This is a genomic window from Streptomyces sp. a15 (assembly GCF_059026085.1).
Map to the genome: position 1 here is coordinate 133807 of NZ_JBWLKM010000004.1, position 50510 is coordinate 184316.

39 protein-coding genes and 3 pseudogenes are annotated in these 50510 nt (G+C 71.7%); 22 read left to right on the forward strand and 20 right to left on the reverse strand.

What is annotated here, in order from left to right; all coding sequences use genetic code 11:
* Nucleotides 1-79: 79 nt before the first annotated feature.
* Nucleotides 80-2329 carry a glycoside hydrolase family 3 N-terminal domain-containing protein gene (locus tag AC5P09_RS06565; RefSeq protein ID WP_493873003.1) on the forward strand — a complete coding sequence of 750 codons (2250 nt, stop codon included), beginning with the start codon at nucleotides 80-82 and terminating at the stop codon, nucleotides 2327-2329.
* 4 nt (nucleotides 2330-2333) lie between these two features.
* Here AC5P09_RS06565 and AC5P09_RS06570 read toward each other — a convergent pair whose 3' ends face one another.
* The 6 genes from AC5P09_RS06570 to AC5P09_RS06595 form a co-directional block, all read right to left on the reverse strand.
* Nucleotides 2334-3212 (reverse strand): carbohydrate ABC transporter permease, encoded by an 879-nt coding sequence (locus tag AC5P09_RS06570; protein ID WP_493872880.1) that lies wholly within the window; start codon nucleotides 3210-3212, stop codon nucleotides 2334-2336.
* On the reverse strand, nucleotides 3209-4243 hold the full coding sequence (locus AC5P09_RS06575) for a carbohydrate ABC transporter permease (RefSeq protein WP_266432447.1): 1035 nt from the start codon (nucleotides 4241-4243) through the stop codon (nucleotides 3209-3211). Before AC5P09_RS06575 ends, AC5P09_RS06570 begins: the two co-directional genes overlap by 4 nt.
* Before the next feature lie 2 nt (nucleotides 4244-4245).
* Nucleotides 4246-5616 (reverse strand): extracellular solute-binding protein, encoded by a 1371-nt coding sequence (locus AC5P09_RS06580; RefSeq protein ID WP_493872881.1) that lies wholly within the window; start codon nucleotides 5614-5616, stop codon nucleotides 4246-4248.
* 175 nt (nucleotides 5617-5791) lie between these two features.
* A complete protein-coding gene (locus AC5P09_RS06585) occupies nucleotides 5792-6418 on the reverse strand; it encodes a peptidyl-prolyl cis-trans isomerase (RefSeq protein ID WP_493872882.1) in 627 nt (208 codons plus the stop codon).
* Nucleotides 6415-10665, reverse strand: coding sequence for a glycoside hydrolase family 38 N-terminal domain-containing protein (locus tag AC5P09_RS06590; protein WP_493872883.1), 4251 nt, complete (start codon nucleotides 10663-10665; stop codon nucleotides 6415-6417). The genes AC5P09_RS06585 and AC5P09_RS06590 overlap by 4 nt, the downstream gene beginning before the upstream one ends.
* Nucleotides 10666-10783: 118 nt before the next feature.
* Nucleotides 10784-11674 (reverse strand): MurR/RpiR family transcriptional regulator, encoded by an 891-nt coding sequence (locus tag AC5P09_RS06595; RefSeq protein WP_493872884.1) that lies wholly within the window; start codon nucleotides 11672-11674, stop codon nucleotides 10784-10786.
* 178 nt (nucleotides 11675-11852) lie between these two features.
* Here AC5P09_RS06595 and AC5P09_RS06600 point away from each other — a divergent pair, with 178 nt between their 5' ends.
* The 4 genes and pseudogenes from AC5P09_RS06600 (at nucleotide 11853) to AC5P09_RS06615 (ending at nucleotide 16037) form a co-directional block, all read left to right on the forward strand.
* Entirely contained in the window at nucleotides 11853-12617 is a 765-nt protein-coding gene (locus AC5P09_RS06600; protein WP_493872885.1) for a sugar isomerase domain-containing protein, read from the forward strand.
* 238 nt (nucleotides 12618-12855) lie between these two features.
* Nucleotides 12856-14117 (forward strand): annotated as a pseudogene (locus AC5P09_RS06605) (RNA-guided endonuclease InsQ/TnpB family protein).
* A gap of 45 nt (nucleotides 14118-14162) precedes the next feature.
* Complete coding sequence (locus AC5P09_RS06610; RefSeq protein WP_493872886.1) at nucleotides 14163-14939, forward strand: Dyp-type peroxidase; 777 nt, start codon at nucleotides 14163-14165, stop codon at nucleotides 14937-14939.
* 30 nt (nucleotides 14940-14969) lie between these two features.
* Nucleotides 14970-16037, forward strand: coding sequence for an ABC transporter substrate-binding protein (locus AC5P09_RS06615; RefSeq protein ID WP_493872887.1), 1068 nt, complete (start codon nucleotides 14970-14972; stop codon nucleotides 16035-16037).
* 3 nt (nucleotides 16038-16040) lie between these two features.
* On the opposite strand, the gene AC5P09_RS06620 is transcribed toward AC5P09_RS06615, so the two are convergent.
* A complete protein-coding gene (locus tag AC5P09_RS06620) occupies nucleotides 16041-17627 on the reverse strand; it encodes a hypothetical protein (RefSeq protein WP_493872888.1) in 1587 nt (528 codons plus the stop codon).
* A 113-nt stretch (nucleotides 17628-17740) separates the two neighbouring features.
* Between AC5P09_RS06620 and AC5P09_RS06625 the strand changes: the two genes are divergently transcribed.
* Nucleotides 17741-19018 carry a molybdopterin-dependent oxidoreductase gene (locus tag AC5P09_RS06625; protein ID WP_493872889.1) on the forward strand — a complete coding sequence of 426 codons (1278 nt, stop codon included), beginning with the start codon at nucleotides 17741-17743 and terminating at the stop codon, nucleotides 19016-19018.
* Between the two features lie 313 nt (nucleotides 19019-19331).
* Here AC5P09_RS06625 and AC5P09_RS06630 read toward each other — a convergent pair whose 3' ends face one another.
* The 3 genes from AC5P09_RS06630 to AC5P09_RS06640 are packed head-to-tail and all read right to left on the reverse strand — an operon-like array spanning nucleotide 19332 to nucleotide 21444.
* Nucleotides 19332-20105, reverse strand: a complete 774-nt coding sequence (locus tag AC5P09_RS06630) for a methyltransferase domain-containing protein (RefSeq protein ID WP_493872890.1) — start codon at nucleotides 20103-20105, stop codon at nucleotides 19332-19334.
* Nucleotides 20102-20722 carry a TIGR04282 family arsenosugar biosynthesis glycosyltransferase gene (locus AC5P09_RS06635; RefSeq protein ID WP_493872891.1) on the reverse strand — a complete coding sequence of 207 codons (621 nt, stop codon included), beginning with the start codon at nucleotides 20720-20722 and terminating at the stop codon, nucleotides 20102-20104. Before AC5P09_RS06635 ends, AC5P09_RS06630 begins: the two co-directional genes overlap by 4 nt.
* A complete protein-coding gene (locus tag AC5P09_RS06640; RefSeq protein ID WP_493872892.1) occupies nucleotides 20719-21444 on the reverse strand; it encodes a glycosyltransferase family 2 protein in 726 nt (241 codons plus the stop codon). Before AC5P09_RS06640 ends, AC5P09_RS06635 begins: the two co-directional genes overlap by 4 nt.
* A 103-nt stretch (nucleotides 21445-21547) precedes the next feature.
* Between AC5P09_RS06640 and AC5P09_RS06645 the strand changes: the two genes are divergently transcribed.
* The 6 genes from AC5P09_RS06645 to AC5P09_RS06670 all read left to right on the forward strand — a co-directional run bounded on the left by AC5P09_RS06645 (nucleotide 21548) and on the right by AC5P09_RS06670 (nucleotide 27035).
* Entirely contained in the window at nucleotides 21548-22252 is a 705-nt protein-coding gene (locus AC5P09_RS06645; protein ID WP_493872893.1) for a response regulator transcription factor, read from the forward strand.
* Nucleotides 22253-22254: 2 nt separating this feature from the next.
* A complete protein-coding gene (locus AC5P09_RS06650; protein ID WP_493872894.1) occupies nucleotides 22255-23367 on the forward strand; it encodes a sensor histidine kinase in 1113 nt (370 codons plus the stop codon).
* A 70-nt stretch (nucleotides 23368-23437) separates the two neighbouring features.
* Complete coding sequence (locus AC5P09_RS06655; protein WP_493872895.1) at nucleotides 23438-24433, forward strand: branched-chain amino acid ABC transporter permease; 996 nt, start codon at nucleotides 23438-23440, stop codon at nucleotides 24431-24433.
* Between the two features lie 10 nt (nucleotides 24434-24443).
* Nucleotides 24444-25436, forward strand: a complete 993-nt coding sequence (locus tag AC5P09_RS06660) for a branched-chain amino acid ABC transporter permease (RefSeq protein WP_493872896.1) — start codon at nucleotides 24444-24446, stop codon at nucleotides 25434-25436.
* Nucleotides 25426-26298: an ABC transporter ATP-binding protein gene (locus AC5P09_RS06665; RefSeq protein WP_493872897.1), complete on the forward strand. Its 873-nt coding sequence runs from the start codon at nucleotides 25426-25428 to the stop codon at nucleotides 26296-26298. The genes AC5P09_RS06660 and AC5P09_RS06665 overlap by 11 nt, the downstream gene beginning before the upstream one ends.
* Complete coding sequence (locus AC5P09_RS06670; protein WP_493872898.1) at nucleotides 26295-27035, forward strand: ABC transporter ATP-binding protein; 741 nt, start codon at nucleotides 26295-26297, stop codon at nucleotides 27033-27035. The genes AC5P09_RS06665 and AC5P09_RS06670 overlap by 4 nt, the downstream gene beginning before the upstream one ends.
* Nucleotides 27036-27069: 34 nt before the next feature.
* On the opposite strand, the gene AC5P09_RS06675 is transcribed toward AC5P09_RS06670, so the two are convergent.
* The 4 genes from AC5P09_RS06675 to AC5P09_RS06690 form a co-directional block, all read right to left on the reverse strand.
* The gene (locus AC5P09_RS06675) at nucleotides 27070-28329 is read right to left on the reverse strand and encodes an ABC transporter substrate-binding protein (RefSeq protein ID WP_493872899.1); all 1260 of its coding nucleotides are present in this window, start codon (nucleotides 28327-28329) and stop codon (nucleotides 27070-27072) included.
* A 154-nt stretch (nucleotides 28330-28483) separates the two neighbouring features.
* A complete protein-coding gene (locus tag AC5P09_RS06680) occupies nucleotides 28484-29473 on the reverse strand; it encodes an NAD-dependent epimerase/dehydratase family protein (protein ID WP_493872900.1) in 990 nt (329 codons plus the stop codon).
* A gap of 84 nt (nucleotides 29474-29557) precedes the next feature.
* Complete coding sequence (locus AC5P09_RS06685; protein ID WP_493873004.1) at nucleotides 29558-30994, reverse strand: sensor histidine kinase; 1437 nt, start codon at nucleotides 30992-30994, stop codon at nucleotides 29558-29560.
* Between the two features lie 5 nt (nucleotides 30995-30999).
* Nucleotides 31000-31665 carry a response regulator transcription factor gene (locus tag AC5P09_RS06690; protein ID WP_307680248.1) on the reverse strand — a complete coding sequence of 222 codons (666 nt, stop codon included), beginning with the start codon at nucleotides 31663-31665 and terminating at the stop codon, nucleotides 31000-31002.
* 175 nt (nucleotides 31666-31840) lie between these two features.
* Here AC5P09_RS06690 and AC5P09_RS06695 point away from each other — a divergent pair, with 175 nt between their 5' ends.
* Genes AC5P09_RS06695 through AC5P09_RS06710 form a run of 4 tightly spaced genes read left to right on the forward strand, consistent with a single transcriptional unit; the run spans nucleotide 31841 to nucleotide 35360 of the window.
* The gene (locus AC5P09_RS06695; RefSeq protein ID WP_493872901.1) at nucleotides 31841-33178 is read left to right on the forward strand and encodes a ferredoxin reductase family protein; all 1338 of its coding nucleotides are present in this window, start codon (nucleotides 31841-31843) and stop codon (nucleotides 33176-33178) included.
* Between the two features lie 10 nt (nucleotides 33179-33188).
* The gene (locus AC5P09_RS06700) at nucleotides 33189-33593 is read left to right on the forward strand and encodes an FMN-binding protein (protein WP_493872902.1); all 405 of its coding nucleotides are present in this window, start codon (nucleotides 33189-33191) and stop codon (nucleotides 33591-33593) included.
* 5 nt (nucleotides 33594-33598) lie between these two features.
* On the forward strand, nucleotides 33599-34339 hold the full coding sequence (locus AC5P09_RS06705) for an FAD:protein FMN transferase (protein WP_493872903.1): 741 nt from the start codon (nucleotides 33599-33601) through the stop codon (nucleotides 34337-34339).
* A gap of 46 nt (nucleotides 34340-34385) precedes the next feature.
* A complete protein-coding gene (locus AC5P09_RS06710) occupies nucleotides 34386-35360 on the forward strand; it encodes a hypothetical protein (protein ID WP_493872904.1) in 975 nt (324 codons plus the stop codon).
* A gap of 7 nt (nucleotides 35361-35367) precedes the next feature.
* Here the strand turns inward: AC5P09_RS06710 and AC5P09_RS06715 are convergent, their stop codons facing one another.
* Complete coding sequence (locus AC5P09_RS06715) at nucleotides 35368-37335, reverse strand: ArnT family glycosyltransferase (protein WP_493872905.1); 1968 nt, start codon at nucleotides 37333-37335, stop codon at nucleotides 35368-35370.
* A 306-nt stretch (nucleotides 37336-37641) separates the two neighbouring features.
* On the opposite strand from AC5P09_RS06715, the gene AC5P09_RS06720 reads away from it, so the two are divergent.
* Genes AC5P09_RS06720 through AC5P09_RS06730 form a run of 3 tightly spaced genes read left to right on the forward strand, consistent with a single transcriptional unit; the run spans nucleotide 37642 to nucleotide 40168 of the window.
* Nucleotides 37642-38799 (forward strand): ABC transporter ATP-binding protein, encoded by a 1158-nt coding sequence (locus tag AC5P09_RS06720; RefSeq protein ID WP_493872906.1) that lies wholly within the window; start codon nucleotides 37642-37644, stop codon nucleotides 38797-38799.
* Nucleotides 38796-39503, forward strand: a complete 708-nt coding sequence (locus AC5P09_RS06725) for an ABC transporter permease (RefSeq protein ID WP_493872907.1) — start codon at nucleotides 38796-38798, stop codon at nucleotides 39501-39503. The genes AC5P09_RS06720 and AC5P09_RS06725 overlap by 4 nt, the downstream gene beginning before the upstream one ends.
* On the forward strand, nucleotides 39500-40168 hold the full coding sequence (locus tag AC5P09_RS06730) for an ABC transporter permease (protein WP_493872908.1): 669 nt from the start codon (nucleotides 39500-39502) through the stop codon (nucleotides 40166-40168). The genes AC5P09_RS06725 and AC5P09_RS06730 overlap by 4 nt, the downstream gene beginning before the upstream one ends.
* 98 nt (nucleotides 40169-40266) lie before the next feature.
* On the opposite strand, the gene AC5P09_RS06735 is transcribed toward AC5P09_RS06730, so the two are convergent.
* From AC5P09_RS06735 to AC5P09_RS06750, 4 genes and pseudogenes are all read right to left on the reverse strand, one after another.
* Nucleotides 40267-40866 (reverse strand): GTP-binding protein, encoded by a 600-nt coding sequence (locus tag AC5P09_RS06735; RefSeq protein WP_493872909.1) that lies wholly within the window; start codon nucleotides 40864-40866, stop codon nucleotides 40267-40269.
* Nucleotides 40853-41299: a DUF742 domain-containing protein gene (locus AC5P09_RS06740; protein ID WP_493872910.1), complete on the reverse strand. Its 447-nt coding sequence runs from the start codon at nucleotides 41297-41299 to the stop codon at nucleotides 40853-40855. The genes AC5P09_RS06735 and AC5P09_RS06740 overlap by 14 nt, the downstream gene beginning before the upstream one ends.
* Nucleotides 41300-41336: 37 nt before the next feature.
* A complete protein-coding gene (locus tag AC5P09_RS06745) occupies nucleotides 41337-41813 on the reverse strand; it encodes a roadblock/LC7 domain-containing protein (protein WP_266432381.1) in 477 nt (158 codons plus the stop codon).
* Nucleotides 41814-43360: 1547 nt separating this feature from the next.
* Nucleotides 43361-45319: pseudogene (locus tag AC5P09_RS06750) on the reverse strand (sensor histidine kinase); the annotation flags it as partial.
* Nucleotides 45320-45705: 386 nt separating this feature from the next.
* Here AC5P09_RS06750 and AC5P09_RS06755 point away from each other — a divergent pair.
* Nucleotides 45706-46662, forward strand: a complete 957-nt coding sequence (locus tag AC5P09_RS06755; protein ID WP_493872911.1) for an ABC transporter substrate-binding protein — start codon at nucleotides 45706-45708, stop codon at nucleotides 46660-46662.
* A 49-nt stretch (nucleotides 46663-46711) separates the two neighbouring features.
* On the opposite strand, the pseudogene AC5P09_RS06760 reads toward AC5P09_RS06755, so the two are convergent.
* Nucleotides 46712-47348: pseudogene (locus AC5P09_RS06760) on the reverse strand (AbfB domain-containing protein); the annotation flags it as partial.
* A 253-nt stretch (nucleotides 47349-47601) separates the two neighbouring features.
* On the opposite strand from AC5P09_RS06760, the gene AC5P09_RS06765 reads away from it, so the two are divergent.
* Both AC5P09_RS06765 and AC5P09_RS06770 read left to right on the forward strand, forming a co-directional pair.
* Nucleotides 47602-48882, forward strand: coding sequence for an ROK family transcriptional regulator (locus AC5P09_RS06765; protein ID WP_493872912.1), 1281 nt, complete (start codon nucleotides 47602-47604; stop codon nucleotides 48880-48882).
* 25 nt (nucleotides 48883-48907) lie between these two features.
* Entirely contained in the window at nucleotides 48908-50416 is a 1509-nt protein-coding gene (locus AC5P09_RS06770; protein ID WP_493872913.1) for a M81 family metallopeptidase, read from the forward strand.
* Nucleotides 50417-50510: the final 94 nt, after the last annotated feature.

Here is a 50510-nt window from a genome sequence, read left to right on the forward strand (position 1 = left end):
TCGACTGGGTGGCCGACGGCTGCCGGGGTGCCGTGGCCCTGGCCCGGCTCGCGCATGGCGGTGGCAGCCGATGAACGACATGGTCTACCGCGACCCCACCGCCCCCGTCGACGCCCGCGTCCGCGACCTGCTCTCCCGGATGACCCTGCGCGAGAAGGCCGGCCAGCTCAACCAGCGGATGTACGGCTGGCACGCCTACCGCCGCACCCCCGACGGCGGCTTCGAACTCACCGAGGCCCTGCACGCCGAGACCGAGCGCTTCGCCGGGCTCGGCGCCCTCTACGGCCTGCAGCGCGCCGACGCCTGGTCCGGCGTCGGCCACACCAACGGGCCCGGTGCCGAGGACGGCGCCGCCCTCGCCGACCTGGTGCAGAGACACGTCGTCGAGCGCAGCCGGCTCGGCATACCGGCGCTGTTCGTCGAGGAGGTGCCGCACGGCCACATGGCCCTCGACGGCACGGTCCTGCCCGTGAACCTGGCCGTCGGCGCCACCTGGGACCCGGGCCTGTACGAGTACGCCGCCGCCCACGCCGCCGCCGAACTGCGGGCCCGCGGCGGCCACGTCGCCCTCGTGTCCGCGCTGGACATCGCCCGCGACCCGCGCTGGGGCCGTACGGAGGAGTGCTTCACCGAGGATCCGTACCTGGCGGCGCGGCTCACCGAGGCGCTGGTGCGGGGCATGCAGGGGGAGCACGCGGCGGGATTCGCCGCCGACAAGGCCCCCGTCGTCCTCAAGCACTTCGCCGGACAGGGCGCCACCGTCGGCGGCCGCAACTCCGCCGAGTCCGAGCTCGGGCCCCGCGAACTCCACGAGATCCACCTCCCCGCCGCCCGGGCCGGCATCCGTGCCGGAGCCGCCGCCGTCATGGCCGCGTACAACGAGGTCGACGGGATGCCCTGCTCCGGCAACAGGGCGCTGCTCACCGGGCTGTTGCGCGAGGACTGGGGCTTCGACGGGCTGGTCATGGCGGACGGACTGGCCGTGGACCGGCTGGCCCGCATCACCGGCGACCAGGTCTCCGCGGGCGCCCTCGCGCTCAACTCCGGTGTGGACCTGAGCCTTTGGGACGAGGGCTTCACCCACCTGGAAGAGGCGGTCGAGCGAGGGCTGGTGAGCGAGGACGTGCTCGACACGGCCGTCGCGCGGGTCCTCCGGCTCAAGTTCCGTCTCGGCCTGTTCGAACAGCACACCACGCCCACGGACTTTCCGGCCCACGGCAGGGACGTGAGCACGACGCTCGCCCGGGCCGCGGTCACCCTCCTCCACAACGACGGCGGTGTCCTGCCCGTCGCGGCGGGCGTCTCCCGTATCGCCGTCCTCGGACCCCAGTCCGCCACCACCGCCCACCAGTCGGGCGACTACACCGCCCCGCAACGCCCCGGCACCGGCAGCAGCGTTCTCGACGGGCTGCGGCGGCTCGCCCCGCCTGGCGTCGACATCCGCCACGCCCGCGGCTGCGCCCTCACCGGCCAAGACCTCTCCGGCATCCCCGAGGCGGTCGCCGCGGCCGCCGCCTCCGACCTGGCCGTGCTGGTGCTGGGCGGCAGCAGCGCGCGAACCTCGGACACCGACTTCGCGGCCAACGGGGCGGCCCGGGGAGCCGTCTCCGAGATGACCTGCGGCGAGGGCGTCGACCTCGCGGGACTACGGCTCGGGAGGGCCCAGTACGCCCTGCTCGACGCCGTCACCGCGACCGGCACGCCCACGGTCGTCGTCCTGATCCAGGGCCGCCCGCACGCCGTCCCCGAGGCGGCCGAGCGGGCGGCGGCGCTGCTCACTGTCTGGTACCCGGGCCCGGGGGGCGGCGAGGCGATCGCCGAGATCCTGCTGGGGCACCGGGAACCGACCGGCCGCCTCCCCGTCTCCGTCCCGCGCTCGGCGGCCCAGCTCCCCGTGTACTACAACCACAAGGACAACGAGTACGGCGACTACGTGGACGGTAGCGCCGCACCGCTCTACTCCTTCGGGCACGGGCTGTCGTACACGAGCTTCGCGTACGGACCGCCGCGGCTGTCCGGGCACACCGTCGAGGTCGACGTCACCAACACGGGGGAACGGCAGGGGCGTACGGTCGTCCAGCTCTACATTCGGCGACTGATCACTCCTGTGTGGCCGCGCACGCTCGAACTGCGCGCGTTCCGGGCTGTCGACCTTCGGGCGGGCGAGTCCCGCACCGTCGCCTTCTCGCTCGGCGCCGACCAACTCGCGCAGGTCGGCGCCGACTTGGCGACGGCCGTACTGCCGGGGACGCTGGAGATCCGGGTCGCCCAGTCGGCGGGGGACGCGCGGACCGCCGTACCGGCGACCCTGCGCGTCCCCCTCGTCTGAGACGTCAGAGCTTCACGGCCCCCGACGACACACCCTTGTAGAACCACCGCTGGGTGATGATGAACAGCACCAGCACGGGGATCACCGAGATCACCGAACCGGCCATCACCAGCCGCTGGTCGTAGCCGAACGACGACGACTGGAGGCGGGACAGCCCCAGTGTCAGCGTGAAGTGGTCCTCCGTGCGCAGGACGATCAGCGGCCACAGGAAGTCGTCCCAGGCGCTGATGAAGGTGTTGATGGTGACGACCAGGATCGCGCCGTACGCGGACGGCAGGTACAGATACCGGAACCGCTTCCACTCGCCTGCCCCGTCGAGCATCGCCGCGTCCTCGATCTCGCGCGGCACGGCGAGGAACGCGGCCCGCATGATCAGGACGTTGATCGCGGCGACGAAGCCGGGCAGCCAGACGCCGACCAGGTTGTCGACCAGGCCCAGGTCGCGGATGCTGAGGAACAGCGACACCATGATCGACTCGAAGGGGAACATCATGGACGCCATCAGCACGACCCAGACCAGCTTGCGGCCCTTCCAGCCGGGCTTGGAGAGCATGTAGCCGGCCATGGTGGAGAAGACGAGCTGGCTGGCGATGGAGATGACGGCGACGAAGAAGCTGTTCCTGATGTACGTCCACACCGGGACCTGGTCGAAGACCTGCCGGTAGGCGCGCAGGCTCGGGTGGTGTGGGAACAGCGAGGCGCCGGAGCCGAAGACGTCCTCGGTGGGGCCCTTGAGCGACGACAGGAGCTGCCACAGCAGCGGGCCGACGGTGATGAACAGGACGAAGACCAACAGCAGGTAGCGGACGACGAGTTCGCGGGGGCGGCCGTAGTCGCGCCAGCGCGGCATGAGGCGCCGGGGTTTGTCCACGGCCGTGGTCATGACTCGTCCTCCTTGGTCAGGCGCTGGGCGAGCAGCGTGAGGCCCAGGGTCAGGGCGAACAGGGCGACGCTGACCGCGGCGCCGTAGCCGGCGTTGCCGGTGAGCGGGTCGAGGCCGACGTCCCGGATGTAGAAGGGGAGGGTGCGGTCGGCGCCGCCGGGGCCGCCGGTGGAGCCGCCGAGCATGTAGATCTCGGTGAAGACCCGCAGGGAGCCGATGCCGGTGAGGGTGCCGACCAGCATCATCGACTGACGCACGCCCGGCACGGTGATGTGCCAGAAGCGGCGGATCGCGCCCGCGCCGTCCACGGCGGCCGCCTCGTGGAGTTCCTTCGGGACGTTCCCCAGCGCGGCCAGGTAGAAGATCATGTACCAGCCGAGGCCCTTCCAGATCGTCAGGCCCATCGCCGACAGCAGGATCAGCCACGAGTCGGACAGGAAGGGGATGGCCTCCCGGATGATGTGGGCCTTCTCCAGCCAGGTGTTGACCAGTCCCTGGTCGCTCAGCAGCCACTGCCAGCTCAGGCCGACGACCACGCTGGAGGCGAGGACGGGCGTGTAGAAGGCGGAGCGGAAGAAGCCGATGCCCGGGAGGTTCTTCTCCACGAGGATCGCCAGCAGCAGCGGCAGCAGGATCATCAGGGGGACGACGATCACCGCGTACAGGACGCTGTTGCGGGTCGCCAGCCAGAAGTCCGAGTCGCCGAACATCCGGGTGTAGTTGTCCAGCCCCACGAGGTTGTAGGTGCCGCCGAGCGGCTTGGCGTCGGTGAAGGACACCAGGAGCGTGTTGAGGAAGGGGAAGACCCCGAAGACCGTCGTGCCGACGATCGCCGGGGCCATCCACAGCCAGGGCAGCCACCACCGGCGGTAGAGGGCCGCGCCCCCCGCGTCCGCGGTCGGGCCAGGAACCACGGAGCGGAGGGCGCGGCGCAGGCGCCCCGGCGGGCGGTGCGAGGAAGTGCCGGGGCTCGGGGCGCCCGCCCCCGGGGAGGCGGGAACGGGCGCCTGGTCGAGGGTGTGCTGAGCCATCGTCAGCTGCCCTGCTCGATCAGCTCGTTGCCCTTGGACTGCGCCTCCTTGAGGGCGTCCTCGGCGCTCTTCTTGCCCTGCATGGCGAGCTGGATCTGGGCCGAGAAGGCGTTCAACTCGCCCGGCGTGAGGGCGATCTCGTCGGCCGTGGCGGTCTTGCGGTCACTTGCGACGATCTTGCGGGCCTCGGAGAAGGGGTCGGTGCCCTTGACCGACTGGAAGAACGGGTCGTCGAGCGAGGCCGTGGTGGACGGGAAGATGACCACGTTCGGGTCCTTCGCCCACTCCAGCTGGTTCTGCGCGTTGGTCAGGAACTGCCCGAAGGCCAGCGCGGTCGACGCGTTCTTGCTGGTGGACGCGACGCCGATGTACTGCGGGGCGCCGACGGTGTGGCCGAGGTCGTCCAGCATGTAGCGGGCGACACCGGTCTTCTTGTAGACGCTCGGGTTGTTCTGCTGGATGAAGCGCAGGAAGTTGGGGTTGGTGGGGCCGTAGACCAGCTTGCCCTGGCCGAAGACGTTGGCCGGGTCCTGGGTGGAGGAGAGGGAGTCCCGGGGCATCCCCCCGGCCTTGTAGAGCTTCGTCATGGCCTCGACCCACTGCGTGGTCTTCGGGTCGTCGGCGAAGGTGAACTTCTTGCCGTCGGCGGAGATGATCTTGATGCCCATCTGCTGCCAGTCGGCGGGGATCCGCGATTGGGGGTTGGCGAGGAAGGCGTAGTACTTGCCGTCCGAGGCCTCGGCCACCTTCTGGGCGTCGTCGAACAGCCCGAGGACGGTCGTCGGAGGTTTGGCCGGGTCCAGGCCGGCTTCCTTCATCAGGTCCGTGTTGAAGGTCTGCACGATGCCGCCGGAGTACCAGGGCAGCACGCTGTGCACCTTGGTCCCGGAGGCGTCCGCGTACATGCTCGACTTCCACAGCGCGGGGACGAACGGCTTGCCCGCGTCCGGGGCCTTCTTGTCCAGGTCGAGCAGGTAGCCGTTCTTGGTGAGCGCGACCGCCGTGTTCACGTTGATGTTCACCACGTCCGGCAGCGTGCAGCCCTGCGCGTCCGCGACCAGGCGCTGGGTGAAGGTGGCGTCGCCCGGGTCGTCGATCCACTTGACCTTGGTGCCGGGGTGCGCCTTCTCGAAGGCGGCGATGACCCCGTTGAAGTAGCCCCCGAAGTCCTTCTTGAGGTTGGTGGTCTGGAAGGTGATGTCGCCCTTGACGTCGCCGGTGAGCTTTCCGGACCCCACGTTGCCCTTGTCGACCTTGCAGCCGCCGGCGCTGGCGTCGCCGCTGTCGGAACCGCCGCCCAGGCCGCAGCCTGCGGCGGCAAGGGAGAGGGCGGCGATACAGGTGAGGGTGCGGGTCAGTCGTCTTGCGCGCATGTCGTGTGTCCTCCAGCAGACCGTTCAGCCAGGGATGCGGGCTGGTTCAATCAACCAACTTCGACTCCGATTGATGAAAAGGTGGACCAGAATTCATCGGAGGTCAATGGGTTGCCGTGTTGCGTTTAGGTTCCGTCCGCGATCAAGTCGCTGATCAGGGCGGCGCGGGGCGGCCTCAGTGCCGGTGTTCGTGGTCCGGGTGCGAGGGATCGCCCGGATGCTCGTACCCGTGCGCGTACACCACGCCCGCCCGCGCCCGGTCCAGCCAGTCGAAGAAGGCCCGCCGGCCCGCCGCCCGCCGCAGCTCCCACGCGATGCCCGCGCGGACCTCCTCGTACGGCAGGAAGTCCTCGGCGACCGCCCCGCCGAACGGGTCGGCGCCGCGTCTGAGCGCCTCCGGGGTGAGGAAGCGGTCCCGGTTGCGCTCGTAGTAGTCCCGTACGGCCGCCTCGGGGACGTCCTGCTCCCGCTCGAGCCGGTCGAGCAGGACCCGCGCCGCCGGGGAGTGCGCGAGCGCCGCCGCGACGATGCTGCCGAGGTCGGCCACGTCGGTCTCGGCCACCGCGAGCACCTGTGCCGCGGACACCTCCGCGGGTGGCTTCAGCCCCCGGTCCGCGCAGGCCCGGCGGGCGAGTTCGTCGGTGACGACCACCTGGGTCGCCCAGCGCCTGCGCTGCCGTTCGGTCCGGGCGAGGGCCTCGGGCCGGGTCTCGCGGTCGCGCGCCGGAACGGCCCGCAGCAGGGCGTCCACCCGCTCCTTCGCGACCCCCTCGCCGTCCACCACGGCCGCATGCCCGGTCATCGGGTCACCTCCAGCTCGACCGCCTCCGTGTAGGCGACGCACCCGTGCCAGGCGACCTTCGCCATCAGCCAGTACGACCCCGGCGGCACCGCCGAGCCGTCCACCTCGATCACACACTCCCGCTGCTCCCCGCCGCCCACGGTGAACCCCTGCAGGCCCGGCCCGACCCCCGGCCAGGTGCCCCAGGACGACACGGCCCACAACTGGCCGCTCACCGGCCCGAGGGTGGTGTTGCGCAGGGTCACCGGAACCCGGACGCGCTCGTCCCGGCGCACGGTGAGCCGATCGACTCCCAGCGCCGACACCAGACTCGGCCCGGACTGCCCGCCCGGCACGTCCAGCGCCACCACGTCCTCGTACGTCTGCCCGCCGTACGACAACCGCGCCGCCAGCCAGTGCCTTCCGGGCTCGGCGCCGGCCGGCGGCGTCACCGTGACCTCGGCGAGGCTGAACCCGCCGGGGCCCAGCGCGTACGGCAGTTCGGCGGGCTCGGCGGACCAGCCGGGCGGCACCTCGAAGACCACCGTGCCCTTCGCGGGCGCGTCGGTCAGCTCCGAGGCGACCCGGACGGTCGCGGTGACGGGACCGGAGGCGGTGAGCGCGGCGGGCGAGACGTACACGGCCACCGGCAGGTTGCCCCGCGGGGCGGGTCCGGAGTTGTGCAGCCAGTAGCGGGCGTGGACGGGCTGGGCGGGCTCGTGGGCGGCGACGCCGGGGTCCGGCTCCGACCGGCCGCCCGGTGCCGGCGTGGCGAGGAAGGTCGCCACCTCGAAGCCGGTCAGACCGACGTCCAGGCCCCCTTCCCGGTCCGGCGCCAGCCGTTCCCCGGGCCTCTCCAGTACGTCCGCACGGGCGCCCTGCGCCCAGGTGGACGGCCCGTGCACACGCGCCCGCACCGGCCGCCCGTTCACCTCGTGCATCCGGACGACGATCCCGCGCCCCGGGTCGGCGGGCGCCACGCTGCCCCGGGCGAGCGGGGAGCCGAGCGGCTTGAGGGCGTCGAGCAGGACCTCGCGGGCGGGCTCCAGCGTGAGCAGGGAGACGTGCCGGGGCAGGGTCTCGGCCCCGCTCTCGGCGCGCAGCCGCGCGGTGAGCGGACGGTTGAACTCGTGCCCGCGCGCGGGCAGTCGCTGCTCCCGCCAGTCGCCCTCGCCCGCCACGACGGCGTAGTCGAAGGTGTGCGACCAGCGCTGGAGCTGGAAGGCGGACCCGTCGGGGGCGGTGCGGCGCGGCGGGTCGACCCAGATGCCGGAGGGCCAGCCGGTGCAGGACCGCATCAGGGACATGTAGAGGTCGCCGGAGGCGGTGACCACGCAGCCGGGCGTGCCCCGGTTGAGGACGGCGAAGCCGCGCCCGTCCCAGGCGTCGCCCGGCGGCAGCGCCTCGCCGCCGCCCGCCGCGGTGGCTGTAACGCTGAAGTCGTCCAGGTCGGCGATCAGCGTGTCGACCGCCTTGGCGTCGTCCTCGGGCCCGGCCCCCGCCACCACGAGCAGCGGCAGCCGCTCCAGGTCGCGCAGGTCGGCCCCGGGCACCCACTCCTCGCGCAGCCCGGCGCGCGGCGCGACCCACACGGCCGCCACGCCCCGCTCCGCCAGCTGCCGGGCGAGCTCCCGCCCGGCGGCCGGGTCCCAGCCCAGCGCCTCGGCGACCACGGCGTTGCGGTCGGGGCCGCCGACGGCGATCCGGATGTCGGGGAGGTTGGAGTCGACCTCCAGGTCGCCGTAGCGGGGACCCCCGGCGATGGTCGAGGTCGCGGTGACGCCCGCGCGGACCAGGGCCGCCGCGAGTGGAGTGCCCAGCTCACCGGCAACTTCCCAGTCCGCGTACACCAGCTCGGCGACCCCGATCGCACGGTGGCCGACGAGTTCGCCGGACTCGTCCCGCACCGCGACCCGCGCGGTGGAGCCCAGTCCGAACCAGGTGTTGGCCGGGTTGTCCAGCGTCCAGGGGAACCGCTCGCTGTCCACCTCCACGAACCCGAACCCGCGTCCGATGACCGCGTCCGCCACCTCGTGCACCGGCAGCCCGCCCCGCACGTCGGAGGGCCAGCGCACCCGGATCAGCCGGTCGGCGCCGTCGTAGCCGTCGACGGTCGTGGAGACGTCGAGCCGGTCGACGCCCGCCCACAGGGTCAGCCGCTGCGTGTACTGGAACAGTCCGAGGTCGGCGCGGACGGTGATGCGGGACCCGGCGGGGGAGTGCTCGACGTCGATGTCGGCGGTGACGTCCCGCCCGCGGGCGGCGGTGGTCCCGGTCGGGGTGAGGTGCCACGGCCCCTCGCCGAAGCGCGGGTGCCTCGGGTACTCCTCCTGTACGACGAGCTCGTTGCCGATGTCGCCGGGGCGCAGCAGCTCCCGGCCGCCGTCCCCGTCCCCGTCCTCGTCCTCGGCGAGCGCGCGCAGACTGCTGACGCCGCCGCCGCGCGCGGGGTCGACCGTCACCTCGTAGAACTCGTTGCGGATGGTCAGGCCCTCGCCGCGGGTCCACCCGGGTGCGGAGCCCGCCGAGAGGGGGAGCGCCTTGAGGCCCATGCCGGGCACCTCCGGTACGACGACCCGGAGGCGGCCGTCCTCCTCGCGTACGGCGGGCAGGGGCCGGAAGTCCTCGCCCAGGGGCACCAGGCCGGGATCGTCGACGGTCAGCACGTCCCGCCGTTCCCAGGTCGCGGAGTTGAAGACGACCAGGTCGGGGCCGGTGCCCGGGGCGACCTGGTCGGCGAGGGCCTGGGTCGCGTCGGCGTGCACGGTCTCGGCGAGGTCGTACAGCTCCCGCCAGCCGGTCATCAGGTCGATGTAGACCTGGTCGGACTCGGAGCCGGTGATGGCGTCGTGATGGGCGCCGTAGATCAACTGCCGCCAGGCCTTGTCGAGCGCCGCGTCCGGATAGGGGTGGCCGGTGGCCAGCGAGGCCAGCGTCGCCCAGGCCTCGGCGTCGGCGAGGAGTGCCTCGCCGTACCGCTGGGCCTGCTTGGTGTCGATGTAGGAGACGTCCTTGCCGGTGTAGACCGGGTTCATGTCCCGGGTCTGCGGAGACGCCTTGCGCCCCTCCGCCTCCAGTTCCGCTCGCACGGCGGCGAAGAAGTCCCGCGGGATCGCGCTGACGAAGCGCGGCCAGACGTACCGGTCGTTCCAGTCCCGGTGGATGCCCATCACCCAGCGGCACGGCGGCGCGTAGTCCCCGCCGACCGGGAGCAGCACGTTGCGGGTGAGCGCGACCTGCTTGAGCCCCTTGAACAGCTTGAGCGCGGCCGCCTCCGCCTCGGGCAGGGTCGGAGCGTTGTCGATCGCCCAGCCGGCGCCGTAGTGGTTGACCATGTAGGCGGTCAGCAGCCCGCGCCCCGAGGGCGCGATCCAGCTGAACTCGGCCGGGAACTGCATGCGTTGGGGATCCCGGGGCTCCTCCCCGAACACCGACAGCGTCGGCCCCCACTGGTGGAACGGCCCGCGCGCCCACGAACTGGAGGTGACCCCCGCGTCCGCCATCAGCCCCGGGAACTGCGGATCGTGCCCGAACGCGTCCAGCTGCCAGGCCGTCTCCGGGGACGCCCCGATGATCCCGCGCTGGAACCCGTCGCCGTACAGCGCGTTGCGTACGGTCGCCTCCGCGCCGGTGAGATTGGTGTTCGGCTCGTTGTAGGTGCCGCCCATGATCTCGACGCGCCCGGTGCGGATCAGCTCGCGCAGAAAGGCCCGCTCCTCCGGGAAGGCGTCCCAGTACGGCTTGAGGTAGTCGACCTCCGCCAGCACGAAGGTGTATGCCGGGTCGCGCCGCGCCAGATCGCAGTGCGCCCGCACCAGGCTCATCCCGGACTGGCCGCGCGAGTCGAAGGTGCGGGCGGGCAGACCGGTGAGGGCCGGGTCGTCGGCGACGTCCCAGGTCTCGGTGTAGGCGGCCTGGGTGTTCCACCAGACGGGGTCGTAGTGGAAGTGGCTGACCATGAACATGGTCCAGCCGGGCTCGGCGGCCGTGAACTCACCGGTGTGCTGGGTGAGCCGGTCGCCGTCGGCGGCGGTGACGGTGATCTCGCGCCGCTCACCGACGGCCAGGTCGGTGTGTACGGGTATCTCGGCCCGCACGGTGCCGTCCTCGGCCGTCTGCACGACGGCGACTCCGGTGATCCCGGGGCCCTCGATGCTGAGGCGGACGGTCCGGCCGGGGGTGTGGCTCAGCTCGACGGCCACCACCTGGCGCGGCTGCTCGGTGGTTCCGACGAAGAGCTCGGTCGACTCGACAGAGGACACGCGCATGGGAGGGGGCTCCTACGAGGATGCTCGGGGGGAGCCCCATCGTGGCACCGGAACGATGATTCAAACAACCATCTCTGTATTTTTCCGGTGGTTCATCCATACGACTTCGGTTTCGGGCTCAGCGTGCGCGGCGGTTCTTCACCGCATGCTGCGGGGTGATGTGGTCGGTCAGCGCCAGCGAGGCACTCGCGCGCTGGTAGGTGAGCTGGGCGACCCGGACGTAGAGGCAGTCGATGAGGACGAGCACCGAGTGCCGACCGCCGATGCTGCCCGTGCGGCCCGGGAAAATGGTCTCCGAGGAGGACGAGATGAGCCGGATGTCGGCGGCCTTGGCGAGCGCCGAGCGCGGGTCCGTGGTGACGGCGACCGTGGTGGCGCCGCGCTCCTTGGCCATCTCGAACGGTTCGAGGGTCTCCCGGGTCGCCCCGGAGTGGGAGATCCCTATGGCCACGTCCGCCGGCGTCAGCAGGGCCGCGGAGGTGGCTGCCCCGTGCACCTCGGTCCAGCCGCGGACCGAGCAGCCGATGCGGAACAGCCGCGTCTCCGTCTCCTGCGCCACCGCGCCGCTGCCGCCGACCCCGTACACGTCGATGCGCCGGGCGCGGGCCAGGGCCTGGGCCGCGCGCTCGATCGCGTCCAGGTCGATACGGTCGATGGTCTGCTGGATGGCCCGCAGGTCCGCGGTGCCGACGACCTGCACGACCCGTTCGAGGTCGTCCTCGGGAGAGATTTCCGGGCCGATCTCGGCGCTGCCCCAGTCGGAGACCTCGCCGCGGCCGCGCTCCTGGGCCAGCTCGATCAGCAGGTGCTGGTACGAATCGAGGCCGATGGCCCGGCAGAACCGGGTCACCGTCGCCTGGGAGGTGCCGGTGCGGCGGCCCAGCTCGGCGGCCGAGCAGTGCGTGACGGCGGCCGGATCCTCCAGGATCAGCTCGCCGACCTTCCGCAGGGAGCCGGCCAGCCGCGGCAGCTCGGTACGGATGAGAGTGGTGACGTCCGTCGGGGGCATGCGAAGAATGTATCAGCCACCATTTAAGGGGCCGATTGAATACCAGGACCCTCGTGTGATTTATTGATTCACCGCTGGGGAGTCATAGGGTGGTTCAAGCCATCAGTGGTTCAAGCCATCAGTACGAACCATCAGTGCGAGCCATCAGTGCGAGCCATCAGTACATGGGGAGTGTCGCGTGTCCGTCGAGTCAGTCAGTGCCCAGGGTTTCGCTCGGCAGAGCCTGGCCGTCCTCCAGCACATCACCGAGTCCGCCCGCGAGGACGTGGCCCGCGCCGCCGACCTGATAGCGCGGTGCGTCCGCTCCGACGGCGTGATCCAGGCCTTCGGCACCGGCCACTCCCAGGCGATGGTCCTCGAAGTCGCCGGCCGCGCAGGGGGTCTGGTGCCCACCAACCGCCTGAGCATCGCCGACCTCGTGCTCTACGGCGGCGACGACCCGAGCGTCCTCGACGACCCGCTTCTGGAACGCCAGGCGGGCGTGGCCGCGCGCCTCTACGACCTCGCCGCCCCGCACCCCGAGGACCTCTTCGTCATCATCTCCAACTCGGGCGTCAACAACGTCATCGTCGAGATGGCCCTCCACGCCAAGGAGCAGGGCCACCGCATCCTGGCCATCACCTCCCTCAGCCACACCCGCGCCGTCCCCGCCGGCCACCCGAGCGGCAAGAAGCTCGTCGACCTCGCCGACGTCGTCCTCGACAACGCGGCTCCACGCGGCGACGCCCTCCTCGAACTCCCCGGCGGCGGCGCGGTGTGCGCGCTGTCCACGCTCACCGGCGTGATGCTGGTGCAGATGGCGGTCGCGGAGGCGTCGGCTGTTCTGCTGGCGGCCGGGGAGCAGCCGCCGGTGTACGTCTCGGCCAACGTGCCCGGCGGTTTCGAGGGCAACCTGGAGCTGGAGAAGCGGTACGCCGGACGGATCCGGCGCACCGCGAGCTGATCATCTGGTCTCTTGTGAGGAGGTCTCGGCGTTCATGCCGGGGAGGAACCGCATTCCGTGACGGTGGCGCGGAGCGCCGCTGTGGGCTTGGCCGGCGGAGCCGGGTGCAGGCGAACACGTGTGCCCGCGTTCGCCGGTGGGGGTGGTCGTGGCGGGAGAGGGGCGCGGGTGTGTGGATCTCGTACGTATGGTCGTCCGGCAGGGCTCGGGTGGCCGGAACGTGGACGGGGGTGAGGGCGTGGCGGAATCAGCACGGGCTGACGGAGCGGGGCATGCCCGGTACACCTTCCGGCTTCGCGTGCTGTCCACCGCCCACACGCTGCTGATGGCGGAGTGGGACAGGTGCCGGTGGGTGTGGAACGAGTGCGTGGCCAAGTCGAAGCAGGTCCATGCCTGGAACAGGAACCGTCCCGAGGGCACCGACAAGCAAACGTGCGGTCCGGCCCAGCTCGACAAGATGCTGACCGACGCCCGTGCACGCACGCCGTGGCTGCGGGAAGGCAGTTCGGTCCCGCAACAGCAGCTCATCCGGGACTTCGGCAAGTCCAAGGCCAAGGCGCACAAGGACATCCGTGAGCGGGTTCCGCAGCACCGCCGGGCCGGGATGCCCAAGTGGAAGAAGAAGCGCGAGGATCTGCCCACCCTCAACTACACCCGGCGTGGCTTCCGTCTCAAGGACGGCAGGCTGCACCTGGCGGGCGGCATCGCTGTGACGGTGGTGTGGTCGCGAGACCTTCCGGCCGAACCGTCATCGGTGCGCCTGTACCAGGACAGCCTGGGGCACTGGTACGCCAGCTTCGTCGTCCCCGCCCAGGTGCAGCCGCTCCCCGCCACCGGCCGCGTGATCGGCATCGACTGGGGTGTGACGGAGACCGCGACCACCACCAGCGATGCCCATGACCTCCCCCACGCCCAGCACGGCCGGAAGGCCAAGGAGAAGCTGACCCGGTACGACCGGATGATGGCCCGCCGCAGACCGCAGAAGGGAAAGACCGGGTCGAAGGGGTACCGCACAGCGAAGAAACTCCGGGCCAAGGTGCACCAGAAGGTCGCCCGGCAGCGCCAGGACACGGCCCGCAAGTGGGCCAAGTCCGTCGTCCGCGACCACGACGCCCTGGCCGTCGAGGACTTCAAACCGAAGTTCCTCGCCAAGACCACCATGGCCAAGAAGGCCGCCGACGCCGCCATCGGCGCCACCAAGCAGGCCCTGATCGAGATGGGCCGCAAGCACGCACGCCGCGTGCACCTGGTACACCCCGCGCACACCACGATGGACTGCGCGCAGTGTGGAGCGAGAGCCAAGCACGCTCCCCCACTGCCTTAAGGGCGCGGGGGGACCCCCAGCCGCTGGGAGAGCGCACCTACACCTGCACCGCCTGCGGAACCGTGAGGCCACGGGACAAGAACTCCGCACGTGTGATGCTCGTCCGGGCTGGTCTCAACCCGGCTGGTGATGAAGGCATAAGACCATCCGGGGCGCCGCCCCGGATGGCTGCCTGAGTCAGGAATCCCCTCCCTTCAGGGAGGGGAGGATTCAACGGGTAGTTGTCCCAGACCGACGGCGGCCTGGGCTGTGTGGCCGGGGTGGGGTCACAGGCATGGGACCGCCTCTTCGACGGACTGCCGAGGCCGGCGGAACTGCACCCCTTTCGCGAGCTGACGGGCCCCCGGCACCACGCCGTGTCCACCCCCGGCGACCTGCTCCTGCACATCCGGGCCGCCCGCACGGACCTGTGCTTCGCGCTCGCCACCGAGGCCATGCGCCGGCTGCGCGGCGCGGTGACCCTCCAGGACGAGGTCCAGGCCTTCTCGTACTTCGACGCGCGCAACCTTCTCGGTTTCGTCGACGGCACCGAGAACCCGGTCGGCCGGGCGGCCGCGGAGGCGGCTCTCGTCGGCGAGGAGGACCCCGCGTTCCGCGGCGGGGCGTACGCGATCGTGCAGAAGTACGTGCATGACGTGGACGCCTGGGAGGCGCTGGCCGTGGAGGCCCAGGAGAAGGTGATCGGCCGCACCAAACTGACCAACATCGAGCTGGACGTGCCCGGTTCGCACGTCGACGTCAACACCGTCACCGTCCCGGACGGCACCGAACTGCGCATCCTGCGCGGCGCGATGCCCTTCGGGCGGCCCGGACACGGCGAGTTCGGCACGTACTTCATCGCGTACGCCCGTACGCCCGAGGTCCCCGAGACCATGCTGCGCAAGATGTTCCTGGGCACCCGGAACGGCGGACCCGACCCGATCCTCGACTACTCCCGCGCCGTCACCGGCAGCCTCTTCTTCTGCCCCTCGGCCGAGTTCCTCAAGAGCCTCTGTTGACGGAGGCGCTGGTTAGGTTAGCCTCCCCTTATGTCACTGTCGCCTGCTGTTGACGGCCGGTCCGGCCCCTCCCGCCGACGCCTGCTCGCGGCGGGCGGCGCCCTCGCCCTGACCCCGCTGCTCGCGGCCTGTGGCGACGAGGACGACGGTCCCGCGAAGTCGAAGTCGAAGGCGAAGGCGAACGCGGAGGCGAGCGGCAGCGACGGCCCCTGGTCCTTCAAGGACGACCGCGGCCGTACGGTGAAGACGGACCGCAGGCCCGAACGGCTGGTCGCGTTCGTCAGCACCGCCGCCGCCCTGTACGACTACGGAGTCGAGTGCGTCGGCGTCTTCGGCCCGAGCAAGCCCATCGACGGCAAGCCCAACCCCCAGGCGGGGGGCATGGACGTGTCGAAGCTGACCAGCCTCGGCACCGAGTGGGGCCAGTTCAACATCGAGAAGTACGCGGCCCTCAAGCCCGACCTGCTGATCAGCAACATGTTCCCGGCCCCCGACCTCTGGTACGTCCCCGCCGAGAGCAGCAAGAAGATCGAGGCCCTCGCCCCCACGGTCGGCATCAGCGTCGCCCGCACCACCCTGCTCGACCCGCTGGAGCGGACGGCCCGGCTCGCCGAATCCCTCGGCGGTGACCCGGACGCCGAGAAGGCCACCGCCGCCAGGGCCCGCTTCGACGCGGCCGTCGAGACCCTGCGCGAGGCCGCCCTGGCCAACAAGGGCCTGAAGGTGCTGGCGATGACCGGCGACCCGGAGAACATGTACGTCGCCGTCCCCGACTCCTACTGCGACCTCGCCTACTTCAAGGAGCTCGGAGTGGAGTTCGTCGAGGGCCGGCCGAGCGACGAGTGGGGCTTCTGGGAGTTCCTCAGCTGGGAGAACACCGACAAGTACCAAGCCGACCTCATCATGATCGACAACCGCGCCAACGCCATGCCCCGCGAACAGCTCGACGAGAAGGCGACCTGGCGCCAACTCCCCGCCGTCGAGGCCGGTCAGACCGTGCCCTGGTCGATGGAGGAGCGGTACAGCTACGCCGGGTACGCGCCGATCCTCGAACAGCTCGCGGCAGCCGTGAAGAAGTCGCAGCGGCTCGCCGTCTGACCGTCACCACCCGGTCAGCAGCAGGTGGTTGAGCAGCAGCGCCAGGACCGCCTGCGCCGCCAGCCACCCCCGCGCCCCCGTCGGCCACGCACACGCCGGCAGCAGCCACATCGCGAACGGCAGCCAGATGCGTTCCGTCTCCGCCTTGCTCATGCCGGACAGATCGGCGACGAGCAGGGCGAGCAACGCGGCGAGCACGAGCACGCCGAGGCGGACGTCGGGGCTGGTACGGCGCCTGAGAGCCTGTGTCACATCCCCGGCCGGGCGCCCGCCGCCTGGCACGCACTCCCCCACGCTCGAACAACCTCGCGCGGGGGGACCCCCATGCCGCGTTGCCGAATCGCCGACGTGGCTCCTCCCCCACGCTCGAACAACCTTGCGCGGGGGGACCCCCATCGACGACGCTCCGGCGCCTTGCGATCGCACGCTCCCCCACTCTCGGCTGCGCTCGAGCGGGGGGACCCCCATGACGACGTGCGCTGATCCGGCCGGGGATGTGACACAGGCTCTGAGCGTGACACCGGTCCGCCGCAGCCCCGCCACCGTCGCCGGGCCCACGATCAGCACCGTGCACGCCAGGTTGGCCCACACCCAGTAGCCGTACGGCCGGACCCCGCCCGCCCCCTGGTAGTAGCGGCGGACCAGCAGCCGGTACGCCTCCCACCAGTCGAACCCGGCGAGGGTGAACGCCGCCGGGACGACCAGGAGACCGGCCAGCGCGAAGAGAAGGGGCCGGACGCGATGCCGGCCCAGGAGGAGGACGGCCCCGGCGATCACGACGAACAGCGTCAGGCCGTACGACAGGTACAGCGTCAGGCCGAACAGCAGCCCCGAGGCCGGTCCGGTCCACCCCGGCCGGTGTCCCGTCACCGCCAGGGCGAGGAACGCGACCGCCCACGCCGCGACCGCAGCGAAGTACCCGTCGGCGGAGGTGCCCACCCACACGGCGGCCGGGGCCAGGACGAGGAAGGGCGCGGCGCGGCGGGCGAGCGACTCGTCCGCGAGGGTCCGTACGGCGACCAGGACCGCGACCGCCGCCGTCGTGCCCACGGTGATGCACCAGGCGCCCGCCCAGCCTCCGCCGCCGAGCCCGACCCGGTCGAGGAGGACGAAGGTGAGGGTGGCCCCCGGGGGATGACCGGCGACATGGGCGGGCCAGTTGTCGGGCGCGTCGATCAGGATGTGGTGGTTGAAGTCCGCCAGGGCGGCCGGGATGTCGTGGAAGCGGTCGATGACCCGGAGGTACTCGTTCCTGGTCGTCAGCTGCTCGGCGACGCCCCGGTGCCAGCCGTCGACGAGGGCGAGTGACCAGGTCCAGGCCAGGCCGGCGCCCCAGACGGCCAGGAGCAGCGCGCGCCAGGGCAGCCGGGCGGCCAGGGATGGGCCGTACGCCACGACCGCGATCCCGACGGCCAGGGCGGCCGGGGTGCCCGGGCCGACGTGCGGATCCCAGGTCGCCAGCAGGGGCGGCCATCCGACGCGGAGGGTGCCGTCCCGCTCCTGGATGGCGGTGCCGACCAGGACGGCGGTCGCCACGAGCAGCGCGGCGGCCAGGGCCGCGTACAGATCACGTCTCAGATCGCGGTTCACGCCGAAACGCTAGGTCGCGAGGGCTCGCCCGGACGGCTGACAGGCGCGGACGTCAGAGATTCGTCATGGTTCGCGGGCCGGTTCCCGGGGTGGCCCGGGCCTACGGTCGGGACATGGCCCGCACCTCCTCATCGCCACGCATGCCCTCACCGCGACACACCCCTGCACCGCCGCGCACTCCCTTCTCGCCCGCGTTCTGGCGCAGCCCGCTGCGCGGCCCCTGGTTCACCTCGGTGCTCGGTGTCGTGCTGCTCGGCGGGATCACCGTGCTGTTCGTGACCGGGCTACTGTCGTACGCCGCCTACAACCCGAACCTGTCGCCGGTGAACGACAAGACGCCGGACAAGGGGATCCTCGGCTTCTACCTCTTCTCCTGGCCGACCGACCCGCACTGGCTGTACCGCCTCAACCAGGGCGTCCACGTCACCCTCGGGATCACCCTGATCCCCGTCCTGCTGGCCAAGCTGTGGTCGGTCGTGCCGAAGCTGTTCACACTCCCGCCCGCGCGGTCCCTCGCGCACGCCCTGGAGCGGCTCTCGCTGGTACTGCTGGTCGGCGGCGGGCTCTTCGAGTTCGTGACCGGTGTGCTCAACGTCCAGCTGGACTACGTCTTCCCCGGCTCCTTCTATCCCCTGCACTTCTACGGCGCCTGGGTGTTCTTCGCCGCCTTCGTCGTGCACGCCGTACTCAAGACGCCGATGGCCCTGCGCAATCTGCGTCAACTGCGCGAGGAGAAGAGCGACTTGGTGTCCCCGGATCCCGTCGAGCCCACCGTGTCCCGGCGCGGCGCCCTCGGGCTGGTCGGCGGCGGCTCGCTGCTGCTCTTCGCCACCACGGCCGGGCAGAACTTCGACGGACCGCTGCGCAGGACCGCCCTCCTCGCCCCGCACGGCGGCGCCGAGCCGGGCACGGGACCGGGCGGCTTCCAGATCAACAAGACGGCCGCGCACGCCGGGATCGACGCGGCGGAGGCGAGCGAGGAGGCATGGCGGCTGGTCGTCGCCGGGCGGGCCGGGACCGTGCGGCTCAGCCGGACCGACCTGCTCCAACTCCGCCTGCACAGCGCCGCGTTGCCCATCGCCTGCGTGGAGGGCTGGTCGACCTCCGACCAGTGGTGGCGTGGTGTGCGGCTGCGGGACCTCGCCGCCCTCGTCGGGTACGACGATCCGCCCGACGTCCTCGTGGAGTCACTGCAACGCCGCGGCGCCTTCCGGCGGGCCGCCCTGCGCGCCAACCAGGTCGCCGACCCGCGCTCCCTGCTCGCCCTGTACGTCAACGGCGAGGACCTGACCCCCGACCACGGTCACCCGGCTCGGGTCATCGTCCCCGCCGCGCCCGGGGTGCTCAACACCAAGTGGGTGGCCCGGATGATGTTCGGAGGAGACCTGTGAGGCGCCCCTGCCCCCGGCTCGCTGTCGGCAGCCCGCTTCAACTCCTGCTGCTCGCCTGCTCGTTCGCCCTCGCCGCCTACGCGGGCGTGCGGCTGCTGGCGGGGGACTGGTTCGGGGTCGCGCTGTGGATCGTGGGCGCGGCCCTCCTGCACGACCTGGTGCTGCTGCCGCTGTACGCCGTGCTCGACCGGGCGCTGGTGAAGGCGGCGGGCCGCCGACGGGAGTCGATCATGTACGTCCGCGTGCCCGCCGCCCTGTCCCTGCTGCTCCTGCTCGTGTGGTTCCCGCTGATCAGCGGGCGGGTGGCGGAGCGTTACCCCTCCGCCACCGGCCTGTCCGCCGACGGCTTCCTGACCCGCTGGCTGCTGCTGACGGCCGCGCTGTTCGGCGGCTCGGCGCTGCTGTTCGTGCTGCGGCTGCGCAGGGCGACGAAGGACCGCCCGCCGGCCGCCCACTGACCCCCGGCACACCAGCCCGCGCGCTCCGCGTGCCGCAGCAGGGCGGGTGTGCCGAGCCGCGCCCAGGGGAACGGGCTGCCGACCGCGCCCCGGGCATCGGTGACATGGACCAGTACGCGTTCGTCGAGGTCCAGCTCCGGCACCGTCTCGGAGATCAACAGGCCCCCGGGACAGAGGAGTTCGTGCATCCGGGCGAGCAGTGCCCGCGGGTCACCGCCGATTCCCACGTTGCCGTCGATCAGCAGCGCGGTGCCCCAGCGGCCCTCGCCGGGCAGCGGCTCGAAGACCGAGCGCCGCAGGGCCGGTCCGCCGAGCGCCCCCGTCCGGGAGACGGCCGCCTCGCTGACGTCGATGCCGAGCACGCGTCGCCCCCGCGCACCCAGGGCCGCGACCAGGCGCCCCGGTCCGCAGCCGACGTCGAGCACGGCGCCCTCGCAGCGCCGCAGCACCTCCAGGTCCGCCGCGTCGGCGTCCGCGCACCAGCGCTCCACCTCCAGCGGGAGCAGCCAGCCGTCGGCGCGGCGCAGGAAGAGCGGGCCGCGGCCGGTGCGCAGGGCGTCCGCGTAGGGGTCGGCGGACCAGGGTTCGGCGAGGGGCGCCCGCTGCCGGGCGATCCGTACGGTGCTCATCGGGCCCCGGCCGCACTGAGCCGGGCCAGCTCCGCGGCGAACCGCCCGCCGGGCGCGGTCCGGGCGACGGTTTCCGCGTCGCCCGCCGTGTCCACGTCCCTGAGGTGCGGCAGGTCCCGCACCCGCAGCCCGGCGAGCCGTGCACGCTGCACGGCCCCCGTCGAGGGCGTCGACATCGGCACGCCCGACAGCAGCGCGGGGTCCGGTGTGGCCAGCCCCAGCGCCCAGAAGCCGCCGTCCTCGGCTGGCCCGAAGTACGCGTCGCAGTCCGCGAAGTCCACGGTGAGCAGCTCCGGCGTCACCTGCGGGGTGTCCATGCCGATGAGCAGGGCCGGTCCCTCGCAGCCCGCGAAGGCGGCGGCCAGCCGTTCGTCGAGGCCGCCCGCGCACTGTCGTACGACCTCGAAACCGGGCGGCAGCCAAGGGCCGGGCTCGCCCTCCAGGACCAGGACCCGGCGCCGTGCGGGCGTCCGCGCCACGGTGTCCAGCGTGTCCGCCAGGGCTGCCTCCGCGAGCGTGGCCGCCTCCCTGGGGGTGAACGGCGGGGTCAGCCGGGTCTTGACCCGGCCCGGGCGGGGCTCTTTCGCGATGACGAGGAGCGTGGGCGAGTGCGTCACGCGCGGACTCCCTTGTCGGTGGCCGTCCCGGTCTCGTTCAGTACGCGGCTCATGTCCCGTACCGCCTGCCAGGTGCCGCGCCAGGTGCCGGTCACCTTGGAGGCGCCGGTGCGCGGGCGGTAGGGGACGTCGTGTTCGGCGATCCGCCAGCCCGCGTCGGCCGCGCGCACGACCATCTCCAGCGGATAGCCGCTGCGCCGGTCCGTGAGGCCGAGGGCGAGCAGTGACTCGCGGCGGGCGGCGCGCAGCGGGCCGAGGTCGTGCAGGCGCAGCCCGGTGCGGCGGCGGAGCAGCCGGGTCAGGGCGAGGTTGCCCGCCCGGGCGTGCGGCGGCCAGGCACCGCGGGTCTGCGGGCGGCGCCGGCCGAGGACCAGGTCCGCCGCACCGGCCGCGACCTCGCGCACGAACGGCACCAGGTCGGCCGGGTCGAGGGACGCGTCGCAGTCGCAGAAGCAGACGAGGTCGGCCGTGGCCGCCGTCAGGCCCGCATGGCAGGCGGCGCCGAATCCGCGCCGCTCCTCGTGCACGACTCGCGCGCCGAGGGCGTGCGCGATGCGGGCCGAGCCGTCGGTGGACCCGTTGTCCACGACCAGCGCCCGCCAGCCGGGCGGGATGCGCTCCAGCACCCACGGCAGCGCCGCGGCCTCGTCGAGACAGGGAAGCACGACGTCCACGGACACGGGGTCCGGAACAGGATCGGAAGAGGTCGTCACGGCTCTCACCCTACGAGCGCGAAACGGGCATACCGGACCTCGGCTTCTTACGAAACGCGGACGTCAGGAGCCCGGGGTCCCGGCGGAGCGCCCAGGGTGCGAGTCTGGCGGCATGGAGCAGCAGCAGTTCGAACGGGCCGGCGCCCGGGTCCTCGTCGTGGACGACGACCCGACCGTCGCCGAGGTCGTCTCCGGGTATCTCGACCGGGCCGGATACGTGGTGGACCGCGCCGGGGACGGGCCCGACGCGCTCGCCCGGGCCGCCGCACACTGGCCGGACCTCGTCGTCCTCGACCTGATGCTGCCGGGCATGGACGGCCTCGAAGTGTGCCGCCGGATGCGCGGGCGCGGCCCCGTGCCGGTCATCATGCTCACCGCGCGCGGCGACGAGGACGACCGCATCCTCGGTCTGGAGGTCGGCGCCGACGACTACGTCACCAAGCCCTTCAGCCCCCGCGAACTCGTCCTGCGCGTCGAGTCCGTACTGCGGCGCGTGCGCCCCGCCCAGCCGTCGGGAACCCTGCGGGCAGCCGGGCTCTCGGTCGACCCGGCGGCCCGCCGCGCCGCCAAGAACGGCGCCGAACTCGCCCTCACCGTCCGGGAGTTCGACCTCCTCGCCTTCCTCCTGCGCCACCCCGGCCGGGTCTTCAGCCGCGAGGACCTGATGCGCGAGGTGTGGGGCTGGGACTTCGGCGACCTGTCGACCGTGACCGTCCATGTCCGGCGGCTGCGCGGGAAGGTCGAGGACGATCCGGCCCGACCCCGCCTGATCCAGACCGTGTGGGGCGTCGGCTATCGCTTCGAAGGCGAGGCGTGACCATGAGCGACACCCTCCTCATCGCCCTGTTCGCCTTCCTCGGCGCCGCCGCCGTCGGCGTGCTCGGCGCGGGCGTGCTGCTCCTCATCCGGCGGCGCTCGGTCGTCGCGCACCTCGCCGTGGTCGCCTCCGTCGCCGTCACCGCGATGCTCGCGGGCACCCTCGCCGTCGCGCAGGCCATGTTCCTGTCCGCACACGACCTGAAGGTCGTCACCACGGTCGTCGCGATGGCCGCCGTGGTCTCCCTGGCCACCGCCCTGCTGCTCGGCCGCTGGGCCGTCGGCCGCAGCCGCGCCCTGGCGCTCGCCGCCCGGTCCTTCGGCGACGGCGGCGACTTCACCTCCCCGGACGGCCCGTCGACGGCTGAACTCGCCGATCTGAGCCGCGAGTTGGAGATCACCAGCGCCAAACTCGCCGAGTCCCGGGAACGTGAACGCGCTCTGGAGACCTCCCGGCGCGAACTCGTCGCCTGGATCTCGCACGACCTGCGCACCCCTCTCGCCGGCCTGCGCGCGATGTCCGAGGCCCTCGAAGACGGCGTCGCCACCGACCCCTCCCGCTACCTCAGGCAGATCCGCACCGAGGTCGAACGCCTCAACGGCATGGTCGGCGACCTCTTCGAGCTCTCCCGCATCCACGCCGGGACGCTGGCGCTGAGCACGAGCCGCATCTCCCTGTACGACCTCGTCGGCGACGCGCTCGCGGGCGTCGACCCGCTGGCGCGCGAGTGCGGCGTACGGCTGGTCGGCGACCGGGTCGAGCCCGTGCCGGTCGAGGTGGACGGCAAGGAGATGAGCCGGGTGCTGGGCAACCTGCTCGTGAACGCCATCCGCCGCACACCCGCCGACGGCACCGTGGCGATCGCCGCCGAGCGCCGCCCCGACGGGGTGGTCCTGTCCGTCACCGACGGCTGCGGCGGCATCCCCGAGGAGGACCTGCCCCGCGTCTTCGACACCGGGTGGCGCGGCACGCACGCCCGGACCCCGCCCGCCGGCGCCGGGCTCGGCCTCGCCATCGTGCGCGGGATCGTGGAGGCCCACCGCGGGCAGGCGACCGTACGCAATGTCAACGGCGGCTGCCGTTTCGAGGTGACACTGCCGCCCGCCGAGGTCTGACCCTCGTGCCATCGGTCCGGGCCGCCTTACACTGGTAGGTAAGGGACTTTCGTGACGTATCGGAACCGCCGTGCGCTCTCAGCGGATGTTCGTACTGGCCCTCGCCCTGGTCCTCGTGTCGGTGCCCGCGCTCTCCGCGCGCGCACAGGGTGAGGAGATCCCGCGCGGCCCCACCTTCGGCGCGCGCGCCCTGCAGGCGCTGATCGACGGGATCCAGTTCGGCGTCATCATCGCGATCACCTCGGTCGGACTCTCGCTGATCTTCGGCACCATCCACCTGATCAACTTCGCGCACGGCGAGTTCGTCACGATCGGCGCCACCTTCGCGTTCTTCCTCAACGCCTCCGCGGCCGGTCCGGGCTGGCACCTGATTCCCGCCGCCCTCGCCGCGGTGGCCTTCGGTGCCCTGCTGGGCGCGGCCGTCGACCGGGGCCTGTGGCGGCCGCTGCGGGCCCGGGGCACCGGGCTGATCAACATGTTCATCGTCACCATCGGGCTCTCGCTGCTGCTGCGGCACGTCGTGCTCGTGCTGTACGGAACCCGGCCCGCCTCCTACGCGCAGTACGACATCCAGAGCACGATCGGCCTCGGACCGGCCAGCATCACCCCCCGGGACCTCACGGTCACCCTGCTCGCTGTGCTGGTGCTGCTCGGCGTCGCCGCGCTGCTGCAGAAGACGCGCATCGGCACGGCTGTCCGGGCCGTCTCCGCCAACCGTGATCTCGCGGAGGCGACGGGCATCGACGTGCAGCGGGTGGTGCTGTTCGTGTGGATGCTCGGCGGCGGGCTGGCCGCACTCGGCGGGGTCTTCTTCGGCCTCGTCGAGATCGTCACCTGGGACATGGGCTTCAAGCTGCTGCTGCTCATGTTCGCGGGGATCATCCTGGGCGGACTCGGCTCCGCCTACGGCGCGATGGTCGGCAGCCTCGTCATCGGCATCGTCGCCCAGATGTCCACCCTGTGGTTCCCGGTCGACCTGCAGTACGCGTGGGCGCTGCTGGTCCTCATCGTCGTCCTTCTCGTCCGGCCGCAGGGCATCCTCGGCCGGGCCGAACGCGTCGGGTGAGGGGTGCGCCATGGACTTCTCGGCCATCCTCTCCGACGCCCTGCGTTCCGGCATCGGCCCCATCGCCGCCGTCTACGCACTCGCCGCGATGGGGCTGAACCTGCACTTCGGATACACCGGCCTGCTGAACTTCGGCCAGGTCGGCTTCATGCTGGTCGGCGGCTACGGGCTCGCCATCACGGTGTCGACGTACGACGGCCCGATGTGGCTCGGCGTCCTGGGTGGCATCGCGTGCGCGATCGTGCTGGCCCTGCTGCTCGGCCTGCCCACCCTGCGGTTGCGCGCCGACTATCTCGCGATCACCACCATCGCGGCGGGGGAGACTCTGCGGCTGTTCTACCGGTCCAGCTGGGCCGAGCCGGTCACCGGTGGGGTGTTCGGGCTGCAGAGGTTCGCGAAGGACTTCTACGACCTCAGCCCCATCGAGCGCGGCAGGTACGGCGTGTGGCTGGTGGAGTTCAGCGCCCGTGACCTGTGGGTCATGATCGTTGGATGGACGCTGGTGCTCGTGGTCGGAAGTCTGCTCGCCCTGTTGATCCACAGCCCGTGGGGCCGTGTCATCCGGTCGATCCGTGACGACGAGGTCGCCGCACGCAGCCTCGGCAAGAACGTCTACGCGTACAAGATGCAGAGCCTCGTGCTGGGCGGCGTCATCGGAGCGGTCGCGGGCATGCTGCAGGCGATCCAGGTCCAGTCCGTGAACCCGGACAACTACGATCCGGGCGTCACGTTCTTCCTCTACACGCTGCTCGTACTCGGAGGTGCCGGGCGGATCCTCGGGCCGGTCGTCGGCGCGATCCTGTTCTGGTTCGTCCTCAGCTTCCTCGACAGCGCGCTGCGGCAGGCCATCGACGCCGAGTACATCTCGCCTGACCTCATCAGCACCTCGGAGGTCGGCGCGGTGCGCTTCGCCCTGGTCGGGGTCGCCCTGATCCTTCTTGTCGCGTTCAGGCCGCAGGGCATTCTCGGCAGCCGGAAGGAGATGCTGCTCAGTGACCGCTGACCGAGTTGTGTCCCACGCCGGCCGGCTCTCCGGGATCGCTCCCGAGCCGGGGGTGCGCAAGCCCGACCCCCTGCTGGTCCTGGACCAGGTGACCCGTACCTTCGGCGGCCTCGTCGCCGTCCGGGTGGAGCACCTGGAGATGCAGCGCGGGGCCATCACCGCGCTCATCGGGCCCAACGGAGCCGGCAAGACCACGCTGTTCAACGTGATCAGCGGGTTCGACCGGGCCGACGGCGGCCGTTGGTCGTTCGACGGACAGCCTCTCACCGGCTCCCCGGCGCACCGGGTGGCGCGACGGGGACTGGTCCGCACGTTCCAGCTCACCAGGACACCCGCCCGGCTCACCGTGATGGAGAACATGCTGCTGGCCGCGCCCGGCCAACGCGGCGAGCGGGCGCTGCCCGCGCTGCTGCGACCGCTGTGGCGCGGGCAGGAGCGGGACTTCGAGCGCCGGGCCGACGAACTGCTGGACCGGTTCCGGCTCGCGCCCCTGCGCGACGACCATGCCGGCACGCTCTCCGGCGGTCAGCGCAAGCTGCTGGAACTGGCCCGCGCGCTGATGGCCCGGCCGGTCATGATCATGCTCGACGAGCCGATGGCCGGGGTGAACCCCGCGCTGACCCAGTCGTTGCTCGGGCACATCACCGACCTGCGGGACGAGGGACTGACGGTGTGCTTCGTCGAGCACGACATGGACGTGGTGATGGGCATCAGCGACTGGGTGGCCGTCATGGCCGACGGCCGCCTGGTGGCCGAGGGCCCACCGCACACGATCGGCAAGAACGCCGCGGTCGTGGACGCCTACCTGGGCAAGCGGCACGACGAACCGGGGACGGCGACCGAGGAGAAGGAGGAGCGATGACCACCGAGGACCGGGAACCGGTGCTGGCCGCCGACGACATCGTCGCCGGATACGTCCCCGGCGTCGACGTCCTGCGCGGATGCAGCATCGAGGTGCGCCCGGGCGAGGTGGTCGGCGTGATCGGCCCCAACGGCGCCGGCAAGTCGACGCTCGTCAAGGCCGTCTTCGGGCTGCTGCGGGTGCGCGGCGGACGAGTGCGGCTGCGCGGCGAGGAGGTCACCAACCGGCCGGCGCACGAGCTGGTCCGGCGGGGCGTGGGCTACGTACCGCAGCTGCAGAACGTGTTCCCCGCGCTGACCGTCGAGGAGAACCTGCGGATGGGCGTCTATCTGCGGCCCAAGGACTACGCGCGGCGCGCCACGGCGGTGGAGGAACTCTTCCCCCTGCTGGCCGACCGCCGCAAGCAGAAGGCCGGCGCGATGTCCGGCGGCGAACGCCAGATGCTCGCGATGGCGCGCGCGCTGATGATGGAGCCGCAGCTGATGCTGCTCGACGAGCCGTCGGCCGGCCTGTCACCGCTCCACCAGGACCACGTCTTCGACCGGTGCAAAATGATCAACAGCGCGGGCGTCGCCATCCTCATGGTCGAGCAGAACGCCCGCAGATGCCTGCAGATCTGCGACCGCGGCTACGTCCTCGACCAGGGCCGCAACGCGTACACCGGTACGGGTACGGCCCTGCTGCACGACGAGAAGGTGATCGAGCTCTACCTCGGCACGCTGGCCCGCGTCCGTTGACCCCCGTTCCTGTCGGTCCTCCCGGTCGTCCCGGTCACTCCTCGGCCCTGCTGGTCTCGTTACGCAGGGTCTGCAACTGCCCCTTGTCGTTGTAGCCGTACACCTCGATCGTCGCCTGGCCGGGTTCGCCCTTGTCGGTGAAGTCGAGCGGACCGCTCACACCGTCGTAGTCGATGTCCCTGCCGTCGGCGAGCAGCTCCTTGCAGGCGGCGAACGTGGTGCACTTGTCGCCGTCCTTGGTGATCCCGTTCATCTCCTTCACGAAGTCGGCCGGGTCGTCGGACTCCGCCTTCTCGGCGGCGAGCGCGATGGTCGTCGTGCAGTCGAACACCTGCGGTGCGAACTGCAGCTCCTTCAGCTGCGGCGCGAACTTCTTCAGGTCGTTCACGTACCTCGCGTTCTCCGCCGATGCCGGTGCGGTCCCCTTCATCCCGGAGAGCCTGCCCGGGTCGCGGGGGGAGACCAGCGAGGCCAGCTCCGCGCTGCGCAGTCCGTCGGCGCCGTAGACACCGATCCGGTCGGGCCCGAGTCCGGACTCGATCATGCCCTGCAGGATCTGGGTGCCTTCCTCGAAGGCGATCACCACGGCGGCGTCCGACCTGGAGTTCTCGATCTGCTGGACGACCTGGTCGAAGTTGGTCGCCTTCGGGTCGTAGGTCTCGGCGAGCGTCACCGTCGCACCGCGGTCCTCGAGCGTCTTCCGGGTGGCCTCCATCAGGCCGCGTCCGTAGTCGTCCGCCCGCGCGACCAGGGCCACCCGGTTGTGGCCGTCCTCGCGGACGACGTCCGCCAGGATGGGTCCCTGCAAGGCGTCGCTCGGGACGGTACGGAAGTAGAAGCCCTCGTCCTCGTAGTCGGTGAAGGTGGGTGCGGTGTTGGACCCCGAACACTGCACGACGCCCGCTCCGGTCACCCGGTCGATGAACGCCAGCGACATGCCGGAGGCCGCGGCGCCGACGATCGCGTCCACGCCCGCCGCGAGGACCCGGTCGGCCGACTGCGCGGCAACGGCCTCCTGGCCCGCCTCGTCACTGGAGACCACAGTCGGCACGGGCTTGCCCAGGACCCCGCCGACGTCGTTGATCTTCTGTATCGCGAACTTCAACGACTCGATCTGGGGCGGGCCGAGGTAGGCCAGCTGTCCCGTCTCCGGCAGGACGTAGCCGAACTGGAGCTCACCGTCGCCCGGCTCGGCCGGGACCGCGGACCGCGCGGTGCCCGTCGTACCGCACACAGCTATCACAAGAGCGGCCGCGCTCGTGAAGACCGCGGACCGCCGTATCGACGCTTTCATCTCCGCCTCCACTGGGTACAGGCGGCGGTGGTCGACAGGCCGGCCATCCGCCCGCCATCTGTATACGAGCGTAGATCTCACCCGGACGCCCGAGAAGTGAAAGTTGTCAACTTTTGTGAAGATCTACCGATGCCCCACACGACGATCACGACGATCACGTCGATGACGCGAACTCCCGCATCCCCTCCGCGAACTCCACCCCGGCCTTCCACCCCAGCTCGGCTCGCAGCCGAGCGGAGTCCGCCGTGATGTGCCGTACGTCGCCCAGGCGGTACTCCCCGGTGACGACCGGCTCCGGACCGCCGTACGCGGAGGCCAGCGCCCGGGCCATCTCGCCGACCGTGCGCGGCTCGCCGCTGCCGGTGTTGTACGCGGTCAGCGCGCCCGGGCGGGAGCCCGCCTCCAGCGCCGCCACGTTGGCCGCCGCGACATCCCGTACATGCACGAAGTCCCGCCGCTGGCGGCCGTCCTCGTAGACCCGCGGGGCCTCGCCGCGGGCGAGCGACGAGCGGAAGAAGGAGGCGACGCCCGCGTAGGGGGTGTCGCGGGGCATGCCGGGCCCGTACACGTTGTGGTAGCGCAGCGACACCGCCGCCCCGCCCGTGGCCCGCGCCCACGCCGCCGCCAGGTGCTCCTGGGCGAGCTTGGTCGTCGCGTACACGTTGCGCGGATCGACCGGGGCGTCCTCGCCGACCAGGCCGGGCGCCAGCTCGGCCCCGCACTGCGGGCAGCGGGGCTCGAAGCGTCCGGCGTCCAGGTCGGGGACGGAGCGCGGGCCGGGCCGGACCACCCCGTGCCGGGCGCAGGTGTAGCGGCCCTCGCCGTACACGACCATCGACCCGGCCAGGATCAGCCGCCGTACGCCCGCGTCGGCCATGGCCGTGAGCAGCACGGCCGTACCGAGGTCGTTGCGCGAGACGTACTCCGCCGCGTCGGAGAAGTCGACGCCCAGGCCGACCATCGCCGCCTGATGGCACACGGCGTCCACGCCGGTCAGGGCCTGGCGGACCGTCGAGGGGTTGCGTACGTCCGCGGCCGGGTCGGCGCGGACGTCGTACACGAGGGGCTCGTGCCCGTGGGCCCGCAGGGCCTCGACGACGTGGGACCCGATGAATCCGGCACCGCCGGTGACCAGTACACGCATACGGCCACGCTAGGGCCGTGCGCAGCCCGGACGACCCGGCCGCGCCCGGCACGTCACGGCTTCGTAAGACTCACCGGACCCGACTCACCGGACCCAACTCAGCGGAAGCGCCAGCGTGAACACCGTCACGCCCGGCTCGTCGCCCAGCTCGACCGTGCCGCCGTGCGCCGCGACCAGGGAGCGGGCCACCGCGAGGCCCAGGCCGCTGCCGCCGCGGTCGCGGCTGCGGGCCTTGTCGACGCGGTAGAAGCGGTCGAAGACGCGGTCGCGGTCGGCGGGCGGGATGCCGGGGCCTGCATCCGCGACCCGCACCAGCGCCCGGCCGGGCTCGACGCTGACCCGCACGCTCACCTCGGTGCCCGCCGGGGTGTGCACGGCCGCGTTGGTGAGCAGATTGTCCAGGACCTGGCGGATGCGCTGCGGATCCAGGCGCAGCGGCAGCGTCTCGGGGTCGGCCGTCACCGTCAGCGGATGGTCCGGGTGGCTCGCGCGGAACGCGTCGGCGGCGTGGTCGACCAGCTCCGCCAGGTCCGCCTCCGTGATCCGCAGTGGCGTCTCCACCTCGGCCGCGTCCAGGCGGGCGAGCAGCAGCAGGTCGTCGAGGAGGAAGCCCATCCGGGCGGCCTCGGCGCGCAGCCGGGCCAGGTGCTTGTCGCGTTCCCCGGGGGCGTTGGCGGCGGCGTACTGGAAGAGGTCCGCGTAGCCCCGTACGGACATCAGCGGGGTGCGCAGCTCGTGCGAGGCGTCGGCGACGAAGCGGCGCAGCCGCTGTTCGGCCTCGGCGCGGACCGCGAGGGAGTCGTCGATGTGCTCCAGCATCGTGTTGAACGCCGTGCGCAGCTCGTCCACCTCGGGACCGCCGTCCCGGCCGTCGGCGCGCAGCGGCAGCCGGGCCGCCGACTCGGTCAGGTCGTGGGAGGTGATGCCGTGCGCGGTGGAGGCCATGTCGCTCAGCGGCTGCAGACCGCGCCGCAGCAGCTTCCGGCCGAACACCACCAGCGCCCCCGCCGCGAGGGCGAACGCGATCACCTGCACGGTGATCAGCCGGTCCACGGTGTCCTCGATGCCCGCCATGGGTGCGGCGCTGACCAGTACCACCCCGGGCTCGACCTCGCAGCCCCGCAGCCGGTACACGCCCTCTCCGTCGATCTTCACGGTGCGCATCAGCTCGGTGTCGGAGTCAGCCATGGTCTCGGCGAACGCGGTGAGCGGGCGGATGTCGTGCGGGATGTCGGCGGGCTCGCGCAGCACGGCCGAGCTGCCCGACACGTCGTACACCGCGGCGAACCAGCCCCAGTACGGCTTCTGCGTCACCGTGCCGTTGGCCGCGGCGTCCTTGGACTGCACGGTCTGGACGACCTTCAGCTGGTAGCCCAGCTGGCTGTCCAGATAGTCGCGCATGTACATCGTCAGGGCGTAGCCCACGACGCCGAACACCACCAGGGACAGCGCGCCGACGCCCAGCGCCAGCCGGGTGCCCAGGCGCAGCCTGCGGTAGGTCTGCCGCAGGCGCCGCAACAGGCCGTTCACTCCGCGGCCTGCCGGACCACGTAGCCGAAGCCCCGGACGGTGTGGATCAGCGGTTCGCCGGTCGCGTCGAGCTTGCGCCGCAGCCGGCTGACCACCAGCTCCACGACGTTCGAGCGGCCCCCGAAGCCGTACTCCCACACGTGGTCCAGGATCTGCGCCTTGGTCAGCACGGTCGGCGACTTGCGCATCAGGTAGCGCAGCACCTCGTACTCGGTCGGCGTGAGCGTCAGCAGCTGCTCGCCGCGCCGCACCTCGCGGGTGTCCTCGTCCATCGTCAGGTCCGCCACCTGGAGCACGGACCGCTGGAAGCCGGGCCCGGCGCTGCGCCGCAGCACCGTGCGCAGCCGGGCCATCAGCTCCTCCACCGCGAACGGCTTGACCAGGTAGTCGTCCCCGCCCCGGGTCAGCCCCGCCACCCGGTCGGCCACCGCGTCCCGGGCCGTGAGGAACACCACGGGCACCATCGTCCCGGAGCGCCGGAGCCGGTCCAGCACGCCGAAACCGTCGATGTCGGGCAGCATGAGGTCGAGCACCACGATGTCCGGATGGAACTCCGCGGCACGGCTCAGTGCCTCCTCGCCCGTGTTCGCGGTGACCGCGTCCCAGCCCTCATAGCGGGCGACCGTCGCCACGAGGTCGGCGATCGGCGGGTCGTCGTCCACGACGAGGAGTCGTACTTTGTCCACCTGCACATAGTGCGTCACGCGACCGGCCGAGCCAGAGGGGGGCCGTCCTCGTGGCCACATCGATAACCACTTGAAAGTCGTACGACAGTAAATCGACAGCTCGCGGCGGGGAAGCTCGGTAACCCAGGACCCGGATCAAGGAGCTCTGTCCGTGACGACCGTCCAATCGCCCCCTGCGCCCCCCACGGCGATCCGCCCCAGGGTGGTGGCCCGCACGGGCCTGTACGCCGTGCTGGCCGCGAACGTGGCCGTGGTGACCTTCTTCTTCACCCAGGCGGGATTCGCGTCGAACGCCCTCATCGTGCTGGGCCGGCTGGCCGGTCTGTACGGCGCGCTCCTGATGGCCTTCCAGCTCGTCCTGGTGGCCCGGCTGCCCTGGCTCGACCGCCGTATCGGCATGGACCGGCTGACCTCGTGGCACCGCTGGACCGGCTTCGGCATCCTGTTCACGCTGCTCGCGCACGCCGTCTTCATCAGCTTCGGCTACGCCGAGTCCTCCGACCTGGACCCGGTCAGCCAGCTGGTCGACCTCGCCGAGACCGTCGAGGGCGTGCTCCGCGCGGTCGTCGCCCTGGCGATCATCATCGTGGTGGGGGCCGTCTCCGGCCGCTACGCCCGGCGCCGCCTCGCGTACGAGACCTGGCACTTCATCCACCTGTACACCTACGCCGCCGTGGTGCTGGCCTTCACCCACCAGGTCGCGGTCGGTACGACCTTCACCGCGTCGTCCGCCGCCACCACCTACTGGTACACGATGTGGGGCGTCGCGCTCACCTCGGTGTTCGTCGGCCGCCTGGTGCTCCCGCTGTGGCGGAACTGGCGCCACCAGCTGCGCGTCACCGCCGTCGTCCCCGAGTCCGACAACGTCGTCTCGGTCTACATGACCGGCCGCGACCTCGACCGGATGCCCGCCCGGGCCGGCCAGTTCTTCCTGTGGCGCTTCCTGACCCCGGACCGCTGGTGGCAGGCCAACCCCTTCTCCCTGTCGGCCGCACCCGATGGCCGCACCCTGCGCCTGACCGCCAAGGCCGCGGGCGCCGGCAGCGCCGCCCTGCGCCATGTGAAGGTCGGCACGCGCGTCTTCGCCGAGGGCCCCTACGGCGCCTTCACCGCCCTGCACCGCACCCGCCCGGAGTCCGTCCTCATCGCCGGCGGCGTCGGAGTCACCCCCATCCGCGCCCTCCTGGAGGAGCTGCAGGGCCACGCCGTCGTCATCTACCGCGTCGCCACCGACCGGGACGCGGTCCTCTACGACGAACTGCGCGAACTCGCCCACGCCAAGGGCTGCGAGCTGCACCTGGTGACCGGTCCGCCCGTCCCGGACAGGCTGGCGCCGGGCGAGCTGGCCCGGCTGGTGCCGGACATCGCCGACCGGGACGTCTTCCTGTGCGGGCCGCCGCCCATGATGAACGCGGTGCTGGGCAGCCTGCGCGAGCTGAACGTGCCCAAGCCGCAGATCCACTTCGAGCGTTTCAGCCTGGCGGGATGAGGAAGTCACCGTGAAGCGAGCCATACCTGTCGTCGTCCTGAGCATCGCGGGCCTGGTCCCCGTCTGGCTCTACGAACCCTCGGCCGGCACGTCCACCGTCCAGGTCGCCACGCCCGCACCTTCCGTGTCCTCCTCGTCCGGGTCCTCGGACTCCTCCTCCAACGTCGTCGCGGGTCCGACGGTCACCACGGAGAAGGGTCCCGTGCAGGTCGAGGTGACCTTCGCGGGCCAGGAGATCACCGCCGTCAGGATGCTCCAGCAGCCGAACCACCCGCAGACCACGGCTGCCGTCCCGAAGCTGATCGCGGAGACGCTCGAGGCGCAGAGCGCGGACATCGACACGGTGTCCGGCGCGACGATCACGACCGAGGGCTACAAGGAGTCCCTCCAGGCCGCGATCGACGCGAAGGGCTGACCGTCATGCACCGCGTCGAACACGTCATGGGCTTCCCGGTCTCGCTGCGGGTCGACGACGAGGGCATCCCGCCGTCGGCCGCGGACGCGGTCTTCGCGTGGCTGCACGAGGTCGACGCCCGGTTCAGCCCGTTCAAGGCCGACAGCGAGGTGTGCCGGCTCGACCGGGGCGAACTGTCGGACCGGGACCTGAGCGCGGACCTGCGGGAAGTCCTCGACCTGTGCGAGGAGTACCGGGCCGCCACCGGCGGCGCCTTCGACGTACGGCTGCCCGGGCGCGGTCTCGACCCGTGCGCGGTGGTCAAGGGCTGGTCCGTGCAACGGGCGGCGGAGCTGCTGAGGGCGGCCGGGGCGACCCGCTTCTGCCTCAACGCCGGCGGCGACGTGGTCACCGCCGGCGGTCCCTGGCGCGTGGGCGTACGGCACCCCGAGCACGCCGACAAGCTGTGCACCGTCCTCCAGCTCACCGACGGGGCGGTCGCGACCTCCGCCCGCTACGAGCGCGGCGACCACATCCTCGACGGACGCACCGGGCGTCCGGCGACCGGACTGCTCTCGCTCACCGTCGTCGCCTCTTCCCTGACGATCGCCGACACCACGGCGACCGCCGCGTTCGCGATGGGCGCGGCGGGCGTCGAGTGGGCCTCCGCGCGGCCCGGCTGCGAGGTGTTCGCGGTGGACGCCGAGCGCCGGGTCCTGCGTACGCCGGGTTTCCCGGTGGCGCCGGCGGACTCGCGGGCGGCGTGAGCGAGGCCGGTTCCAGCGGCTGACGAGCGGTCGCGGCGACGGCATCATGTCCGAGGGACATGCGGGTGCCGTCGCCGGCCTCATGGGGCCGCGCAGCTGGGGGGAGCGGCGCGTGAAGTGGTTCGGACGCGGGCGGGCGCCCTGGTGGACCCACAACATGAACGGTGAGGAGTGGGCCCGGGGCGCGCTCTGTATGCAACAGGTGCTGGGCGAGTACGGCGGCGGCACGCTCACCCGCTGGCGGCGCACCGGTGTCGTCGCGCTGGCCGCGGAGGTCGGACCCCCGATCAAGTTCCTGCTCGGCCCGCTGCTCATGCACACCAAACACGCTGATCCCGATGTATGGGTCAGGGGCATCAGGCGGGAGTTCGCGTTCCAGGCCGAACGCACACCCCGGTCTCGGCGGGCCACGACCGAGGAAGAGCGGCTGCGCCCTCTTCTGCTGCCCCTGGTCGTGCCCACCCGGCACGCCTCCGGCATGTCCAAGGCCCTGGTCCGCAGATGGTCCAGCCGGGCGACGGCGGTTCTCTTCGTCCGGGTGCCCGAGGGAGCGCGATGGCTCACCACGACCGAGGTGACCGCGATCGGAGCGGATCCCGCCGCGCTGTGGGAGGCCGCCCTCGCCAACGTGCGCGCCGAACCCCTCCGGCTGGAGACCATCGAGGGGGACGGCGGCGCGGTGGACCTGACCTTCGCCACCGGGGACGACCGGTTCGGCCTCGGTCAGCTGCTCCGGCTCGGCGAACTGGTCGAAGGACCGGCCCCGCACGGGGTACTGGTCGGCATTCTCGGAGCACCCGGCCTCTTCGCGTTCCACAGGGTCGTTCAACGCCACAAGGCCGAGGCGGCGGTGGAGATGCTCCGGCGATTCAGCCCGGACGGCCACCGCGACACGTCCTTCACCGGCATCTCTGCCGTGCACTGGTGGAAGGGCGGCGGCCCGAACGACACGGAGGAGGTGGCCCCGAGCACCGAGGCCTCGCCGCGGCTGGCGCAGCTGCTGGCCTCGGTGCCCGAGTGACGCCCGGTCAGCCGACGTCGGAGGCGTCCAGGCGGTACAGGCCGCTGTAGTCGGTCACGGCCGTGCCGTTCGCCTTGACCCAGGTGGCGATCTCGGTGTTCGAGGACGCGCCCTGCCCGGTGTCGCCGATCACGAGGTAGTGCAGCTTGCCCGACTTGACCAGGCTCTTGAGCTTGGCGAGGGTCATGGCGTTGTCGCTGCCGGACCAGCCGCCCATGGAGATCACCGGCTCACCGGACTCCAGGATGATCGAGGACGCGGTCTGGTCGGTGGCCACCGCGACCAGCCACGTCGCGCCGTCCTGGTTCTTCTTCAGGAACGTGATCATCTCGGACGAGACCTGGGTGCCGCCGCCCATGCCGCCACCGCCGCCGGTCCGACCGGTGCCGGACTCCGAGGACGAGGTGCTGCCGGACGGCGGCTGTCCCGTCGACTGCCCGGTCCCGCTCGGCGCGTTGCCGCTGGGCCGCTGTCCGCCGCCCGTGCCACCGCCCCCGCCCATGCCGCCACCGGTGCTCGGACCGGCCGTCGGGTTCGTGCCGTTGGTGCTCGTGGTCGCCGCCGACGCCGAGTACGCGGCGGGACCGGCGAGCAGAGCCACGACCGCCGCCAGCGCGGCGACACCCATCAGCTGCTGCCGCTTCGTGAACCGGCCGACCAGCAGCCCGATCACCGCGGCCGCACCGGCGACCCCGGCCACGACCTCGGCGACCGTGTACTGGGTCCCGGAGCCGGAGACCCGCTGGAGCAGGACGACCGCCCAGACCGTGCTGCCAGCGATCGCCACCGGCAGCACCCAACTCCACTTCGCCGCCGGGCCCTCGACGAACGCCCGGTAGAGCATCACGGCGCCGATCCCGGCCAGGGCCGCGATGCCCGGGGCCATGGCGGTGACGTAGTAGGGGTGGAAGGTGCCCTCGGCGAGCGCGAAGGTCAGGTAGTGCAGGACGAACCAGCCGCCCCAGAGCATCAGCGCCGCCCGCTTGGGGTCGGTCCGGGGAGCCCGGCCGCGCAGCACCAGGCCGCCCACGAGAGCCACGACCGCGAACGGGATCAGCCACGAGATCTGGCCGCCCATGATCTCGTTGAACATGCGGTAGAGGCCGGCGTCGCCGCCGAAGCTCGCGCCATTGCCCTGCGAGCCCGTCGACGCGCTCGCCCCGAAGATCCGGCCGAAGCCGTTGTAGCCGATGACCAGGTCCCAGACCGTGTTGTCGGTCGAGCCGCCGATGTAGGGGCGGGAGGAGGCCGGGATCAGGTCGACGACCACCATCCACCAGGCGCTGGAGACGACCAGCGCGACCGTGCCGACGGCGAGGTTGCGGATCCGGCGGCCCAGGCTGCCCTTGGCAGCCCACAGGTAGACCAGGAAGAACGCGGGCAGGACGACGTACGCCTGCATCATCTTCGTGTTGAACGCGAAGCCGATCGCGACGCCGGACCACACCAGCGGCATCAGCCGCCCGGTGCGCACGGACTTCATCAGTGCGGCCGCGCCGAGCAGCATCAGGAAGACCAGGACCGGGTCCGGGTTGGTGTCGCGGGTGAGGGCGACCGTGATCGGGGTGAGGGCGAGCGCGAGGGCGGCGATCGTGCCCGCCACCGGGCCGAAGTCCCGCTTGACCATGCGGTACAGCAGGGCCACCGAGCCGACGCCGACCACGACCATCGGCAGGGCCAACTGCCAGGTGCCGTAACCGAATACGCGAGCAGAGATGCCCATCACCCAGAGGGCGAACGGCGGTTTGTCGACGGTGATGAAGCTGCCCGAGTCGAGCGCGCCGAAGAAGAACGCCTTCCAGCTCTTGGTGCCGCTGTAGACGGCGGCGTTGTAGAAGGTGTTGCCGGTGACGGAGGAGAGGTTCCAGGCGTACAGGGCCGTGGCCAGCACCAGGACCACCCACAGGGCGGGGCGCGCCCAGCGGGGGTCCTCGGGGGCGCCGGTGAAGAGCCTGCGGGCACGGGCGGTCGTCATGACGGGTGCTCCAGGTTCGCCTGGTGGGACGGGTGGCGGTGAACTCCCGCCTCGTTCATGCCAGTGACCCTCGGGGCCGCTTCTGGGGGGTCCCTGAGCCCGCGCTGAGGGAAGGGTGAGAATCAGCGGACTCACAGCTCGCGCACAGTGCGGTGAGGCCGGACGCCAAGGCTTCGGCCCCGGGGAACCGGCCACTCGCCCGACGAAGGCGCGCAACACACGAGGTCTAGACTCTCCCCGCAACGGCCTGCACGACCGTGACCGGAAAAGGGCAGATTCTGCCAAACCCGAGGGGTATTCGGCGCTTTGATACGGATAGATTCAGTCACCAAGCGGTACCCGGACGGCACGGTGGCGGTCGACCGACTCTCGTTGGAGATACCCGACCGCTCGATCACCGTCCTCGTCGGACCCTCGGGCTGCGGGAAGACGACGACCCTGCGCATGATCAACCGGATGGTCGAGCCCAGCGAGGGCACCATCCTCCTGGACGGAAAGGACATCCTGCAGCAGCCCGTCAACACGCTGCGCCGGTCCATGGGATACGTCATCCAGAACGCCGGGCTCTTCCAGCACCGCACGATCGTCGACAACATCGCCACCGTGCCCCGCATGCTCGGCTGGGGCAAGGACAAGGCCCGTGCGCGGGCCCGTGAGTTGATGGAGCGGGTCGGCCTCGACGCCGCGCTCGCCAAGCGGTACCCCTACCAGCTGTCCGGCGGGCAGCAGCAGCGCGTCGGTGTCGCGCGGGCGCTCGCCGCCGATCCGCCGGTGCTGCTCATGGACGAGCCGTTCTCGGCCGTCGACCCGGTGGTGCGCAAGGGGCTTCAGGACGAACTCCTGCGTATCCAGGAGGAGTTGGGCAAGACGATCGTCTTCGTCACCCACGACATCGACGAGGCCGTCAAGATCGGCACGATGGTCGCCGTGATGCGTACCGGCGGCAAACTCGCCCAGTTCGCGCCGCCCGCCGAGCTGCTGTCCGACCCGGCCGACGCCTTCGTCGAGGACTTCCTCGGCGCCGACCGTGGCATCCGCCGGCTGTCCTTCTTCCCCTCCGCGGGCCTCGACCTGCTGACCACGCCCATCGTCGCGATCGACTCCACCGCAGAGCAGATCGCCGCCCGCGACACGGACGACGTCCCCTACCTCCTCGTCACGGACCTGGACGGCAGGCCGCTTGGCTGGTGCGAACCGAGCGACCTGACCGCCGGCGCCGTCGAGGCGGAGCAACTCCTGCCGTACGGGCGGCCGTTCGTCGCCGGAACGGATTCACTGCGGGCCGCGCTCGACTGCGCGGTGCTCTCGCCCACCGGCTGGGCCGTCGCCGTGGACGCCGAGGGCCGGGCGGCCGGGGTGGTCTCCCAGCAGACCATCGGCGAAGCCATCCGAGGCGCCCACGCGGAAGGCCGTAAGGACGCCAAGACCGCCAAGACCGCCAAGGCCGCACGGGTCGCCCGATGAACGGCTTCTTCGACATCCCCAGCGACCTCCAGCACAGCTGGCTCGGCCTCGTCGGCCTGCATCTGCGCGAGGCCCTGCTGCCGGTGCTGGCCGGGCTGCTGATCTCGCTGCCGCTCGCCCAGCTGTGCGTGCGCTTCCGCTGGCTGTACCCGCCGGTGCTGTGGATCACGACCGTGCTGTACGCGATCCCCTCGCTGGCCTTCTTCGTGCTCCTCATCGACTACACCGGCCAGACCGAGCTCACGGTGATGATCCCGCTCACCGTCTACAGCCTCGTCGTCCTGGTCCCGTCGATCGTCGACGGCGTCCGCTCGGTCCCGCAGGAGACCCTCGCCGCCGCGACGGCCATGGGCTTCGGGCCCGTACGCCGTTACGTCCAGGTCCAGTTGCCGATCGCCGTGCCCGCGATCATCGCCGGGCTGCGGGTGGCGACCGTGTCGAGCATCAGTCTCGTCAGTGTCGGCACGCTCATCGGGAACCAGGGCGCCCTCGGCAACCTGCTCAACGACGCGAACATCTACAACCGGCCCGAACTCGCCGTCAACGCCGTGCTCACCATGGCCGCCCTGGCCATCATCTGCGACGCCCTGCTGGTGGTCCTGCGCCTGTTGCTCACGCCGTGGATGCCGCGCCGGGCGCACACGAAACCGAAGGCCGACCGGCCCGACCCGGCCGCCCTCTCCCTGGAGGACGCAGCCCGGTGAACCTGATCAACTTCATCAACGCCTTCTTCAGCGACAGCGCCCACTGGACCGGCTACGACGGCATCCCCACCCGCGTGGGCGAACACATCCAGTACACCCTGCAGGCGCTCGTCCTCGCCGCCGCGATCGGGCTGCCGGTCGGCCTCATCACCGGTCACACTGGGCGCGGCGGCAACGCCCTCTCCCTGATCGCCACCGCCGGACGGGCGCTGCCCACCTTCGGCCTGCTGGTGCTGATGACCCTGATGCTGGGGTTCGGGCTGGTGAACGTGATGATCCCGCTGATCGTGCTCGCCGTCCCGCCGATCCTGGTCACCACCTACGAGGCGATGCGCTCCGTCGACCCCTCGCCGGTGGACGCCGCGCGGGGCATGGGGATGAGCGAGGCCGGAGTGCTCTTCCAGGTCGAACTGCCGGCGGCGCTCCCGCTGATCCTCAGCGGCCTGCGCTCCGCCGCCATCCAGATCGTCTCCACGGCCACCATCGCCGCGTACGTCTCCCTCGGCGGCCTCGGCCGGTACATCGTCGACGGCCTCTACCAGCGCAACTACGAGAAGGTCGTGGGCGGCGCCACGCTGGTCGCCGGGTTGGCGCTGGTGACGCTCGCGGTGTTCTGGGCGGTGCACCGGACCGCGGTGTCACGCGGGGTACGCAGAAGCGGCTGACCCAGGCACGGCTGACCCAGGCACGGCTGATCGAGGAGTGGCTGACCGAGGGCCCGGGGCGGTCGGGAGATCCGCGCCCGGGCCCTGTCACGTGTCAGTCAGCCCTCGGTGCGCGCCAGGGCCTGTTCCAGTACGACGAGCAGCGCGTCGCGCACCGAGCCGCGCTCGCGGGCGTCGAACACCACGACCGGCACCCGGTCGTTGACGTCGAGGGCCCAGCGGACCTCCTCCATCGTGTGCTCGACGCGCCCGTCGAAGGCGTTGACGGCCACCGCGAACGGGATCTGCTTGTGCTCGAAGTAGTCGACGGCCGCGTAGCAGTCGTCGAGGCGGCGGGTGTCCACGATGACGAGCCCGCCGATCGCGCCCTCGACGAGGTCGTCCCACATGAACCCGAACCGCTCCTGGCCGGGCGTGCCGAACAGGTACAGCTTCAGGGTGGGGTCGATGGTGATGCAGCCGAAGTCCATCGCGACCGTGGTGGTGGTCTTGCGCGGAGTGTGGCTGAGGTCGTCCACGCCCGCCGCGACCTCGGTGATCGCGGCCTCGGTGGTCAGTGGCTCGATCTCGGAGATCGAGCCGACGGCGGTGGTCTTGCCCACCCCGAAACCGCCCGCGATCACCATCTTGACCGGCAGGGGAGGTCTTGCTGCGGCCTGCGCGGCCGCGGGGCGGGTGGCCGGTTCAGTCGGTGTCACGGAGAACCCCTCGGGAGTCGGGGATGGCCCTGAGGCCATCGATAACCCTTCGCAGGACGGATGCGTCGTGGATGACGCCGGAGTCGGGCACATGCACCGTCAACTGCCCCGCCGCGCGCAGGTCCTCGGAGAGGATCCGGACCACGTTCAGGTGCAGTCGCAGCCTGGCCGCGATCTCCGCGATGGACTGCGGGCGGCGGCAGGCGGCGACGATGTCGTGCTGTTCGAAGGAGAGCCGGTCGAGCCCGGCGAGCCCCTCGGCGGTGGCCACCACCTGGGTCTCGACGGGCATCGTCCGGCCGTTGGCGCTGGGTGCCACCCGGCCGGCGGTGACCAGGAACGGCCGTACGGCGGGGACGTGGCCGACCGGGTCGAGGCCCGGGGGCGTGGTGCCGTCCTCGCCGGCACTGCTGGGAGTGCGGCCGTCCGCCATGGGTCGTTTCTTCCTCCTCGGCCGGGCGGGCGCCCGGTCAGCGCTTCGACGAGGCGCCGACGCTGTTCTTCAGTTCGAGCACCAGCTGGGGACTGAGCGCGCTGCCCGCCCGGTTGGCGAACAACGTCATCTCGTAGGCGATGTTGCCGAGTTTGGCCTCCTTGTCGGTGACGACACCGAGGACGGCGCCGCTGCCGACCGCGGAGACCAGGACATGGCCGCCCTCCAGGTCGATGATGACCTTGTTGAGGCCGCCGAGACCGTAGTTGCCGGAGGCACCGGCGGCCAGGCTGGTGATGCCGGAGACGATCGCCGCGAGGCGCTCGGAGTCGGCGTGCTCACGCAGCTCGGACACGGCGATGAGCAGACCGTCGGAGGAGACGGCGATGGCGTCGACGACGCCTGCCGTCTCGGTCGCGAAACGATTCAACAGCCACGTGAAGTCGGCTGCGGCGGCCTGCAGTTCGGCCGGCGTGGTGCCTCCCGTCGGAGTGTCACCTGTCGACGTGCTCACTGCTCCGCTCCTTCCGGGGAGTGGTTCTGGTGGTGCGGGGGGTTGGGTACGGTCGCGCTGTCGCGGTGCACTGGATAGGGGGTGGTGGCGGTGTCGTTTCCACTGTCGCGGTGGGCGCGCTCCACGGCCGCCTCGAACTCGTCGAGCGCGTCGCGGACGGCGTCCGCGTCGGTGGCACGGGGCGCGGCCTGCCGGGCCGCCTGCTGGTCGGGGTCGGTTCCGAAGGTCGTACGAAGGGTGGCGCCTCGGACGCGGCGGCGCAGGGGTCGGGCGCCGGGGGCGTCGTCGGAGGCGGGCGTGGGTGCCCCGGCCGGGGCCGCCTCGCTGGCGCGGGCCCTCGGGATGAAGGGGGCGTCGGCGGGCCGTGAGCCGTCGGGTGCCTTGCCCTTCGGGCCGGGGATGGTGGACTCGCCGCCGAGGGTGGCTGGCTCGCGGTCGGGGTTGGGGGTTGTCGGCGTGGCGTCGGGGGTGGGGGCGGTTGATGTGCCGTTGGGACCGGCGGCGGCTGATGTGCCGTTGGGACCGAGGGCGGTTGATGTGCCGGTCGGGGCCGAGGTCGCCGAGGTGTCCGTGCCGAGGGTGGCTGGCTCGCGGTCGGGGTCGGGGGTTGTCGGCGTGGCGTCGGGGGTGGGGGCGGTTGATGTGCCGTTGGGACCGAGGGCGGTTGATGTGCGGTTCGGGGCCGAGGTCGCTGAGGTGTCCGTGCCGAGGGTGGCTGGCTCGCGGTCGGGGTCGGGGGTTGTCGGCGTGCCGTTGGGACTGGCGGCGGCTGACGTGCCGCTCGGGGCCGAGGTCGCCTGGGTGTCCGTCGGGGCGGTGTCGCGCCGGGGCACCCTGCGGGGGAGCGGGGCGGGCTCGTCGTCGCCCGGAGCGGTGCCGTTGGGGGAGGCGGTGCGGGCGGTGCGTACGGGCCCGTCCGCCGTGGAGCCGGCACCCGGCCCAGCATCGGCGGAGCCCGCGCGACCGGCCTCGGCGGCCGAGGCCGCCGCTGCCGCCGATATCCGACCGGCACCCGAGACCGACCCCGAGCTCGCTTCCGACCTCGAATCCGAAGCCGAACCGGAGCCCGCGGCCGAACCGGAGCCCGCGGCCGAACCGGAGCCCGTGGCCGTACCGGAGCCCGTGGCCGTACCGGAGCCCGTGGCCGTACCGGAGCCCGTGGCCGTACCGGAGCCCGTGGCCGTACCGGAGCCCGTGGCCGAACCGGAGCCCGCGGCCGTACCGGAGCCCGCGGCCGTACCCGCCCCCGTACCTGAACTCGAGCCCGAACCGGCGGCCGTGGCCGTACCCGCCCCCGTACCTGAACTCGAGCCCGAACCGGCGGCCGTGGCCGCACTCGGGCCCGAACCGGAGTCCGCGGCCGCTCCCGAAGCCGACCCCGAGCGCGCCCCCGTCTCCGAACCCGACCCTGAAACCGAACCCGCCTCTGAACCCGACCCTGAAACCGAACCCGCCTCTGAACCCGACCCTGAAACCGAACCCGCCTCCAACACCGAAGCAGATCCCGAAGCCAACGCCCGCCCCGTGCCGCCCCCCGCCGAACCGCCGGAGGCGACTGCCACCGGGCTCATCGTCAGCAGCAGGGACGACGGGATGGCCACCTCGGCGGTCACGCCGCCGCCCGGCGTACGGGACAGGGTCACGCTCACCTCCCAGCGGCGCGCCAGCGTGCCGACCACGAACAGGCCGAGGACCTTCGTCGGGACGAGGTCGAGGCGTTCGCGGCGGATCAGGCGGGCGTTCTCCTCTTCGAGTCGCTCGGTGCTCATGCCGAGGCCGTGGTCGGCGACGATGACCAGCGCGCCCTCGGCGCCGTCGCGGACGGTCACCTCGACGGGGCTGCCGGCGGGCGAGAAGGACACGGCGTTCTCGACGAGTTCGGCCACCATCAGCGTGAGGTCGCCGATGATGTCGGGCTCGACCATGGCCTCGGTCCCGGCGTGCAGGTGCACCCGCTGGAAGCCCTCGATCTGACCGAGCGCGGCCCGTGCGACGTTGGTGAGCGCGAGCGGCCCGGAGTCGAGGACGGTCTCGCGGATGCCGGCGAGCAGCATCAGGCTGTCGGCGTTGCGGCGCAGGCGGACGGCGATGTGGTCGATGGAGTAGAGGCGCTCCAGCAGGGCGGGGTCGGTCTCGCCCCGCTCGACCGCGTCGATCAGCGCCAGCTGCCGGGCGGTCAGGTTGCTGACGCGGCGGCCGACGTTGCCGAACATCTCGGCGACGTTGCGACGGCTGAGCACCTGGCGTTCCAGCAGCGCGGACGCGGTGGTCTGTACGTGGTTGAAGGCGTCGGCGAGGTCGCCGATCTCGTCCTTCGCGGTGACCGGGATCTCGCGCAGCCGGACCGGCCCGGCGTCCTCGGTGTCCTCGTCGGCGACGCGGGCGAGTTCACGGCCGGCGACGTCGGCGACCTCGCGGGCCGCTCCGGTGAGTGCCTGCACCGGCCGTACCACCGAGCGCCGCACCAGCACCGCGAAGGCGATCCACACGGCGAAGAGGAACAGCGCCAGGCCCAGCAGCAGGACGGCGCGCCAGGCGGCCTCGCTGGAGGCGGAGTCGGAGCGGTCTGCGATCTGGCCGATGAGGGACGAGGTGATCTTCAGCCGGGTCTCGGACTGCATCCGGTAGTCGCGGTACGAGCCGAGCGCCTCGGTGAAGGCCTCGCGGATCTGCGTGGGCGTACCGGCCTGGAGGTTGCCGGGGTCGATCTGCAGCTCGGCGTAGTGCCGCCCGATCGTCGCCTGCGCGGAGTTGTGCTCGATCCCGCCCAGCTCGTTCGCCTGGGCCTCGGTCGCGAACCGGGCGAAGCGGTCGGCCTGGTGGTTGTACTCGTTCTCGAAGCCGACCGCGCCGATGAACTCGATCTGGGCGTTGCTGTCGCCGGTGCGCGCGGAGAAGACGGCCGTCTCGAAGGCGCTGTGGGCGGCGTCGGCGCGCAGCAGGGAGTCCAGCAGGTTGCCGGTGAAGGTGCCGGCGAGGTCCGCGTTGTGGTCCAGCCCGAGGCCGTCGATCAGGCCCTTGGAGGCGTTGGTGTAGGCCGGGTCGATGTTGTCGGCGGGCAGATAGCCCTCCTCGACGGTGTCGCGCAGGCTGGTCAGGCCGTTGATCTCGCGCAGCGCCTGGGCCTCGGTGTCCGGCAGCCGGTCGCCGAAGGTGTCGCGCACCTTCTCCACCTGGGAGTCGACCGCGATCTGGGCCTTGCGGTAGTCGGCGTCGGAGGGGCGGGCCCCCGTGGGCGCGGCCTCGTGCCGCACGGACAGCAGGATGGCCTGCTGGTGCTCGGTCTCCACCCGGTCCACCAACTCGGCGACCTGCGCGCTGTCCCGGACCAGCTCGGCCGCGGAGTCAGCGTTCCGCGCCTGACCCACCTGGTCGGCGATGAGGTAGGCGAGCAGCGCGGCGAGTACGGCCAGCGGCACGCCGACCAGGACGTTGAGTTTGCGGCGGAACGGCCAGCGGTCGGCGAATCCCCGAACGCCACCCCGGGGCTCGTTCGTGGACACCAGGCCTCCTTCGTGACCGATTGTGATCGCTTACGGACCGGTGCGCCAAGGGCACCCAAGTCGGTGTGACGCTACCGGCACTGAGGTGGGACAACACCTGTGCGGCCCTCGCACGTCACTGTGACCGGCGCCAACTTCCGCGAGACTACAGCCGCTTCGGACGCCGGTTAGCGCCACCCTGAGTCAAGAATCCATCACGAACCGCTCCGCTTCGGCGGGTTCCGTGCGGGTCCGTTCATTCCTCCTTCACAACCGGCAACTCATTGAAGCCAATTGGTGACCAGGCTGCTCTTGACTGACCAAGAACCGGCTGGATTGGATCAGCGCATAAGAGCTTTCGAGCAACCATCTCCGAGCAATCACCCCACCCTCAGTCCGGAACGGGAATCGTGACTTCTACAACCGCACACAGCAGGTCCTTCAGGACACATCCCGGCGTGGCCGCCGTCGCGCTTGCCGCCGCCGCGGCCCTGCTCGCGGGATGCTCCTCCTCCGACGACACGTCCGACCCGCTCGCTGGGGAGAAGGCGGACGGCGGCACCGTCGTCGTCGGCTCCAACAACTTCGCCGAGAGCATCCTGCTCGCCGACATCTACGGCGAGGCCCTGAAGGCCAAGGGTGTCAAGGTCACCTACAAGCCCAACATCGGCAGCCGCGAGACCACGTACGGCCTGCTGAAGAACGGCTCCATCACGGTCCTGCCGGAGTACAACGGCTCGTTGCTCGCCTATCTGGACCCGAAGGCGGAGCAGAAGACGGCCGAGTCGGTGAACGCGGCCGCGAAGGCCAAGCTCGACGCGAAGCTGACGCTGCTGGACTCGGCGCCCGCCGAGGACAAGGACTCCGTCAGCATCAACGCGGAGACCGCGAAGAAGTACAACCTGACCGCCCAGTCCACCCTCGCGGACCTCAAGGACATCGCTCCGGAGCTGGTCATCGGCGGTTCGCCGGAGTTCCAGACCCGGCAGCAGGGCCTGTTGGGCCTGAAGTCCGAGTACGGCCTGGAGTTCAAGTCGTTCAAGGCGCTCGACGCGGGCGGCCCGCTGACCCAGGCGGCCCTGACGAAGAACACCGTGCAGGCCGCGGACATCTTCACCACGGACCCGACCATCACCAAGGAGAAGTTCGTCGTCCTCCAGGACCCGAAGAACCTCTTCGGCTTCGCGAACGTGACCCCGCTGGTCTACAAGTCGGGCCTCTCCCAGGAGGGCGTGGCCGCTCTCAACGAGGTCTCGGCCAAGCTGGACACCAAGGCGCTGCTGGAGATGGACTCCCAGGTGCAGCTGGAGAACAAGGACCCGCTCGACGTCGCCAAGGCCTGGCTGAAGACGGTCGGCCTGGACTGACGGAGAGACCTGCTCCCGGTGTCGGCCTCCGGTGACACCGGGAGCCCGCTCAGTAACCGACGTGGAACGTGGCGTCCTGCTGCTCCGTACTCGTCGAGATCGAGTCGATCCGCAGGACGTAGTTCGAGTGCCGGATGTACCGGGTCGGGTTGTTGTACGAGCGGAAGGACGACCAGGAGACCTCGGCGAGCCCGGCCGTCCGGTGGAAGGTCGTGTCCTCGGCGAACGCGGCCGTGCCGTCGTTCTCGTCCAGCCGCAACTCGTAGTTGTAGTGCCGCAGATGGCGCGTCGGGAAGTTGACCGACTGGAAGGACACACCCGACGAGTCGGCGAGGCCGGGCACCAGCTTCCACTGGGATTCGGGAACGGGTCGAAGGGGTGCGCGTCGATCCGCCCGACGTAGCCGCTGTGCCGGACGTAACGGGCCGGGTAGTCGTAGGGCTTGAGCCGGTTCCAGGTCGGGGCGCCCCACTTCGCGACGAGGTTGTCGTACTGGGCGGAGGTGATCGACTGGATGCCGCAGTGCTTCGAGTTGAGCGGCTGGGTGTACAGGTGCTGGCCGCGAGGTTGGTGGACTGCCAGGCGTAGAAGACGCCGTTCGGCGTCTAGGTGTCGCCCCACAGGTACCAGGTGTTGGACGTTAGGGACCTCACCACCTCCGGTGCCTCCGTACCGCCGTGCACCACCGGAGGCGCCCCGACCAGTCCGCCGGTCGCGGCGAGCGGGGCACCGCCCACGCCGCCTACAGCTGTGTGGGGGACCGGAGGCACCCGTGCCCGCCCTGTCCAGTTCCGTCCGCGCCCGAGCCGCCGACCCGATCGCCACCGCATCCCCGCCGGGCAGCGCAGCGAAGTCGGCCTCCATGGCAACCGAACCTGCCTTGTTCCAGGCCATCTTGCCGGTCGCCCTCGGTGGCCGATGACGGGAGTAACTTCGTCCATGACTGAAAAAAGTGCGCCGCGCCGAAGAGGCGTGGTGGGCGTCTCCTCACTGACCGAGCGCGTCCTCGAACTCCTCGCCTCCGGGCAGGCGACCACGCGCACCGAACTCGCCGCGCTGCTCGGCGCCGCACCGTCGACGGTCTCCTTCGCGGTGGGCCAGTTGATGACCCACGGGCTGGTCGCCGAGGTGGGCACGCTGTCCTCGACCGGCGGACGCCCGCGCAAGGTGCTGCGGCTCGGCGGCAGCGACGGATACGCCGTGGCGGCCGAACTCGGCGGTATGCACGCCCACGTGGGCGTCGTCCACCCCGGTGGCGGCCTCACCGACGTCTCCACCGTGCCGTTCGCGACGGCCGACGGGCCCGAGGCGGCGCTGCCCGGACTGACCGAGACGCTCGAAGGCCTGGCCGACCGGCACGGCCGGGGCCTGCTGCGCGGCGTCGGCCTCTCCCTGCCGGGACCGGTGGACGTCGACTCCGGCGTGGTCACCCTGCCGTCCCGGATGCCCGGCTGGAACCGCTTCCCCGTACGGGACTGGCTGGAGGACCGCTTCGGCGTCCCGGCGGCCGTCGAGAACGACGCCAACTGCATGGCCGTCGGCGAGCACACCGTGCAGCCCGCCGAACGCCGCCAGTCGATCATGGTGAAGTCCGGCACGGCGATCGGTGCCGGCGTCATCGCCGACGGCCGCCTCTACCGGGGCGGCTCCGGCGCCGCCGGCGAGATCACCCACGTCCGGGTCGAGGCCGCCCAGGACACGCCCTGCTCCTGCGGCAACACCGGCTGTCTGGAGACCGTCGCCTCCGGTGCCGCCCTGGTACGCATCCTGCGCGAGCGCGGCCTCGACGTGACGTCCACCGAGGACGTCGTACGGCTCTCCCGCGACGCCGACCCCGAGGCGACCCGCGCGGTCCGCCAGGCCGGCCGCTACCTCGGGCAGGTGCTCGCCGCCAACGTCAACTTCTTCAACCCCGACGCCGTGTACCTCGGCGGCATCCTCTCCACCCTGGAGCCCTTCGTCGCCGCCGTGCGCAGCCAGCTCTACGAGGGCTGCCATCCCCTCGTCACCGAGCACCTGGTCATCGAACGGGCCAGCCTCGGCGCCGACGCCGGCCTGGTCGGTGCGGGGCAGTTCGCGCTGCAGCGGGCGCTGGCGCAGGCGCTGGAGGCCGTCACCGGCGCGCACCTCCCCCCGGCCGGCACCGCCCACCTTTCACCTGGTGGCAACCACTCCTCATCTCCCGGCAACCACACCCGGGCCGGAGACCGTCACCCTTGACCTTCCACCGACGTCTGGAGCACCCGTGCCGGAATCCCGCCCCGTCATCGCCGTCGCCGGACTCGGCATCGAGTCCTCGACCTTCTCGCCCGCACGCACCGAGGCCGCCGCCTTCCACCCGCGGCGCGGCGCGGACGTCCTGACGCGGTACCCCTTCCTCGCCCCCGGGCAGCCCCTGCGTGCCGCCGCGGACTGGCGCGGCGCCCTGGTCGGCAAGGCCCTGCCCGGCGGCACGGTGACGAGCACCGCGTACGCCGAACTGGCCGCCGAGCTCCTCAACAGCCTCAGCGACCTGGGTCCCGTCGACGGCCTCTGGTACGACATCCACGGCGCGATGACGGTGGAGGGACTGGACGACGCCGAGGCCCAGCTGCTCCACCGCATCCGGGAGGTCGTCGGCCCGCGCGTCCTCGTGTCCACCTCCATGGACCTGCACGGCAACGTCTCCCGCGAACTCGTCCACCAGAGCGATCTGATCACCTGCTACCGCACGGCCCCGCACGAGGACGCCATGGACACCAAGGAGCGTGCGGCCCGCAACCTCGTCGACCTCCTCGCGAGCGGCGCGCCCCGGCCGGCCAAGGCCTGGATCCCGGTGCCGGTGCTGCTGGCAGGAGAGCAGACCTCGACCCGGATCGAACCCGCGAAGAGCGTGTACGCGGCCGTGGACGAGGTGGCGGCGGCGGACGGCGTGACGGACGCGGCGATCTGGGTCGGCTACGCATGGGCGGACGAGCCGCGCAACCGGGCCGCGGTCGTCGTCACGGGGCCCTCGCCGGACGCCGTCGCCGCCGGCGCGGAGCGGCTGGCCGGCGGCTTCTGGAAGGCCCGCCACACCTTCGACTTCGTCGCGCCGACGGCCACCCTGGACGAGTGCCTCGACGCCGCCCTCGCCTCCACCGCCCGCCCCTACTTCGTCAGCGACACCGGTGACAACCCGACGGCGGGCGGCGCCGGGGACGTCACCTGGGGCCTCCGCCAGGTCCTGGAACGCCCGGAGTTCAAGGACCCGTCCGGGCCCACGGTCATCTACGCCTCCCTGCCCGGACCGCGCGCCGTCGACACGGCGGTGGCGGCCGGCGTCGGCGCGACCGTCACGATCACCGCGGGCGCGGAGGTCGACGACCGGCACGCCGGCCCGCTCACCCTCACCGGCGAGGTCCACGCCGTCCGGCACGGCGACCGGGACGCGGAGACCGAGGTCGTGCTGCGGGTGGGCGGCGTGCACGTGATCCTGACCCGGCTGAGGAAGCCGTACCACCACGAACACGACTTCACCGACCTGGAGTTGAACCCGAGGACGGCCGACGTGGTGATCGTGAAGATCGGCTATCTGGAGCCCGAGCTGTTCGCCATGGCCGCCGACTGGAAGATGGCGCTCACCCCGGGCGGCGTCGACCAGGAGCTGACCCGCCTCGGCCACCACCGTATCCGCCGGCCCCTGTTCCCCTTCGACCCGGAGATGCCCGACCCGGACCTCACCGCCCGCCTCATCGCCCCTTCGAACAAGCCGCTCACCGGCCTGGACGAGTGAGCTGGGAGCCGCCTTCGGCCTCGGCGATCAGGCGGTCCAGCAGGGCGATCAGTACGTCTCGGCTCGACCCGCGCTCGCGGGCGTCGCACAGCAG

Coding starts and splice junctions, on each gene's coding strand:
- AC5P09_RS06710 (WP_493872904.1), top strand. CDS start 34,386: ATGTCCGAGGGACATGCGGGTGCCGTCGCCGGCCTCATGGGGCCGCGC.
- AC5P09_RS06615 (WP_493872887.1), top strand. CDS start 14,970: ATGTCACTGTCGCCTGCTGTTGACGGCCGGTCCGGCCCCTCCCGCCGA.
- AC5P09_RS06595 (WP_493872884.1), bottom strand. CDS start 11,674: ATGCCCCCGACGGACGTCACCACTCTCATCCGTACCGAGCTGCCGCGG.
- AC5P09_RS06585 (WP_493872882.1), bottom strand. CDS start 6,418: ATGACCGGGCATGCGGCCGTGGTGGACGGCGAGGGGGTCGCGAAGGAG.
- AC5P09_RS06570 (WP_493872880.1), bottom strand. CDS start 3,212: ATGACCACGGCCGTGGACAAACCCCGGCGCCTCATGCCGCGCTGGCGC.
- AC5P09_RS06765 (WP_493872912.1), top strand. CDS start 47,602: ATGACTGAAAAAAGTGCGCCGCGCCGAAGAGGCGTGGTGGGCGTCTCC.
- AC5P09_RS06715 (WP_493872905.1), bottom strand. CDS start 37,335: ATGACGACCGCCCGTGCCCGCAGGCTCTTCACCGGCGCCCCCGAGGAC.
- AC5P09_RS06650 (WP_493872894.1), top strand. CDS start 22,255: ATGAGCGACACCCTCCTCATCGCCCTGTTCGCCTTCCTCGGCGCCGCC.
- AC5P09_RS06660 (WP_493872896.1), top strand. CDS start 24,444: ATGGACTTCTCGGCCATCCTCTCCGACGCCCTGCGTTCCGGCATCGGC.
- AC5P09_RS06645 (WP_493872893.1), top strand. CDS start 21,548: ATGGAGCAGCAGCAGTTCGAACGGGCCGGCGCCCGGGTCCTCGTCGTG.
- AC5P09_RS06590 (WP_493872883.1), bottom strand. CDS start 10,665: ATGCGCGTGTCCTCTGTCGAGTCGACCGAGCTCTTCGTCGGAACCACC.
- AC5P09_RS06670 (WP_493872898.1), top strand. CDS start 26,295: ATGACCACCGAGGACCGGGAACCGGTGCTGGCCGCCGACGACATCGTC.
- AC5P09_RS06675 (WP_493872899.1), bottom strand. CDS start 28,329: ATGAAAGCGTCGATACGGCGGTCCGCGGTCTTCACGAGCGCGGCCGCT.
- AC5P09_RS06630 (WP_493872890.1), bottom strand. CDS start 20,105: ATGAGCACCGTACGGATCGCCCGGCAGCGGGCGCCCCTCGCCGAACCC.
- AC5P09_RS06725 (WP_493872907.1), top strand. CDS start 38,796: ATGAACGGCTTCTTCGACATCCCCAGCGACCTCCAGCACAGCTGGCTC.
- AC5P09_RS06705 (WP_493872903.1), top strand. CDS start 33,599: ATGCACCGCGTCGAACACGTCATGGGCTTCCCGGTCTCGCTGCGGGTC.
- AC5P09_RS06565 (WP_493873003.1), top strand. CDS start 80: ATGGTCTACCGCGACCCCACCGCCCCCGTCGACGCCCGCGTCCGCGAC.
- AC5P09_RS06680 (WP_493872900.1), bottom strand. CDS start 29,473: ATGCGTGTACTGGTCACCGGCGGTGCCGGATTCATCGGGTCCCACGTC.
- AC5P09_RS06575 (WP_266432447.1), bottom strand. CDS start 4,243: ATGGCTCAGCACACCCTCGACCAGGCGCCCGTTCCCGCCTCCCCGGGG.
- AC5P09_RS06625 (WP_493872889.1), top strand. CDS start 17,741: ATGGCCCGCACCTCCTCATCGCCACGCATGCCCTCACCGCGACACACC.
- AC5P09_RS06580 (WP_493872881.1), bottom strand. CDS start 5,616: ATGCGCGCAAGACGACTGACCCGCACCCTCACCTGTATCGCCGCCCTC.
- AC5P09_RS06740 (WP_493872910.1), bottom strand. CDS start 41,299: ATGGCGGACGGCCGCACTCCCAGCAGTGCCGGCGAGGACGGCACCACG.